Below are 57,671 nucleotides of genomic sequence, written 5' to 3'. Positions count from 1 at the left end.
TGCCGCCGTCGAGCACATAGAGCATCAGTTCATCGTCTGCCCACGCGCTCAGTGGACTCAGCAGGCTCACGGCAAAAAGCGCACAGGTCAGCAGAGGCTGCGCCTCTCGATCGAAATACGGTACCCGTGCTTGCGGCAAAACGACACTCCCTGCGAATCGGTCAATGCGGGCACCATAAGCCGCGATTGTTAAAGAGACATTGCCAATCTGTGACAAATTTGTGACGAAACAGGTAGGGGTCTACGAGCGATTCTTCACCCCATATTCCCTTTTTCGCCACCCGGACTCGGAGTTAGAACAAAAGGTTTTTCGACAAGCGCGCCGCAATCTGGTCTATTTGGGGTGTGCGAGCCACTCATCAGCGAGTGGGCGCGTCTTTCGAGCGGTTGCCTCAGGCACCGTCCGACCAACGCGCCACACTACGCAAGCTTCCCCATTGCTGCCCCCCGGGTCAGCCGCTCCGTTGCAACACTCAAGAAATCAACACAGTCATGCGCCCACGGGATGCATTGCCACGTGCACTGCTACCTGTTGCGCATTCTTTTTACAGTGGAGAGTTTATGAAGCGACACAAGCGAGATATGAATCAACGCGCCTACGAGCGCGGTTACCAGGCCGGCCTGACTCGAAAGAGCAGCGAGCTCTGCCCCCATTCCGATGGTCTGCATCGGGAAAACTGGCTGATGGGCTGGCGGGAGGGACGCACCGACCAATGGGACGGACTGAACGGCGCCACCGCTTGCCACAAATTGTCAGGCTTCTGATCTGACAACGGTGCCGACAGGCACCAATCACCCACACTTTTGATTATTCAGGCACCCTGCCCGGGAACTCGGGCGGGGTTGTTTTTGTCCGAAAAGGCACCATAGTTACCGGACACCTCCACTGGGTTTTTCTGTGAATCACGAACCATTGCAACAACTGGAACGCTGGCTCGACAGCCAGATCATTGGCCAGCAGGATTTGATCCACAAACTCCTCATTGCGCTGCTCGCCGACGGTCACCTTCTGGTAGAGGGGGCACCGGGACTGGCGAAAACCCGTGCAATCAAGCAAATGGCCGACGGCATTGAGGGCAGCTTCCACCGCATCCAGTTTACGCCGGACCTCCTGCCGGGCGACATTACGGGTACCGATATCTTTCGCCCACAGCAGGGAACCTTCGAGTTTCAGGAGGGCCCGATATTCAACAATCTGATTTTGGCCGACGAAATCAATCGAGCACCCGCGAAGGTACAATCCGCCCTGCTCGAAGCCATGGCCGAGCGCCAGGTCAGTATCGGCAGCCGCACCTACCCCTTACCGCCGCTGTTTCTGGTAATGGCAACACAAAACCCCATCGAGCAGGAAGGCACCTACCCGCTACCCGAGGCCCAGTTAGACCGCTTCCTAATGCAGGTCAACGTGTCCTACCCAGACGCCGCGGCGGAGATGGCCATTCTTCGCCTGGTGCGGGATGAGGCCAGTGGGGACGTCCTCGATACCCCCGCCGAGTTGTCGCAGGCCGCCATCATCGAAGCGCGAAAAGCAGTACTCGGGCTCCACATGGCGCCGGCGGTCGAGGAGTACATCGTCCAGCTGGTCATGGCAACACGAGAACCGGGCGCCTACGATGGCGAATTGTCCAGCTGGCTCGAGTACGGTGCCAGCCCCCGCGCCACCATCGCGCTGGATCGCTGCGCCCGGGCCAGTGCCTTTCTCCACGGCCGGGATTACGTAAGCCCGGACGATGTGCAGCTGGTAGCGCCGGACTGCCTCAAGCACCGCCTGATTATTTCGTTTGAAGCGGAGGCCGCCGGTGTCACCCGAGATGCCGCGGTCGCCCGATTACTCGAGCAAGTACCTGTCGGTTAATGGGCTGATGCACCCCAGGGTCGATCAAGCTCCACGCGGCGCGCTGGCAGAGGTGGCAGACCTCATCGCCCTGCGATTCGCCGCGCGATTTATCAATGTCACCGCAGGGGGTCGCACACTGGCGCACCTCGCCGGCTCAAAACGATCCAACCAGCGAGGCCGAGGGGTCGAGTTTGATGAAGTACGCCAGTACGCGGCAGGCGATGACGTACGCTCGATTGACTGGCGGGTTACCGCGCGCTCAGGCACCGCCCACACCAAACTGTTCCACGAAGAACGCGAGCGACCCGTACTGGTCGCCGTCGATCAACGCCAGACAATGAAGTTCGGCTCACGCACCTGCTTCAAGTCGGTGCAAGCTGCCCATGCGGCGTCCCTGCTCCTGTGGTCGGGCCTGGACCGCGGTGAGCGCGTCGGGGGTATGGTTTTTGATGATCACCACTTCGACGACGTGCGGCCACGACGGTCCCGGAACAGTGTTCTGGCGATGATTGGCCATCTTCACGCCTACGGGCAACCCTCTTCCGTTGGCACAGGAGGGCAGGACCTGGCAGACCACATACGGCAGCTCTCACGCATTGCGCGCCCCGGGAGTCACACCTTTATTATCAGTGATTTTGACGCCACAGAGGGTGACTCCCTGCTCGAGGGGCTCCGCCACCTGGTCCGTCGCACACAGGTCACGGCCATCCGGATTGGTGACCCTCTGGAGCAGGAATTGCCGGTAGCCGGTCGCTACGTGGTTACCGATGGCAATACCAAAACTGCACTCAATACGGCCGATGCCCAACTAAGACGGCGGTTTTCCGAAGACGCCCGAGACCGTCACCAACAGCTGGTCTCATCCCTGCAGGGGTTAAGAATACCGCTGCTTGAGCTGAGCACCATCGACCCGACCCTGCCCGCCTTGCAACGGGTGTTCCCCGACCGATGAACCCCGAGGAACTCCTGGCCGACCTCGAACCCCTGCGCAGCCCGGAAGCTATCGGCTGGTGGCCCCCCGCGGTGGGATGGTGGGTGGTGTCGTTACTCCTGGTTGTCAGTATAAGCACGCTGGTTTGGCTATGGCGACGGCATCGCCGGCAAACCGCCTACCGGCGAGCGGCAATCAAGCAGCTGCGACAGCTTGAATCGACGCAAACACTGACCACAGCGAGCATTAACCGCCTGTTGAAGGCCGCCGCGCTGCAGGCGTTTCCCCGGGATAAGGTCGCGCCATTGTCGGGTTCCTCCTGGATCGACTTTCTGTCGCGCTCCTGCAACAAGATCGAGTCGGTCGAGCTGGCGGCACTGGCGAGCATTTACGAAGAAGAGGCCAGGCCTGCGGACCCCGCGCTGGTTAACGCCGGTGTGCGCTGGCTGAAGTCGCACAAGGCTGCCCATGTTTGAGATCTTGTGGCCCTGGGTGTTCGTGGCGCTGCCCCTCCCTATCATTGTTCGCCTGTTTAGGGCGGGTGAGAACGCCGCCGATGAAGGCGCACTCCGAGCCCCCTTCGCCAGCCGCTGGCAGGTGCTTAAGCGGGGCACCGGTCGACTCAGTAATCGCCCGTCAGCGGCGCTGTGGATTCTGTGGGCAATCTGGCTATTGCTGGTACTGGCATTATCACGACCACAGTGGGTGGGCGATCCGATTGAGCTGCCCAGTAGCGGTCGCGACCTGATGCTCGCCATCGATTTGTCGGGCAGCATGCAAATCGAAGATATGCAGGTGGGCGCGCGGCTGGTTTCGCGGATAGAAGCGGTAAAGGCAATCGCCTCAGACTTTACTTCCCAGCGGGTAGGTGATCGGGTGGGGCTGATTCTGTTCGGTACACGCGCCTATGTACAGGCGCCGCTGACCTTCGATACGGCGACGGTGACGCGGTTTATTCGGGAGGCGCAACTCGGTTTCGCCGGCGAGGATACGGCGATCGGAGATGCGCTGGGGCTGGCAATAAAAAGACTCCGGGAGCGGCCGGCCGAGTCCCGGGTACTGATACTACTGACCGACGGGCAGGACACCGCGAGCACCGTCGACCCGATGGAGGCCACCGCACTGGCGGCTGAGTCCGGCATCAAGGTCTATACCATCGGTATCAGCCGCCGTATCGGTGCCAGAGCCGGCGGGTCCGGCGAGGTCGACGAAGCCCTGCTCAATGCCATCGCCGAGGCTACCGGAGGCGAGTACTTCCGGGCCCGAAACCCCGCGGAGCTGCAATCGATCTATGGCGTGGTCGATCAGCTGGAACCCATCGAGCAAAACACCAGCACATTCCGACCCAAGCGAGCACTGGGCTATCTGCCACTCTCCGCCGCATTGGCGCTCGCGTTGGCCAGTATTTTATGGCGTTCACGCCCTAACTTCGGGAGCATCGCCGGTGCTCGCTGAGACTATCACCGTACTAAGGCCACAGGCGTTATGGCTGATACTCCCGGCGATCCTCGGTGCCGGCCTGCTCTGGCGGGCACGCACCGAAGCGGGTTCCTGGAGCAAGGTCATTGCACCCGAGCTCTTGCCCTTTGTTCTCGATCAGACACGCCAGACACACCAGCGCTGGAAGAATCCGGTGATTACAGTGCTGCTGCTTATCGCGGTAGTGGCCATCGCGGGACCGAGTACCCAAAAAGTGGATGTCCCCGTCTATCAACGCGCGAACGCGGTCGTGGTTATCCTCGACCTCAGCGCGTCAATGCTGGCCGCTGATGTACAACCCAGTCGGGCGCAGCGGGCCCGTCAGAAGATTCTCGATCTATTGGATCGGCGCACCGAAGGCCTCACCGGGTTGGTCGCCTATGCGGGCGATGCCCATGTGGTCGCGCCACTCACCGATGACGTGCGAACCATCGAGAATCTGCTCCCCGTTCTGTCCCCCGACATCATGCCGCTTCCCGGATCCGATGCGGGAAGCGCGATCGAGAAAGCCGCGGAACTGCTCGGCGCTGCCGGAATGAGTAGCGGCACACTGCTACTCATTACCGATGAGATCCCCAAACTCGACACGGAACGCACCAGAAGCCTCCTCTCGGACCAAGGCGCCCGCCTGTCGATCCTGGGCGTTGGCACCGCAACGGGAGCACCGATCCCACGGCCAAACAGTGGCTTTGTCCGTGACCAGTCGGGTGAGATTGTCGTTCCCACCCTCGATGCTGGAGCACTTCGCCAAATCGCGACGGAACTGGACGGCAGGTATTCCGATGTCGCACTCGACGACAGCGATCTCGACTACCTGACCGCATTATCCCCTCTCGAATCCGAGAACAATATTGCATTGGACCGCCGAACCGACACCTGGGAGGATCAGGGATACTGGCTGATCTTCTTGCTGCTGGCAGGCACCCTGCCCCTATTCAGGCGCGGCTTACTGCAATTGGCCCCGCTCGCGCTTGTCGCCACTGCGTTGATCAACCCTACACCCGCCCAGGCGGTCGATCTCAGTAACTGGTGGCTCACTGCCGATCAGCAGGGTCAGCGGGCGCTGCAATCCGGTGACGCCGAGCGTGCGGCAAATCTATTTGCCAACGAGCAATGGAAGGCTGCGGCACACTATGAAGCAGAGGATTATGAGGCAGCCGCCGAACGCTTTGGCAACGGGGACAATGCCGATGATTTCTACAACCTCGGCAACGCCCTCGCCAACGCAGGCGATTTTCCCGGTGCCATCGCCGCCTATGACAAAAGCCTCGCCCTACATCCCGATGCACCCGACGCCCTGAAGAATCGCGATATCGTCGAACAACTACTGAAACAACAAGAAGAACAGCAACAGCAGGGCCAGAATCAGGAACAGGAACAGGGACAGGACGGTGATAGCGGCGACGACAGCGAGCAGTCGCAGCAGCAGCCCGAATCCGGTGAGCAGGAAGCGGGGACCGAGGGCAACAACGAACAACAGGGCCAGGAGGGTGAATCTGAAGCTGACCCCTCGGCCGATAATTCCCAGTCGCAACAGTCTGACGGGCAGCAGGAAGAGTCATCCGGGGATTCGGGACAAGACCCGAGCGACGCCGATTCGCAGGATGAGGAACGCGCTGAGGCCAATACCCAGAATGCGCGCGCCGCCGAGCAATCCGACGATATGCGCGCTGAACTCGAGCGCCAGACCCAGGCGCAAATGACGCGCTTTGATGAAGCGCTGGAAGAACAGCAGGCTTTGGAACAGTGGTTGCGACGCGTCCCTGACGACCCCTCAGGTTTGTTGCGCAATAAATTTCGTTACGAAACGATTAAACGACTCAGGAATGGTGAAGAACCCGATGAAGATATTCGCTGGTAAGGGCTTAGTGGTTCTGCTGCTTATTCTTGTCACCGCTCCCGTGGATGCGAGATTATCAGCAGAAGTCGACCGTCGCGAGGTTGCTCTCGGTGAGACACTTCGACTGACTCTGCGCGGCGATGATGGTGAAGATCCCGACGATGTCGACCTGACCCCGCTCTCTGCAAACTTTGTGTTGTTGCAGCGCTCCAGCTCCACAAACGCCAGCTTGATCAATGGCAGTGGTAGCGTCATACGCACGCTGGAAATTGAAATGGAACCCCTGCGCGAAGGGCTGATGGTCATCCCCTCATTTAGCGCAGGGGGACGGCAAACCACCCCTATTGCCATCAAGGTCAAGCCGCGACAGGTCACAGCTACCGATGACGCGCGGGTGCAGTTTAGTGCCCAGGTCGATCTCGACGAGGCTTATGTCCAGCAGCAGGTCATACTGACCGTGACCCTCGCGCAGTCGGTCAATCTCGATGCCCGTACCGTATCGGAATTGAACATTCCCGACGCCGTGGTGGAGCAACTCGAGCAACGCTCGTTTCAACGTCGTCAAAGCGGACGACTGTGGCAGGTTACCGAGTTGCGTTACGCCATCTTCCCGCAAAAAAGTGGTTCGCTGGAGATTCCCCCGATCACTTTCAGCGGCCGGGAGCTGATTCCGGGACGATCACTTCTGGGGGCCAGACTCGGTAATCGAACGCTGCTTGAGACCACCCCGATTAGGGTGGCCGTCAAGCCCGTACCCACCGCGTTTACCGGAGACGTCTGGCTACCCGCGAGCGCACTCGAGCTCAGGGAAAACTGGTCGAGCAATCCGGGAAGCCTCTCGGTGGGCGACTCGACCACCCGTACGATCGAGATCGTCGCCCGCGGACTACAGGGCAGCCAGATTCCGCCGCTGACCAGTTTCGGAGACACCAGTCCCCCCCCCGGTCTACGTTTCTACCCGGACACCGAAACCATCGATGATCGCGAGGTAACCGGCGGGATTGAAGGCTTCCGCGTACAAAGTGAGGCACTGGTCAGCACCGATACAGGATCATGGCAGCTCCCGGCGATCGAACTCCCCTGGTGGAATACCGAGACCGATCAAATGGAGATAGCGCGTCTACCTGGCCGATCGGTCTCCGTGGCGGGGCCGGCAGGCCAAACACCCACCGGCACCGAAGGTGCAGCCTCAGTGACTGAAACGGCAGAAAACACAACGCTGCTGTGGCAGGGCGTTGCCGCCGCGGGTTGGTTCCTGGTGTTACTGTTGGGCGCATGGGTTGTCTACCTGCACAAAACCACGCCTAACCCCGGCGCCAAAACACGCCCCACCCCAAAACAAAACCTGGTGGCGCTGCGCCTGGCATGCCAAAACAATGACACGCAGGCCGCACGCACCGCGGTACTGAAATGGAGTCAGGATCACTTTGGCGATGGCGCGCCGGCGACGCTTGCCGAAGTGGGTCGACGCTGCTCCCCTAACGTTCAGGAGCAGCTGCGGGCGCTGGATGCGGCACTCTACCGAGTTGGCGACGACGACTGGAGCGGACAAGCGCTCTTCGCGGCGATCCGTGACGAAAGAGCACCCGCAGATAACGGTTCGGATTCACGCTACAGCCTTTATCCCACCTGACTTAGAGCGCAGCTAAAAACACAGGGGTTACCGTAAAGCAGCGAATTCGGTGCGGCTCACGCGGGGATCAATGGCCATCGAGTGTGCGCTGCACCACCTCAAAAACGTCCCTCGATAAATCGTCAATCGCGGCCACACGCTCAAGCTGGCCTCGCATGAGGTCGACTCCGTGGGCATAGCGACGGAATCGCGTCAGCGGCGAGAGCATACCCGCAGCCATCTGGGGGTTCGCTTTTTGAATAGCGATGACCGTATCGGTCAGCAGTGTATACCCCGCCCCGTCGGCCCGGTGGAATGCGATGGCATTGCGGCCTGCCATCGCCCCTACCAGCGACCGCAACTTATTGGGATTGCGCCAATCAAAGGCGGGATGATTGCGCAGCTGAGCGACCGTTTCAACGGCGTCGTCATGGGGTCGAGTTGCCTGCAGACTCAGCCACGCGTTAACGACGAGGGCCTGCTGCTTCCAGTCCTCATAAAAGCGCTCGACCATGCGCTCGCGCTGGAGGTCACTACCATGATTGATGAGGCAGCGTGCAGCGGCGAGACGATCGGTAAGATTGTCGGCGTGGGCGTATAGGTGTTCGGCGAACTCCAAATCGATAGCATCGGTGTAGCAGAGATAATCTGCAGCGAGATGCCGCAATGCCCGATGACCGATCTGTTCAGCGGAAGGCTCGTAAGCCGCCGTTACCGCATAACGAGCAAACCACTCGCTCCATTCCTCTGCGAATGATCGCGCAATCATTTGCTTCAACCGCTCTCTGCGCTCATGAATACTGTGAACATCGACCAGCCCACGCTGCGCCGCCCGATCAGCGAGATAATCCTCACTCGGCAGGATCAAGGTCTGCGCCTTCATGGCGGGATCAAGGTCGGACGCCATGACCTGACCGTAAGCATCGAGGAAAGCGCTCTCCGATTCGTCGTCTGCGACCGTGGCTTCCATTAACTGTGCCGCATAACTCTGGGCCGCGTCCCAGCGGACGAAGGGGTCGTCATCGGCCGCCATGAGCACGCGGAGTTGGTCGATATCCGGCTCGGGAGACACTCGCACCGGTGCAGAGAAGCCCCGCAGTAACGCGGGCACAGGCTCACTCTCAACTCCGTCGAAGACAAACGTTTGCCGCGGCTCGGTGAGTTCCACCACGGCTGTCGTGGCGCCGGAGGGCATCGTCATCGGCGCTCCATCGACCACCAGACCGAGCGCCAATGGCATATGCAGCGGCCCCACCTCGGAGGCGACCCCCACGGCTGGATTACTCTGTTCAACGGTGAGACGGTAGCGTGACGAATCGCCGTCGTAATCTCCCGTTACAGTCAGCAACGGTGTCCCGGGTTGGGAATACCAGCGACGAAATTGAGAGAGATCACGCCCCGATGCCACTTCCATCGCATCTACAAAATCATCACAGGTGACGGCCTGCCCGTCATAGGTTTCAAAATAATGGGTGGCGCCCCTTTGGAATACCTCGGCGCCAAGCAAGGTGTGCAGCATTCTGACCACCTCGGCGCCCTTCTCGTACACCGTGGTTGTGTAGAAGTTGGAAATCTCGATGAAGGAGTCGGGTCGAACGGGGTGCGCGAGCGGTCCGGCGTCTTCCGCAAATTGATGCGCTCTGAGAAAAGCGACATCTTCAACGCGCTTCACGCCGCGAGAATGCATGTCCGAGGTGAATTCCGCGTCGCGAAAGACCGTAAAACCCTCTTTCAGCGATAACTGGAACCAATCGCGGCAGGTCACCCGATTGCCGGAAAAATTGTGGAAATATTCGTGGGCCACAATCGATTCGATACGTTGATAACCCGCGTCCGTAGTGATGTCCGGACTCGCGAGAACACACGAAGTATTGAAGATATTGAGGCTCTTGTTTTCCATCGCGCCCATATTGAAGTCATCAACGGCAACAATGTTGAACAGCTCGAGATCGTACTCAAGACCGTAGACTTCCTCATCCCAGCGCATTGATCGTTTCAGCGACTCGATGGCATGGGCACAAAAGTCGCGGTCTTTTTCTTCGACATAAACGCGTAACGCCACGGGCTTTCCCGACCGTGTGACAAAGGTGTCTTCGACACAGGCAAGATCACCCGCCACCAGCGCAAAAAGATAGCTGGGCTTGGGCCACGGATCCTGCCACACCGCCCGGTGTCGTCTATTATCCAGGACACCACTGTCGATCAAATTACCGTTACTGAGAAGCACCGGGCAGGCTTCCCGGTCCGCTTCAATCGTCACATTAAACAGCGCGAGCACGTCGGGGCGATCAGGATAATACGTGATCTTGCGAAAGCCTTCGGCCTCGCATTGCGTGCTGTAACTGCTCTGGGAGCGATAGAGACCCTCGAGCGAGGTATTGGTCTCGGGCGCGATCCGAACCTGAGTCTCGAGCTTGAACCGATCCGGAACCTTCGAAATTACCAGTGTCTCAGGCGTGACGGAATAGTCAGATTCGGCGAGTGACACCCCATCGATGGCCACCGATTCAAGCACCAATTCAACACCATCGAGGACCAGTGGCGCGTGCCCAGGCACGGCTCTGACCATATCCAGGGTGGCGCGTACCGTGGTGTAACCTGCGCGAATATCAAAATAGAGGTCAATCTGTTCCACCGAAAAATCCGGTGCCCGGTAGTCTTTACGAAAAATCGTTTGCGGTACTCCGTCTCTCATACCGATCCGACCTTGAATTCCACGTTGTATCCTCCGTACTTGCGAATATTGATTACGCCGGTATCGAGCATCAGATATTGCCCCTTAATACCCAGCAACGTGCCAAATACCTCGGGCTGTTTATCCAGGTTGTGAGCCTTTACTTTGACGGGCCACTCGAGCACCGGATACGCGATCTGCTGAACCTCGGCGTTATCGATAATCTGAATGGACTGCAGGCCAAAATCACTCTGTAGGGTGCGCAATTCGCGCTCACACTGCCCGATCAACTCATCGCGGATGGCACCGAGGTCCAGGTCATCCTGATTGCCTTTTAACATTCGCTGCCACGCGGTTTTATCGCTGACATGCTGGCCAATCGCCACTTCCAGCAAACCAGATTGCTTTCGGGTTGCCACGCGCGCGATGGGCAGCGCCTGGGTTGCCCCCTGATCGATCCAGCGCGTCGGCACTTGAGTACCTCGGGTAATACCCACTTTTATGCCCGAAGTATTGGCGAGATAAACGATGTGCTCGATATTGCAGTTGGCCTCACCCCACTCTGGCTCGCGGCAGGTACCGGCATCAAAATGACATTTCTCAGGACTGACAATACAGCTGTCACATTGCGCCAACTTCCGAAAACAGGGGTAGCAATACCCCTGGTTAAAGCTCTTCTTGGTCACTCGATTGCAGTGCACACAGTTGATAACCCCGGTAAACACAATGCTAATGGGAAGACCGATGGCGTCTTTCAGTGGCAGTAGCGAGTCGCCTGCGACGAAACTGTAATTCACGGGGCTCGCAAGCTCTGTCCGCATTTTTCGGATGGCACCAACCGCGGCGGTCATCACTTGCTCTCGCCCTGTAGCGTCAGCGGTTGTACATCCTGTTCGCGACCACCGCCCTTGTGTCCTTTGTCGATAAAGCCGATACGATCGGCCTCGGGCAGGTGCAGCTCACCCCAGGCGATGACCGCGCCCATGGCATGCTCTCGCTGACTTGCCGTGACGGCTTTACCATCGGGCCAACGGCCCGTTGCCAGGGCGTCGACCAAACGGTCATAAACCGAACGGTCCATAGTGGCGATGGTATCGCGGTATGGATCTGTCATTGCTGCCTCCAAAACGCTCTAGATTAGCGAACCTGCAACCGGGAAAGAATGGCGAACAATCCGCCCAGTGCAAAACCAACGGCGAGACCGCCGAGGTGGGCGCCATTGGCAATCGCCCCCACGCCGAGGAATTCGAGCACGCCGAGAAAACCGACGATCAGCCATCCGAGCATAAATAGCAGGATGGGGCGCGGCGGCGGGATAATCCACCCTGGACGCACCAATGATGCCGCCCAGAGAAAACCGAGAAACGCGTACACAACGCCGGACAGCCCGCCGAAAATGGAGGGCCCGCTGACGAGATACTGGATACCGTTGCTCACACCTGCGGATAACAGAAACAGGCCGAGTAAATTGACCGTACCCACGCGCTGTTCAATACGCTGACCAAACTCCCACAACCACAGGGAATTGAACGCCAGGTGCAGCCAGCTAAAGTGGATAAAGGCCGGAGTCACAAAGCGCCAAAAGTCGGCACCCGGCTCTCCAAACTGAATCATTCCACCAAACTCGTCAAAGGGAACAAAATTGAACGCCTGAAGCACGCTCAGCCAACCCAACTGATGAAACAGCAGAAAACAGACCACACTGATGACGATCAGCCCAAGCGTCCCCGGCGCGTGGCGAACGCTATGGGATAAGGGCATCTGACCACCGGAGCTTATCGCGGCAACTGGCGTAAAAGCTGTATCCGGGCGGGTGCAACAGCGTTAACGGCTTATCTTTCTTTCTAACAAAGACCGCGTCGCCCGGCAGGGCTGTGAGGGAAACCTGACCATCGCAGGTGACGGGTGGATGTATGAAGTTGCGCGCCACCACATCGATACGGATCTCACTATTTCCCTCAACGACGATGGGACGGCTGGTCAGCGAATGCGGAAACATGGGCACCAGAACGATGGCATCAAGGTGCGGATTCATAATCGGCCCGCCGCCAGACATTGAATATGCGGTTGAACCTGTCGGCGTCGAAACAATCAAACCGTCGGCGTTAAGACGGTAGACAAACTCACCATCAACATTGAGTTCAAATTCGATCATTTGTGCGGAAGTACCGGAGTTGACAACCACGTCATTCAGCGCCTCGGCGCTGCCTATCGTTACCCCGTCGCGGCGCACTTCGGCGTCCAGCAAAAAACGGGAATCGCGATGGTAGTCACCATCAAGCACCGCATTCACCTGCGCTAGAACATCGTCCGGGCTGACATCAGTGAGAAACCCCAGTCGACCCCGATTGATACCAATGACCGGAGTATCGTGTCTGACCAGCATACGGGCTGCGCTCAGCAAGCTGCCATCACCGCCGATAACAATCGCGAGATCAACCATGGCGCCGATTTGCTCGCGAGGCATCATCGCGCGTTTTTCGAAATGCGCGAGTGTGGCCAGCCGGTCTTCGAGGGTGACGTCAACGCCGCGTTGGTCAAGCAGACTGAGTAAGTCAGCGACGACCTGGTTGACGCCAGGATGCTCTCGCCTACCGAGCAGGCCAATCCTCTGAAACTGATTAGGCATTACGAAATCCTTGCTGTGATAAGTCGGTGACCGTGCCTATAAAGGGTTTTTTCGTCGAGCCAATTCCCGTCGAAGACTGTGCGCCATTTCAAATTTGGGCAACAATTTGTCCGCTACCTTACGGGCCTCACGAACAATCGCATGCCAATGGCGAGTGTCGTTCATTAGGCGCATGATGGACAACACCATATCTTCGCGGCTGTCTGCGGCGATGACACCCTGATGAAGGGTCTCATGGGCACGACGCAACGCGTGCTCTGAGGTAATGGTCGGCAGCCCACGAACCATTGCATTGATCAACTTGGAGTCCACATGAGCTTCATAAATCAGAGGCTCGATCACCAGTCGACAACGGAGGGTTAACAGCTGCTCATCGGTAACGCCTCGGTGCCAGATAATATTATCAAACCGCTCCATTTTTTGTCGCAAGGACGCCGTTGGACTATCGCCCACGACGTGCAGCTCGATCTTGGGCACTTTGTCCTCGAGCACCGTCCAGATATTGTCGATAAACCAATGCAAACTGGCCGCATTGCGCTCGTCCCCCAGAAATCCGGTGTAGCCAAGGAAAGGCTTTGAACGGCTTAAATCCACCTCTCCCGTTGTCGGTGTGGTACGGCGTTCGTAATTAGGCTGCAGCTTGCGAAAAGGGACTCCCGCCGCGCTCAGCTCACGACAGACATCCGGCGTTGCAAAAACCGCCTCTGCAGCATCGCAGATTTCCCGCTGGTACTCCGAGGGATTGGTCGCGGATCGAAGTACCCGCTGGCTCAGGGAAAAGGACTCGGAAATAAACCGTTGCTGGGCCACGTAAAAGACGGGCCCAAGAAAACCCGCCGGCAAATAGGGCCAGGCCAGGATGTCATCGACGACTACCGCCCATACCTCGCGGGATTTACGCTGGATCGCGGCCTGAAGGCGAGCCGACACCTGCTTGGAGCCGATGCGCCGCTTGGCCAGGTCTTCCAGGGCTTCCGGGAACGGCTGGTCTGCACGGCTGGGCTCGTACGCCCCGGTAACCTGATAGGGACCCAGGGTCACCCGCAGGTGGTTGAGCGTGCGCGTATCGAGGGGCCCAATAACCCCTACTGCCACATCGAAGTCACGACTGAGTACGCCGATGAGAACGCGACTGGAAGCACTGAGACAGGCCTCGCCGCTATCCGGGTCAACCGAGGTAAGGTAGAGCAGTTTTTCGGGCGATGACTGCTCCTCCCCTGCAATCATTCCGTGGCGAGCCCGACGTTGTTTTTCTCCAGCACCCGCTCCGCTCGATAACTCGATCGCACGAAAGTCCCCGACACAACCTCCATGAAACCCCGCTCCAGGCCCCACTCCCGATAGCGCTCGAACTCCTCTGGCGTGACGTAGCGAGCGATAGGGTGATGGTTACGCGTGGGCTGTAAATACTGGCCCAGGGTCAGTACATCAATATTGTGGGATCGCAAATCGTCCATACACTGCTGAAGCTCGTCCTCCCCTTCCCCCAGGCCCAGCATGAGCGAGGTTTTGGTAATGACATCGGGGCGATAGCGCTTACCGTGGGCGAGAACATCGAGGGTTTGCTGATAGCCTGCGCGGGGATCGCGCACCGGATGCGTCAGTCGCTCCACCGTTTCTACGTTCTGTGCGAAAACCTCGATGCCGGAATCGAGCAGGACCTCGACGGCCTTCAGGTCGCCGAGAAAATCGGGGGTCAGTGCCTCAACCGCAGTGTCGGGATTCCTCACTTTGACCGCCTTGACGACTGCCGCATAGTGACCGGCACCGCCGTCGGGAATATCATCCCGATTCACCGAGGTCAGCACGACGTACTTGAGGCCCATCAATGCCACCGCGTTGGCCGTGTTGGCCGGTTCGTCCGCATCGAGCCACCCCCGGGGGTTACCCGTATTGACCGAGCAGAATTGGCAGGCGCGAGTGCAGACATCGCCCATGAGCATGATTGTGGCGGTGCCCGCACTCCAGCACTCGCTCATATTAGGGCACTTCGCTTCCTCACAGACCGTCGCCAGGCGGTGTTCATGCACAATACCCCGCACGGCCTCAAATTTGGGGCTGCTCTGAATGCGCATGCGCAGCCAGTCAGGCTTCTTGAGTGCTTCGCCCTTGTTCGCGGCACTCTTTATGCCATCTTTGATGGCGCGAATTCCGCGAGGGTTGGTGAATTTGTCACCACTTTGAATCTGTACTGCGGGTATGATCTTGTCAGACATGTACGCCTCTGTATGCGCGAATCAACCGAGCGCCGCGCGGTTTAAGGGTGGGTCAAGTCTAAGGCACCTGACGCTGCAAACCTACGGGCTTTCACTGCAAATTATCCCGACATTGGTTCCATGCCCCGATGCCACCGAATCAGTCCGAACTCACCGCAACACGGGCATCCGCCCTACTCCCCCACTCCGTCCAGGACCCGTCGTAGACCGCGACAGTGTCGTAACCCAGCTCGAACAGGGCTAGCGCCAGAATACACGCCGAGACCCCACTGCCACAGGTCGTGATTATGGGGGCGTCAGCACCGGCCAGGTCCGTGAAGGCGCTTTTGAGCTCCGCCTCACTACGAAGCTCGCCGCGACCGCCATCCCAAACCTCGCTATAGGGAATATTGCGCGAATGGGGGATGTGGCCTGATCTCACGCCCGGGCGCAGTTCGGGTACCTGGCCTGAAAATCGATCCGGGGCGCGGGCATCGAGGATTTGGCAACAAGCCTGCTGGCTTGCGGCCTCTACCTGGGCAAAGTCCGCCAGTAACTCGGTGCGGGGCTCGCCGGCCACAAAATCACCATTGGGCTGACCGGTGGCCGCGTCGAGGCTGTGGGTATCAATCGCCCCGCCCTCGTCTCTCCAGGCCTCAAACCCCCCGTTGAGCACCCGCACATTGTCATAACCAAAGACTCTGAACATCCACCAGATCCGGGGGGCGGATACAGAGCCCTGATGGGCGTAAATCACCACGGTATCATCCTGATTGACACCGAGTGACCTGACCGAAGCCTGAAATTCCAAGGTCGAGGGCAGCATATGGGGCAGCACTGCGGTGTGGTCACAGATCGTTTCAATATCGAAGTACTGCGCTCCCGGTATACGCTCGTGCTCGAACAAGCGACGCGGGTTTCGTGGATCACCCGGCAGATACCAGGAGCCATCGAGCACCTTCACGTCGGTCCTGCCTAGATTTTCACGCAGCCACGATGCGCTGACCACTCCTTTCATAGGGTTATTCCTCTCACTACCACAACGCTTAATCCACAAGGGTTAATGCTGAGGCTTAAGGCGTCGCGCTTCGTTTCGAGCGCAAAGCCGGTTACATTCACGCTTGATTTCAACTTCATCATTACTCCGAGCCCGACCTCAATGCCCGCGATTATTCTTTTTTTAGTGCTCTCTGGCCTGCTGACTACGACCACCGTTCAGGCCAGCGTCAACTCCTGTGCGTTCATCGCCGATGACAACGCGCGACTCAATTGCTTCGACAGTTATTTTCCGGCGCCGACCCTATCAACAGCAACGGCAAGAGAAACAGCCACTGAGATTCAAGCCCGTGGCCCCGTGTCGCTGATTAATGCCCGCATTGAGCAGGAAGCTGCGCTTACGGACCAGTGGTTTTCCATTACGCCCCACCAGCCTAATTATATCCTCCCCGTGACTTACAGCGATAATAACGGGTATCCGGATTTCGGCGAGGCCGCGAACGCCTTCAGCGACTATGAGATCAAAATGCAGATCAGCCTGAAGACGCGACTGGCAACCGGGTTGTGGCGCAAGTCCACCGTGTGGGCGGGTTACACACAGCAATCCTACTGGCAGCTGTACGCCGACAAGTCGGCATCCGCGCCGTTTCGTGAGACCAATCATCAACCCGAGGTCTTCTGGCAAATCCCGACCGACTTCCAGGTCCTTGGCTGGAATGCCCGTATTGCAACCCTGGGCCTGAACCACCAGTCCAACGGCCGTTCCGAACCGCTTTCACGGAGCTGGAATCGAGTCACCGCGGGCCTGGCATTCGATCGCGGCCGCTGGGCCTTCACCGCAAAGACCTGGGGCCGGATCAATGAACCGGTTGAATCCGATGACAACCCGAACATTGAAGACTACATGGGCCGGATACAGCTAGGACTGGCCCACACCCGCGAGCAACACACCTTTTCCATCAATCTGAAAAACAACCTCGATCGCGACAACCGCAGTGGTGTCGAGGTCAATTACACCTTTCCGCTACTGCACCGTCTGAAGGGTTTCGTCCAGCTCTACTCGGGTTATGGCGAAAACCTGATCGATATGGAAAACTACACCAATCGAATCGGGATCGGCATTGCACTGACCGATCGTCTGTGAAGTGGTGCGCAAGCCGTTTCCGGGGGAGGAACCAGTCGCGTCTGGTTCCCGTAAACACCAATTAAAGGTAGTCTTCGTGAGCCAATCGCGTTCTGCAATTTATCGCGCCACCAGAGAATAAAGAGGTCCAGCCCATGACAACCCTGAACATCAACGGAGAGGTCCGCGAAGTCAGTGTCGATCCACAAACGCCACTACTGTGGGCACTGCGCGACACCCTGGCAATGACCGGCACCAAGTATGGCTGCGGCATTGCACAGTGCGGCGCCTGCACGGTGCACGTGAACGGCGCACCCGTGCGCTCCTGCCAGCTCAACGTGGGCGATGCCGAAGGCATGGAAATCACCACCATTGAAGGCGCTGAGAGCAAGGCGATTGAAGCACTGCGCGTGGCCTGGAACGAGCTCGACGTTCCCCAGTGCGGGTACTGCCAGTCCGGTCAGCTGATGTCGGCGGCTTCGCTACTGGAACGAACGCCCAAGCCCAGCGATCAGGACATCGACAATGCCATGAGCGGAAACCTCTGTCGCTGCGCGACCTATCAACGTATTCGGGCAGGCATTCATCGCGCCGCCGATATTCTGGAGGCCTGATCATGTACGCCAAGATTCTGAATCAATTAACTGCTCCCAAACCGGTAAGTCGTCGGCGTTTCCTGCTCGGTGCTGGCGCTGTCGCCGGTGGCCTGGCGGTGGGCTTCAGACTGCCTCCTGCGCAAGCCCAGGAAGGCGAAACCGCACCGATTAACCCGCTCAATGCCTATATCACCATCCACCCCGACAATACGGTGACCGTACTCTCGAGCCAATTCGATATGGGTCAGGGGGCGTGGCACGGCCTGGCCAGCCTGGTGGTTGAAGAACTGGGCGCTGATTGGGACCAAATCACCGTCAAGGGTGTCAACGGCAACCCGGCCGCTTATGGCAATCTGACCGCCGGTGGCGCCTTCCAGCTCAGCGGTGGTTCGTCTTCCGTGTTTACCTCCTTTGATCGCTATCGGGTTGCCGGAGCAACCGCGCGGGAAATGCTCAAAGCGGCGGCGGCAAAGCGATGGAACGTGAACGTTGATTCATTGGTGGTGTCGGACGGCTTTGTCCGCAACGGTGATCAGGCAGCAAGCTTTGGCGATCTGGTCGCCGATGCCGCACAAATTCCCGTACCCGAAAATGTAGCGCTAAAACCCCGGGAAGAGTGGTCTACTTTGGGTTCAGACGCGCTTCGCCGTTTCGATACCGACCCAAAAACCCGCGGCACCTTTACTTACACCGGGGATGTTCAGATCCCCGGCATGCTGACCGCGGTGATGATTCACCCCCCGCGTTTCGGGGCCACCGTAAAATCCTTTGATGGCTCGAAAGCGCTGGCTCGCGACGGTGTCGAACACGTCGTTGCCATCCACCGCGGCGTCGCCGTGGTAGCCAAAACCATGTTTGATGCGCTGCAGGGAAAAGAACTGGTTGAGGTGGAGTGGGACGAAAGTGCCGCTGAGAAACGCGGCAGCGACGCCCTGCTCTCCGCTTACCGAGAAACGGTGATGAACGAGCCAGAGGTTGTCGCCCGAACCGAGGGCGATGCCCCCGCCGCGATCAAGCAGGCGACGCAAATGGTGGAGGCGACGTATGAGTTCCCCTATCTGGCACATGCGGCGATGGAGCCCCTCAATGCGGTCGCCCATATGCGCGACGACGGGGTGCTCGATCTCTATGGCGGCCACCAGGCACCTGATTTGTACCAAATGATCGTCAGCGGCATGACCGAGTTGGATATGTCCAACATCAACCTGGTAATCATGCCGACCGGAGGTGGATTCGGACGGCGCGCAGTACTCGACGCTGATGTTGTCACCGAAGCGGCCATGGTTGCCAAAGCCATCGATTATTCGGCGCCGGTGAAGGTCCAGTGGACTCGGGAAAACGACACCCTGGGCGGGCGCTATCGTCCCGCGACCATCCACCGGGTTCAGGCAGGGCTCGACGAGAATGGCAACATTGTCGGCTGGGATAGCCATATTGTTTCCCAATCGCTGATCAAGGGCACAGCTTTTGATAGCGGTGCAGAAGTTGACAACACTGTCGTCGAGGGCGCCTCCAACCTGCCCTACGCCATCGACAACCTGCGTGTCGGTGCCACCATGCCCCAGGTTGGCGTCCCCGTCTTGTGGTGGCGCGCGGTGGGTTCAACCCACACCGCCTATGCGGTGGAAACCTTTATCGACGAATTAGCCGCCAAGGCCAAGAAGGACCCGGTGGACTACCGCCTGGCCATGCTCAAAGACCACCCGCGCCACGCCGCGGTATTGAAACTCGCCGCCGAGAAAGCGGGCTGGGGAGAAGCGCTTCCCGAGGGTCGTTACCGGGGTGTTTCGCTTCATGAAAGTTTCAAGAGCTATGTTGCGCAAGTTGTTGAAATATCAATAGAAGACGATCTTCCAAAAGTGCACAAGGTGGTGTGCGCGGTGGATTGCGGTATCGCTATCAACCCCGACGTGGTGCGGGCGCAAATGGAGGGCGGCATCGGCTTTGGTCTCGGTGCCGTGCTCGCTGAGGAGCTCACCCTGAAGGACGGTTATGTGCAACAGTCCAACTACGATGCCTACACCCCGCTTCGAATGAATGCGTCACCGGAGGTCGAGGTACATATCGTGGACAGCGATGCAGGACCCACCGGTGTTGGCGAGCCCGGGGTGCCGCCGATAGGCCCTGCCGTTGCCAACGCGGTCAGAAGCGCGACGGGCAAACACGTAACGACACTGCCGTTTCAAAAGGGCATGCGCGCCTGAGCGCGCCCTGCTGCGCAGCGATGGATGGCGCCTATTCGTGAATCGGCTTTCGGGGCGACTGACTTGACCGGCTTTGGCCGTTTCACTCACGTCGCCGCGGACGCCAGCGTTGGAAAGCGGGTGTAACCCGGGATATCCATAGACGGTTAATCGCGTGATGATTCTTCCTGTCGGGCAGCAAGCCAGATCGCGGCTCGGGTAAGCGCCAGTGATACAGCGCCGAGAATCGCCACGAAAGCGGGAGCAACAATCAACCAAATGGCGGCCTGGGCATCGGACGAAAGATCGTAGTCGAAATGCGCCACTACCGTCGCAACGCTCATCACCACGAACGGAATCACAGTGACGACCCTGGGTCGAGGCGGTACTACCTTGGATGCCGCACTCATCACCACGACGGGTAGCAGATTGAAGGCCCCAAAAAACACCAGCCCGAAAAGCATCATGCCCTCGTCAGGCAAATAGGCTTTTACCCATTCAATCCCGCCCGGCAGTCGGGACAGGTAAGGCAGGAGTAAAAACCAAAGAAGGACGGCGGCTTTTTTCATTGGCAGAGACTATCAGCTTCGATTGTTAACAGCGTGTGCCTCACTGGTGCTCACCTGCCGCTCCAATTAACCACACGGAGCTTTCTCTCGGACTGACACCAACAATGTGTCCGGTCATCCTAGATAGCGGTCTTGGCGGCACAGCGTGGATTTAGACGGCACGCCTCCCACAGGAGCGATCTTCTTCAACCACTGCAACGATTTTATTCTTCCTCACCCGACTCGCGCTCTTCGCCCTCTCCCTCGCCAGCGACAGGCCCATACTGATACGGCGATTCTCCGTCGTCATGCCATTCCGAGTACCGGGGCAGACGGTCAAGGGTCTCAAACCAGCTCAGGTGCTCACGATGGTGAATATGCTGTTCCGGTGGAAATGCCTCTGGATTATCGAGCGTCCCCGTATAGAGCTCGACCAGCGGCCCGATTTCCCCGCCGTCTCCCTCCCAGGTTAGTGGCGTGCCACAGTGACCACAAAAAGCGCGGCCGACTCCAGGGCTCGATGAGTAGATCGAAGGCTGCGACGCCGTGTAGGCCACCTGATCACGTCGATAGCCGACAAAGGCAACCGCAGGCGCTCCTGTATGCTTACGGCAACTCTCACAATGGCAATAAAGCGTCGAGAGCGGTGCGCCTGATACGGTGTAACGGATAGCGCCACACAAGCAACCCCCGGTTGCCGAAGTTGGAAAACCCATCAACTACGCCTCCTATTTATACTCGAATATTAGCATCGGAAACCCCAGGGCAGTCCAGTGCCCGGATGGTGAGATAGGCAAGAAGACTTCGAACCTGTGACCGATGCGCGTCAATGAAGCCAGCAATTAAGCACTATGCTTCGCGTCCCTAAAAAACCGCACCGAGCGGAACAAACACAACCTGCAGCGTCAGTATCAATCGCTAACTGACAATTGACGCCGAGCTTGGAACAGTGTCAATCTCAGAGGCGTTGGCCTGGCGGCCGGCATACCAACCCACAACTCAGAGACCAACCCGGAGTGAACGCTAATGGCTTACGAAACAATAGATGGCAACAAATACGAAAAAGAATTGCTGGAACTTGCTCGAGCACACACCACGGGTGCGGGTGAAGGCAAGCTGTCAAAAGATGAAGTTGCTGATCTCTTCAAGTCGGCATCAGATGGTCAGGGTGTGACTGACACAGAAAGGGCCACTCTGGTTTATATTCGGAAAAACTTCGAATTTACCGACGCTGCAGCGCGTGACTTCGACGCCGCATTTGCTGGCCTGTAAACACCCGTAAGCAAGCGCTTGAAACCTGAATTATTCTCACAAGCAAACCGCGGGGTTCAGTCGCAGAAGGCCCCGCAGTTATCATTGCCGTGATGAGCACGATGGGCGTACTCATTCAAGCTCGAAGATGACGTGATCATCTGCACCTCGGAAAATGAGATCGACGCGGGCGGCATAAGCCAGGTGATAGGCACCTTGGAATTCGGTGATGTATGTCACGAAAAAGTGAAAGCTGTCAGAGTCGACGAAGCTCTGGTCTCGTCCGACACCAATCCCACCGGCCAGCTTGACTATATCGATACGGATTTGAGCGGCGACTTCAGCGCGGGTGACACGGCCCTCGAAGCCTACGGGCATAGCGATGGAGAGGGCAACTCTACTCTGATTGGGGACACCTCCGGCACCTTGCACTTGCGGGATGATGGTCTGGGCGGCTGTACTGTCATCGAGATGGCTACCAACACCCTGACCTTCAATGGCGAGTTGCTAGTGCCCGCCAGCTCTACAGTCATTTCGCCGGTCACAACACTGATGGTGTCGCCGTTACAGTATGAGAATGAATTTACAGAACGGCTGGTAAGTGCCGGGAAGATTGGGAGCGCTTCATCCAGACAGTTAAGCGAAGATTCAATGAAGCTCCTCAAGGTATACAGGTTTACAAGTGCAGCGAATACGCAACGGGAATCACCAGACGACCCCAATAACCAGCTGTAGAAGCGTAATGAATGCGCAGGTAGTAAGGCTGAGGTGCGATGTATACGCTGGTATTAACCTGTCTGGTTATAGGAATCACATCTATAGCCTGATAGCCGCAAGGCTTGTGTGATTAGTGATTGACACCCGGTGTCTCAGGCATCAGTAATCGTGCTCACGCCTGTGGCGCGGGTCGGCAAAATCTGCGCCGGCTGTAGCGCGGACTGATCGTAAACATTCTCTGCCTTCCCGGGGTGGAGTATTGGACAGACAGGCTTTGGTAAAACGCGTCACCGAATGGAGATCACTTATGTCCAATAAGTTCGTCCGCTGGTTCGAAGATATTGACATCGACGATGTCAGCCAAGTCGGTGGCAAGAACGCGGCGCTCGGCGAGATGTATCGGGAGCTGACTGCACAGAACGTGCGCATACCGAACGGCTTTGCCGTGACAGCGGACGCCTATCGACATGTGCTGGATACCAACGGCGCCTGGGGCAAGTTACAGACACTCCTTGACGGTCTTGATCCCGACAATATAAAGGACCTGCAGAAATGCGGCGCCGCTGCGAGAGCAATCGTCTCAGCCTGCACGCTTCCCGAAGATCTGGAATCTGCGATTCTTGCGCAATATGCCATACTAAAGGCGGAGTATGGCGATGATGTATCGCTGGCCGTGCGGTCATCAGCAACAGCGGAGGATTCCCCCGAGGCCTCCTTTGCCGGCCAGAACGAAACCTACCTGAATGTAAGCGGAGAGGATGCCCTGCTGGATGCCTATCGGCGCTGCCTGGTATCCAACTTCACCGATAGATCCATCCATTACAAGTACGATAACAACTTTGACTACCTGAAAGTTTATCTGTGCGTAGTCGTCATGAAAATGGTGCGTAGCGACAGCGGGTCCAGCGGTGTGATGTTCTCGCTGGATACGGAAACTGGTTTCAAAGACGTCGTTTTTATCAACGCCGCGATCGGTCTCGGGGAAAGCGTCGTACAGGGATCGGTCGATCCAGACAGCTTCTATGTCCATAAGCCTACATTTGAAAAAGGCGCTCGATCCGTCCTCAAACGCAAGCTCGGCAAAAAACAGCAGAAAATGATTTTTGCCGATACGCTCAATACTGCCAACATCGCCACCGAATACACCCGCTACATTGACACCAGCGCCGAAGAACAAACTCAATTCTGCATCTCGGACGAAGATGTCATGGTGCTTGCGGAGTATGCCATCAAAGTGGAGGCCCACTTTTCCAACAAGGCCAATATGCACAGGCCGATGGATATGGAGTGGGGCAAAGATGGGCTTGATGGTCATCTCTACATGTTGCAGGCACGGCCGGAAACGGTGGAGTCGCAGAAGCGGGGCAACCTGCTTGAGGTCTATCACCTCAGGGAAACATCCAGCATTCTCGCTCAGGGGCAGGCGGTCGGGGCGCGCATCGGCGCCGGACAGGTGCGCATCGTCAACGATATCCAGCGCCTCAGCGAGTTCCAAACCGGCGATGTGTTGGTCACCAGCTCAACGACGCCGGACTGGGAACCGGTTATGAAGATTGCCGCTGCGATTGTTACCAACGGCGGTGGTCGCACCTGTCATGCGGCCATTGTCGCGCGTGAACTCGGTATTCCCGCAGTCGTTGGTGTGGGCGCTGGCTTCGATGCGCTCGAAGATGGGCAGGAAATCACCGTCAGCTGCGCCGACGGCGAGGTCGGTAATATCTACGAGGGTATTCTGGACTTCGATATTGAAACGGACGATCTTAGCGATCTGAAGCGCCCCAGAACGAAAATCATGATGAATCTGGGCAACCCTGACCAGGCATTCAACCTGAGCTCTCTCCCCGTGGATGGCATCGGCCTGGCGCGATTGGAGTTCATTATCAGCGAATATATCAAGGCGCACCCTATGGCCTTCAGGCATCCAGAGAAAGTCGACCAGAAGACACGCCAGGCGATCGCTGCCATGAGCGAGGCCTATGCGGATCCGGCCGACTTCTTTGTAAAGACCCTCTCCGAGGGGGTGGCCACCCTCGCCGCTTCGGTTTATCCCGAGCCCTGCGTGGTCCGCATGTCCGACTTCAAAAGCAACGAATACTCCGCTCTGTTAGGGGGGCAGTTTTTTGAGCCCACCGAAGCCAACCCCATGATCGGTTTTCGCGGTGCCGCCCGTTACAGTCACCCCTCTTACGCCGAAGGCTTTGGCCTGGAATGCGCTGCTATGAAGCGCGTGCGTGATGAGATGGGTCTGACCAACGTTATCCTGATGATCCCGTTCTGTCGTCGCGTAGAGGAAGGTAAAAAGACGCTCGAAGCCATGGCCAGCCACGGTCTTGTGCGCGGTGAAAACGGGCTGGAAATCTACGTGATGTGTGAGATACCCAACAACGTCATCCTCATCGACGAGTTCGCCAACTTGTTCGATGGGTTCTCCATTGGCTCCAACGATCTCACCCAGCTCACCCTGGGTGTTGATCGTGATTCGGAACTCGTCGCCTTCGATTTTGATGAACGCGACCCGGGAGTGATGCAGATGATCAGACTTGCGGTAGAAGGGGCGCGCCGCAATAACAGACACTCCGGCCTGTGCGGTCAGGCGCCCTCGGACTACCCGGAGGTGGTCGAGTTTTTGGTGGGTCTTGGCATAGATTCCATAAGTCTCAATCCAGACACCATCCTGGCGACCACCCGCCAGGTACTCGAGGTCGAAGCACGCCTGGGGCGCGTAGTCTGAGTCTTGCTATAAGTTATAAATAGACGTCGGCAGTCGAGGCCCCAGCGGTTCTTTTGCCGAACCTGGTTCAGCAGATTCGGGGCAGTTGCTCGCCGCTGAACATGGTCAGCCGCCGCGTCGCGCCATAGGGACCCGCTATAGCGACGGTGCCGCCTGCTCCCGACGTAACCTGGCCGATAGCGACCGCCCCAAGGCCGGCGGCGCCCAGCAGCTCGACGGTCTGTGCTGCCTGTGCGGCCGGCACAAAGGCGGCGAAGCGGCCCTCATTCGCCACGTAAAGGGCGTCGAGCCCCAGCAGGTCACAGGCGGCTTGCACCTCCGGCAAAACAGGAATCGCGGTCTCCTCGATGGTGAGCGCGCAGGCCGCCGTTTCTGCGATTTCGATCAGCGCCGAAGCGAGGCCGCCACGTGTCAGGTCGCGGAGGCAGTGAAGTTCGATACCGGCCTCGATAAGAGCCTTCACCGGCTCCCACAGTGGCGCGCAGTCGCTGGCGACCGATGTCTCGAACGCCAGGTGCTCACGGGCCGCCATGATGGCAATACCATGGCGCCCCAGGTCACCACTGAGAATGATTACATCACCTGCTTCGACGGCACCCGGGTTTACCGGTGTCCGCGCGCGCACTGCCCCTATGCCTGCCGTATTGACGAACAGCCCGTCGCCGTTGCCGCGATCCACGACCTTGGTATCGCCGGTAACCAGATACACCCCTGATTGTCTGGCCGCGGTCTCCATGGAGGCTACCACCTGGCGCAATTCCGCCATCGGAAAACCTTCCTCGATGATAAAGGCGGCGCTGAGATACAGTGGCTGGGCACCACACATGGCAAGATCGTTCACGGTCCCGTTTACCGCAAGGCTGCCGATGTCACCACCGGGAAAGAACAGCGGCTTGACGACGTAGGAGTCGGTCGTGAAAGCAAGGCGCTCACCACCCACCTCGAAGATCGCGCCGTCATGGCACTCGTTGGGAGCTGGATTTTCAAAGGCGGAAAGGATCACCGTCTCAAGCAGTGAATGCATAAGACGGCCACCGCCGCCATGGGCGAGCTGAATGACCTCGGTTTCGATCGCGGCTACGGGGCAGTTGAGGTCCTTGGAATCATTCATGTACGAATACCACACCGACCTCATCCGTCGGGTCACGATAGCGATAATAGGCCGCGCAAGCCCCTTCCGACGAGACCATGGTAACGCCGAGCGGATGGTCTGGCGTGCAGGACGCGCCAAACGCCGCGCACTCGAGTGGAGAACAAACACCGCGCAGGATTTCGCCACTGATACAGGGCGACGGTGCCGCGCGGATATCCCGGGCCGGACCAAATCGCGCTTCCGCATCGAACGCTGCATAGGTTGAGCGGAGTGCAAGGCCGCTTGCCGGTAAAACACCCAGACCGCGCCATTCACGCTCCGTCACCTCAAAAACCTCGTCAATCAGCGCGCGAGCCGCCGCATTTCCCTGAGACTTTACGGTACGCCCGTACATATTGAGAACGTCATGAAGTCCTTCTTCAAGCGCGCGCACACAGGCGAGAACACCGGCGAGAATATCGACCGGCTCAAAGCCAGTAACCACGATGGGTAAATCGAAACGCATGGCGATGGGGCCATAGGCTTCTGTCCCCATTACCGTACAAACATGCCCTGCCGCAAGAAATCCCTGCACGCGCGTGTCGGGAGCCGACAGCAGCGCCTCCATGGCCGGAGGTACCAGAACCTGCGAAACCAGTAGGGAGAAATTGCATAGCCCCTCGCGTTTGGCCGTATACGCGGCCATTGCGTTGGCGGGCGCTGTGGTCTCGAAACCAATCGCGAAGAACACCACCTCGCGACTGGGATTGCTGCGCGCAATCTCGACCGCATCCAGAGGCGAATAGACAATGCGCACATCGCCTCCGCGAGCCTTGACACCCAGCAGGTCTCCTTGCGAGCCAGGAACGCGTAGCATATCGCCGAAAGAACAGAAAATGACGCCGGGCGTCGCCGCGATTTCGAGCGCCTTGTCGATATAAGCGTCAGGGGTTACGCACACCGGACACCCGGGTCCGTGTATGAGCGTGATTTCTTTCGGCAGAATCTGATCGAGTCCGTAGCGCATAATCGCGTGGGTTTGCCCCCCGCAAATCTCCATGATGATCCAGGGCTGCGTCGTCGCCCGCGCGATGGCATCGGCCAGACTGGCGACGGTCTCGGCGGCCCGGTACTCGTCCACATGTTTCATGACGACTCCGCTGCCAGCTCATTGAGCGATGCCAGTGCGGCAAGAACGCGGGCGGCTTCTTCCTCATCAATGGTCGCGATGGCGATTCCGACGTGAACGAGAATATAGTCGCCAATGTGGGCCTCCGGCGTGAACGCGAGGTTGACTTCTCTAATCACACCACCGAAATCGACCCGCGCCGATCGCGAGAAGTCATCTCCCGTCGTGGAAAGAATACAGCCTGGAATTGCCAGACACATGAGCCTTACTCCTTCTGCGCGGCCCGCCGCGCCCATACCGCCTGACCGAGTGACAGACCACCATCGTGAGGTGGCAGGGCACGGGCAAGCACGACCTGTCTGCCCGCTTGTTCGATCTGCCGTGCAGCAAGCTCGGTCAACAAGCGGTTCTGAAAGCAGCCCCCGGTCAGCGCAATGGTGCCGACGTCAGTGCTTTCCACTATCGCTAACATCATAGCTGCGAATGTTCCGTGAATGCGCCCCGCAATCGTCCTATTCCTGACGTCGGCGGCCAGGTCCTGAAGCACAGCATGCACCATGGGAAACCAGTCAATCACCAGCGGGCAACCTTGTGGCGCGTTGATATCGAAGGGATAGGGTGCACAACTTGACGCGTCCGCCAGCGCTTCCAGGCGCATCGGTGCCTCACCCTCGTGACTGCTAACAGGCGTCAGGCCCAGTATGGCCGCGAATGCATCAAACAGGCGACCCGCACTACTTGTCCACGGCGACTGGATACCGCGTTCGAGCATCTGGCAGAGGATCTCGCGCTCGGGCTCAGAAAAGGCCGCAATACAGGCAAGATGCGTGTTCTCAACGACTCCGCAAGCGCCAAACGCCTCGTAAAGCATACCAACCGCCGAACGGCGCGGCTCCCGAATTGCAGTCTCTGCGCCCGGCAGACGGAAGGGTCGCAGATGGGCCTTACGCATCCAACTGTCATTGCGCACCTGGAGAAACTCCCCACCCCAGATCGTGCCGTCGGGGCCCAAACCTGTGCCGTCCCAGGCAATGCCGAGAACCGGGCCGCTCAGCCCGTGTTCTGCCATGACCGAAACGACATGGGCGACATGGTGCTGTACCGGTACGACAGGTCTACCCATACGTTCGGCAAGGCGCGTGGTCGCATAGTCAGGATGCTGATCGCAGGCGATGACAGCAGCTTTGCTACCGCGCAATGCCTCCAGTGTTCCCGCCGCTTCAGCAAGCGTATGCTCGGCTGCGAGCGTGGAAAGATCACCGATGTGCTGACCGACCGTCGCCTTATCATTAATGAGTAATGTCGCCGCCGTTTTGAAATGGCCGCCCAGCGCCAGCACCGACAGGTGATTTCCAAGTCCCAACGAATCGACTGGTAGCGCGAGTGGTGCACGCCCGCGCCCACAGCGAATGGCTTGCGGAGCCTCGAGTATCACTCGCATAACAGAGTCTTCGCTGGCCTGCGCGATGGGTCGATCATGAATCAGAAAAACATCTGCCAGATGACCAAGCCGAGCAAGCGCTTCGTCCTCGTTCGCAACGATGGGTTCCCCGCTCAGGTTCGCGCTTGTCACGACGATGGGAAAGCCGAGCCTGTGCAGCAAGAGATGATGCAGCGGCGTATAGGGCAGCATAAGCCCAAGTTCACACAGCCCTGGCGCGACGTCCTCGGTCACGCCAGTGACGGCCCGCTGACGCAGCAGGACGATGGGAGCCTCGCTGGAGGCAAGCAGGGATTTCTCATCTGCATTGACGAAGCACAGGTGCTCTGCCACTTCGAGCGAGGGAACCATAAGAGCAAAGGGTTTATTGGGCCGCCTCTTTCGAGACCGCAGAGTTCTAACGGCCTCCGCGTTGCGGGCATCAGTAAGAAGATGGAATCCACCCAGCCCCTTAACTGCGGCAATACCGCCGCTGCGAATAATGGCCGCTGCCCCGTCCAGAGCCTCACCGCGAACTTTAATCCTATCGCCGTGGCGGTCCCACAGTGCAATCTGTGGCCCGCACGTGTCGCAGGCGATAGGCTCCGCGTGAAAACGTCGATCCTGCGGGTCAGCGTATTCCCGCGCACACTCCGCGCACATAGAGAATCCCGACATGGTCGTGTTGGCACGGTCGTAAGGCAGCTCGCAGAGGATGGAGTAACGCGGGCCACACGCCGTGCAGTTAGTGAACGGGTAGAGATAGCGGCGATTTTCCGGATCAAAAATATCCTCAAGGCACAGCCTGCACGTCGCGAGATCGGGGAGCAGGACGGCGTCTCGCTGCACACCGACCGTACTGTCGCCAATCACAAAATCGCTGTCTCCCCGGAGTGCGATGCTCTGACATCTGAAAGAGCGCAACTGCGCAGGAGCCGGAGCACTGCCCTGTAGGGCCTGCGCGAACGCCTCGAGTGCGCAGGGCGCGCCCTCCGCCTCAACAATGACACCGTCGCCGGTATTGGCGACATGACCGGTCACGCCAAAATGCCTGGCTGTTCGAAAGACAAACGGACGGAAGCCGACGCCCTGCACCGCGCCACCAATTTCGAAGCGCAGCCGCACCCGATCGCTCGGCAGGCTTCGCGCTCGCTCAGTCATTCAGTCATCCGCTTCAATACTCTTCAGCGCGATAGCTTGCGCATCGGGATGATTGATATCCGTGGAAACTTCTATATGCAGATCCGCACCCTCGGCGATAGAACCCTTACAAGATTCTTCAAAATGCTGCCGGAAATGGTCTGCTGACATGTGCGAAAGAGCTCCGAGCCACACGTCTACACCGGTAACGCGAGCCACGGCCTCCTGCCTCGCAATACGGGCTATCTTTTCCATAAGATCATTCATGAGCGAAGCTTCGTGCATGGCGTCCTCGTCAGGCTGAAAGTTGGGCAAGCTCGTCACGGATGCGAATTGCTACCACCTCGGTGGCGCTCGCGACGGCGGGTGAAAGAGGCAGCCCGGTCTCGAAGGATTCGGCCTCGATGCCAAAGACGACGACCGTTTCTGGCAGCACACCCATCATTCTTGCTAGTTCAAGGGCCGTGCCCAGACCCAGGCCGTGTGTAGAGACAGCTCCAAAGATTTCTGGCAGCGGTTCCTCACTGACGGCAAAACGATGCACAGTCCCAGCTGCCGCGCCACTGGCACAGGCATCCACAAAAAAGACCGCGTCGCTGCCCGTTAACTGCTCGATGAGACTGCCAGGATCCCCGGAAGACTCAATAATCGATGTGTCCACGGGCGAATCCAGCATGAGGGCTCGAGCGGCTGCTGGCCCTGCGCCGTCATCGGCGCGGTCCGAATTGCCAATGCCGATAACCAATCGTCGCGAGTTCACACACCTCCCCTACGGTTGATATTAAGCTTCAAAAAATGCGTCGCACAAGAGATGCACGGATCGTAGTTACGGATTGAGCGCTCACATCGAGAGCGCAGTTCGTCATCTTCAAGGGCTATATTTCCCTCGACAACAGTACGCAAATCATCCTCGATACTGGGCTGGTTCTGCGAAGTGGGTGGAATAATCTTCGCCTCGAGGATACTGCCATTGGATGAAGTCTCATAACGGTGATAGAGCAGACCGCGCGGCGCCTCCGTGGCCCATTCACCCACGGACGCTCGCGGCGTGACCGGTACCGCAGATTCCTCCGGCTGCTCATAGCAGTCGATGATGCGCAGTGCTTCCTCAAAGGCAAACAGTATTTCAACGGCACGCACGATGATGCTCTTAAAAGGGTTGCGGCACTCTTGATCGAGGCCCGCGGTCAGCGCTGCAGACTGTACACTGCCGGGCAGTCGGTCAAAGTTCAGGCTATAGCGGGCCAGTGGCCCCACCAGATAAGCGCCCTGCCCCCTCATGCGGCTATGCAAGGCGGTCGAATGGGCTACCTGAAACTCTTCGAAAACTCGCGAAAACTCATAGTAATCGATGTCCACGCCCCGACTCGATACGATCCGACCCTCATTCATCGGGTATTCGGTTGGGTGTCGCAAGGCGACAAATTCGTAATCTCGCTCAAACTCGGGAAACACAAGCTCACCCGCCCAGCGAACGGCATCGAAAGCAGCGTCCCGGCCCCAGCTGAGTTCGTCCCGGAGCGCCATCAACTCTGAGCGCCGTGGCGCGCGATAGAAACCGCCAAGGCGCACATTGATCGGATGCACCTCACGACCCCCGAGTATAGAGATGATCGCGTTTCCCGCCTTCTTCAGCCGCAGTCCCTGTTGCAGCAGCGAACCGTGCTCTTGTGCCATCTCAACGGCTCCCGGGTAACCCAGGAAATCCGGTGCATGAAGCAGGTAGACATGCAGCGCGTGACTCTCTATCCATTCTCCACAGTAAAGGAGACGTCGGAGCTCACGAAGCGCGCCGCCAACGCTGATGCCGCAGGCGGCTTCCATGGCGTGGACAGCACTCATCTGATAGGCGACTGGACATATGCCGCAAATCCTCGCCGTGATGTCCGGGGCCTCGCTGAAATCCCGTCCGCGTAAAAATGCTTCAAAGAACCGCGGTGGCTCAAAAATATTCAGCTCCACCCGCTCAACCCTACCGTCATTAACGTCGACATGCAGCGCACCTTCGCCCTCCACACGGGCGATTTGCTCAACCTTAATCGTCCGCCGTGCCATGGCGCTGGCTCTCCTCAAGAAAAGGTGTAGCGTTTGCGTTGAAGGTACTCAGGATGCGCTGGATATCCCGCCGACTCATGCCGTGCGCATCCAGTACGTCTGTCATAGCGGACATAGCAGGCGTGTCCTGGGGGCCGTAGCAGCCGTAGCAGCCCCGGTCGTAGGCGGGGCAGATTGCACCGCAACCCGCCTGTGTTACCGGACCTAGACAGGGAATCCCCTGCGCAACGGTGACACAAACATTGCCGCGCATTTTGCACTCCATACAGACACTGTGCGCGGCGATCATCGGTTTACGCCCAAAAACAAAGGCCGTCACCACCTCGAGGAGCTGATATTTGTTAACCGGACAGCCCCGCAGCTCGAAGTCGACGGCGACATGGTCCGCAATAGGCGTCGATGTCGCTAGCGTGTCGATGTAACCAGGGTCCGCGTAGACCACCGCAAGAAAGTCATTCACATCGCGAAAATTCCGCAACGCCTGAATCCCGCCGGAGGTGGCGCAGGCACCAATCGTTACAAGCGCTTTCGACTGGCGCCGCACCGTCTTGATTCGCTCGAGGTCCTGTGCAGTCGTGATAGAGCCCTCGACCAGAGACAGATCGTAGGGTCCGTCTGACGCCGTTTGCGTCGCCTCGAGAAAATAGGCAATCTCGATTTCGCTGGCAAGGGCCAGCAATTCGTCCTCAAGATCGAGAATCGACAGCTGGCAGCCATCGCAGGACGCAAACTTCCACACAGCGAGTTTTGGCCTCGATTCGTTCGCCTTCTTCACAGTTCTGCGACCCCTAGTAAAGTAGCTATCTGATCGTAAGGTAGCACCGGTCCGTCCTTACACACGAACAGCGGACCAAACTGGCAATGACCGCAGTGTCCCAACGCGCATTTCATACTGCGCTCAAGAGAAACATGGATGCTCGCGTCACTGACTCCCAGCGACTTCAGCGCCGCAACGCTGAAGCGCATCATGATTTCCGGCCCGCAGATCAAAGCAACAACCTGCTGTGGATCAAACTCGGCCTGGGCTATGAGTTGGGTGATGACGCCGACGCGACCCTGCCAGTTGGCATCGGCGTAGTCGACAGTGATATCGCAGGAGATGCCAGGCTGATCCCTCCATCGTTTGAGCTCTTCCGCGAAAAGAATTGTGTCTGGACTGCGTGCGCCGTAAAGAATCACGATTCTGCGGTAGCGGCCTTCCCGGGCTAGCAGGCGGTAGATTGCCGAGCGCAGTGGTGCGAGGCCGAGTCCACCCGCCACAATAAGCACATCGCCGCCCTCGGCCGCGGCGACAGGCCAGGAGCTTCCGAACGGCCCTCTCACGCCGATCATGTCACCCGCCTTGAGCGATGCAAAGGCCTGCGTCACGCTACCAGTGGCACGCACCGTGTGCACCAGCAGTCCAGGTTGCGCTGGGTCGCCACAAATGCTGATGGGCACTTCGCCATACCCAAACAGATAGAGCATGTTGAACTGCCCCGGCGCGAACGAAAACTCGCTAACTCCATCCATGGCGGCAATGGAAAATGTATAGGTATCGACGGTCTCGCGGGTATTTTCGACGACGCGAAACCGTCGCGGCAACATTGGGTCAGCGGGCAATGGGGATTTCGCCATCACGTCGTGCTCCCCTCCCCGTAAACGTCCAGTGCCTGCAACTTCGCATGACTGAGTCGCTCGACAACCAGGGGGACAAATCGCTTCATGAGCTCGTAGCCCAGATCGTGATCATCGTCGCATTTGCCGCGCAGGCAGGCGGCATCGAGAGCAATGGCAACCGTTGCGGCAACGGCGCGCGCATCCCAGAGGCAGCGATACGGTGCAACCAGCCACTCTGCATTCGCGAGATCACCGTCGTGGAGAGTTTGATGGACCATGGCCCTGCCGCCGCCAGGAAACTCCAGGGCGACATACCCGTGGCGTATGACGTAGAAGGTATCTGCCGGATCACCCTGTCGATAGATTATCTGGCCCTTGTCAAATCGCACATGCTTACCGCAGCGCGCGATAGTCTTACAAAAATCAGCATTCAGGCCGCGGAAAAATGGCTCCTGGGCAATAATTTCTTCGAGGTCCTTTTTCGCCATGATCGTCAATCCTCTCTGAGACTATCCCGAATCGCCGCAGCCTCAGCTGTGATGTCGATCCCGGACGGACACCAGGTGATGCAGCGTCCACAGCCAACACAGCCGCTTTCGCCAAACTGATCAAACCAGTTTGCCAGCTTGTGGGTCATCCACTGCCTGTAGCGCGAGGCGACACCGGGACGAACTGCGCCGCCGCGAATGTAGGAAAAGTCCAGACTGAAGCAGGAATCCCAGCGTTGCTGACGCTCCGCCACCTCCCCGTCAATCGTAGTCACATCTTCGGTGCTATGACAAAAACACGTCGGACAGGCAAAGGTACAGTTGCCGCATGACAGGCAGCGCGCCGCTACATCATCCCACTGCGCATGATCCGGATTGTCCTGCAGCAGCGACTTGAGACCAACGGTGTTCAATGTCCTTCCCATTCCTGCAGCCGTCTCGCTGACAACAGCCTCCGCGGCGTCGATGTCGCCGCCAGAAGCCGTTGTAAGGGGGAGCCGGGCCGCAATCGATGCACCGCGCGGGCTGCCGATCTCGACTAGAAAATCATGCCGCACATCATCGATAAGCTCGGTCAGCGCGAGGTCGTAGCCGGCCTCCACACCCGGCCCCGCGTCCATGGATACACAAAAACAGGTAGCCCCCGCCTTGGCGCAGTTGACGGCGACAATAAAACTCTCTTGCCGACGTGCCACGTAATCTGATTCTGGGTTAGCGGGATCCGCAAGGACGTGATCCTGAATCGAAATAGCCTTGAGTTCACAGGCGCGTACTCCGAGGAATGCCTGACGGGGCATGTCTTCTGCTACCGCTTCGATGACAAAACCGTCAGCATTTCCCCTGGCCGTCCAGAGGGTCCGCTGCGGTTGAAAGAGATTGGGCTTCCAGGACTGGGCACCCGCGACATAGCCAAATAGTGCTACTCCGGACCGTTTAAGCCGATAGGTTCCCGCCTCCTGCTCATCAGTCCAGCCAATGGGAAGCTCGCTCTCGTCGTCGATCTCTGCGTACACTACGGCACCGCCCCGGATCGTAGGCCCGACTACAGCGTAGCCCTCATCTTGCAGCGTGCTTAGGAGCTTAGCAAAGTCGCTGCGCGCCAGAACTCCGCTCTCACCGATCTGCGCTATAGCGTCCGTTTTCATCAATACCTCCTATTGCCGTTTTACCACTAATGAGTCTAGGACGCAGTGGGCTAAATGTATTTAAGCAACACCTAACCCTACCGCAGATACAGCAATCAGATCACAGACGTAAATCAGCCGCACGAGCCAAGGGGCACCACATCCCCTTTTAGAGGATGCGCAGAAGAGAGATTGGTAAACGCAAACAGTTCGACAGCTCTTGCTCTGGCATTCAGGATTTTGTCCCCGCCCTATTGATCAATCATCACTCACTGCCCTGCTGTTACGCTGACGGCAGCGAACGACAGTCTATGTACGACAACTTCGAAGCTTGAAGCATCATCCACCTCGAGTAACGCTGTGCCGGGGCTCACGATTGATTCACTCTTTTGCAGTATGTATAGGAACTGGTCGTCGACAGACGATTGTGCTCGAGAACACAACACGGAATCCGGGTCAGGAATACGACCTGAACAAGGTGCGTGAAACGGTCGAAGCGGGCGCTGGCTACGTCAGTCAAAGAAACGCGCACGAGCAGCATTCAGCTACCCAGAACGTGGTGACGTATTTGATTGAACAACTAAAATTCCATGAATCACAGAGATCATCAGAACCCTGAACAGAGACGAAGCTAGTTGCTCGCCGGCAAATGGACTCGCATATCAATCTTCAGATCGTATACGGACAAGCCTCTTGATTGGCGGGCCGAAGACAACCGGGACAAAACTGGCCACAACGGCCAACAACCAGCCAACAGCACCGGGATGGCTGAGTGACAGTACCGATGCCAGTGGCGGCAGGTACACTGCCGCGCCGAGAAGGATCAGACAGAGCAGCAGAGCCATCCAGATCCACGGATTCCCAGTGATTTCATTGCTCAACCACCGGGCAGGGTCATCGCGCATATTGAGCACATGCCACATCTGGCCAAGCGAGAGGGTCAGGAATGAAACGGTAACTGCCCGCTCCCCGCTATAACCCAGAAACAGTATCGCCACAGTCATGGAGCCGAGTACGGACGCCGAAATCAGGCCCCCGTAAAGAGCAATCAACAGCCAGTGCTCGCGCATGAGTATGCGCTCGTTTGCGGGTCTGGGCGGCTCCGACATGGCGCCCGGCGCGCCGCCACCAACACCCAACGCCAACGCAGGGAAGACATCAGTGACCAGATTGAGAAACAGAATCTGCAGCGGGAGAAGCGGTAATGGCGCGCCGAGGAGCGTGGCGATAACAACCACGAAAACTTCGCTGATGTTACAGGAGAGAAGATAGAGAACAAATTTACGAATATTTCCAAAGATTGCCCGACCCTGTTGAATGGCAGCAACAATGGTCCCGAACTCATCATCCTGCAGGACCATCGCCGCAGCCTCTCTGGCAACAGCGGTACCGCGTATCCCCATGGCAATACCAATATCTGCTTTTTTCAGGGCTGGCGCGTCATTGACCCCATCTCCCGTCATAGCGACCACCCGACCTTCGTTCTGATGGAAGTCTATAAGGCGCAGCTTTTGGTCGGGTGTGACACGCGCAAAAACCCGTGAACTTAGCAAGGTGCTACTGGAGCCGGCCGCAAATAGCTGCTGAAGTTCACTCCCAAGAATGACATTAGCAGTCTCATCGTTTTGGAGAATACCTGTGTCAAGAGCGATACTTCTCGCGGTGGCAGGATGGTCGCCCGTTACCATTACCACGTCGAGGCCTGCCTTATGGCATTGGTCAATAGCCTCCCTGACCCCTTTGCGCGCCGGGTCTTCCATGCCAACGATACCCAGGAGCTGGAGACTTCCGTAAGGCGAGTCGGCAGCGTTGTCGAGTCGACGCTGTGCGATTGCCAACGTACGCAGGCCCTGCGCAGCCAGCGCTTCGGCTCGTGCTAGCCACTGCTTCCGACCAGCGTCATCCAGCGCGCTTTCCCCATTGCGGGTCAATTGGTTATTGCACAATGGCAGCAGGTTTTCTGCAGCTCCTTTGACGGCGGCGAAAACCCCATCGCCACCCTGATGTACAGTCGCCATCCGCTTATTTTCAGCGTCGAAGGGCTCTTCGCGTAACTCCGGCATATCGGCAAGCAGCGTGGGACGATTCAGACCCGCTTGTGCCGCTGCGGCCAATAATGCCAGCTCTGTCGGGTCCCCGGTATCCTGCCCAGCTTCATCCTCGCTATCGCCTAGAGATGCATTTACGCAAAGCGCCGCGACACGAAGTAGACACAGCGTCAGTTCATTGTCCGCGAGGCTTTCGGCTTTTCTGCAGTCGACGTCTGCGTCCGCGAGCAGCATCATCGTGACTGTCATTCGGTTTTCAGTGAGTGTTCCCGTCTTGTCAGTCAGGATTAGGCTCGTTGCACCGAGCGTTTCGACCGCCGACAGACGGGTGATCAGGGCATTGCGTCTCGCCATACGCCACATACCACGGCCAAGCGCAATCGTGGCAACGACGGGAAGGCCTTCCGGAATCGCCGCAACACATAGGGCGATTGCAACCTCGATAGCCAATGACAGGTCACGACCGGCGAGAACCCCGGCTATCGCCAACAGCACCGCCATCGCGAGCGCGGCCCAGGCGAGGCGTTTACCCAGGGCGTCGAGTCGCTTCTCCAGCGGTGTTTGCTGCGGTCGCGCGGTGCTGACCTGGGCAAAGATACGGCCAAATTCTGTTTCCATGCCGATAGCAACGACCACACCTTTGCCGGACCCGCAGGTTATGGTCGTACCACGGTAAGCTAGGTTCGCACGATCCAGGAGTGTTGTCGTTTCCCGAATCGGGTCGATGTGTTTACTTACAGGGAGGGATTCACCGGTGAGCGGTGCTTCGTTCGTCTGCAGTTTGGATGCCTCGACCAGGCGCAGGTCTGCAGGAACCGCGTCCCCGGCCTCAAGGAGCACCACGTCGCCTGGCACCAGATCTGCTGCTGGTGTCATGGTCGAGTGACCATCCCGCAGCACTGTCGTCTCCGTCCGAGAGAAATGGCGAAGCGCCTCCATGGAGCGGGTAGCCCGCCATTCCGTAACAAAGCCGATAAGCGTGTTAATAGCGATCACCACAGCGATTGCGATGGCTTCAACGCCCTCGCCCATCGCACCAGCGAGCATCGCCGCTGCAACGAGGAGTAATACGACAATACTGCGAAATTGAGCCCACAGGATCGCCAGGGCTGATCGCTGCTTCGTATCTCGCAAAAGATTCGGGCCAAAAATCTCTCGTCGACGCAGAACCTCAATGGCCGTAAGGCCGAGGCTCAAATCTACCCGCAATGCCGACGCTAATTCAGTAGCGTCCTGGGCCCAGGGATCTGCCCCGCCGGGGTCTTTCGTAAAGGGGACTCGCAAAGCGGCATATCCTATAAACCATCGGGTCGTTCCTACATTCAAGAGTCTACCTGACCCATCGCTATTCGCACTACTTGCTTACACTTTGCCTGATACTTTGGACAGGTCTGAATCGGTCCCTGTCCTCTAGCCACTTACCCGCCGCTGACAATTCATTCCCATACTGCAGGGGCGACAACGGATTATTGAAACCCTGCCGTCGTTTGCTGTTGTAGGACATTATGATGTAGTCGACGATGTCGGTGCGGGTGGTTTCTTGCTGAGTAAATATGTCGCTTGATGCGTTCACGTTGGAGTAACTGGAAAAAGCGCTCGGCAACGGCGGCGTCGCGGCAGTTGCCGCGTCGGCTCAGTATGGAGATGATGACCGGTAGCGCTTACGGATTCAGGAATTTTGAGAACTACTCACTGCGCGTCTCGGCCCATTGCGGGCGGGATGGCATCATTAACCGAGTTTAGTGAAAACCGGTCCATGCCCCATTAATTGGATAGAGCCGGGCGAGCCAGCGTCTATGCGGTGTTGAAGGTAATGGCGGAGCGGACGGGACTCGAACCCGCGACCCCCGGCGTGACAGGCCGGTATTCTAACCAACTGAACTACCGCTCCAGGTAGACAGCGCGTGCGCGCTGGTTGCTGCTGTTTTGGCCAACTCCTGCACGCTTGAAAGCGTGTTAAGAGAGTTGGTGGGTGATGACGGGATCGAACCGCCGACCCTCTGCTTGTAAGGCAGATGCTCTCCCAGCTGAGCTAATCACCCCAAACCAGAGCCGCGCATTATAAGCAGGCCCCTTTCGCTGTCAACGGTTAACACGCAATATTTTCTCAGAGGGCGAAAAAACCGGTAGACTCCGCGCCGAATCATTCAACAAGACCAGGCGGGAATCAACCTCGTGGAACTGTACAAAGACTTTCGTTTCGAAGCCGCTCATCAGCTCCCTAACGTACCAGAGGGGCATCCCTGTGCCCGTTTACACGGCCATTCGTTCTGGGTGCGTATGACCATCGATGGCGAGGTGGATGAGCACACGGGCTGGCTGATGGACTTTGCCGAGATCAAAGCCGCGGTGACGCCTGTTATCGATAGGCTGGACCATTATTTTTTAAATGAGATCCCGGGACTGGAAAACCCGACCAGCGAGGTCCTGGCGATGTGGCTATGGGAAGAAATCGCACCCCGCCTCGAGGGGCTGGTTCAGATTGAAGTCAAGGAAACCTGCAATGCGGGGTGCATTTACCGGGGTCCGGGGACCTCCTGAGGGCGATTCCCCAAAAAAAATTAAGGATTTTTTGTGCGAAGGGTGTTGACGCTATAGATACTTTTATGCACACGCCCGTGATATCAACTTCCGAAGCCCTACTTAGTTGCATTTTAAAATAAGTGGCCTTACATAACACCCGTAAGCATCTGTTTTTATTATTTTTTTATTGATTGATCACTTTTTAACCAATTTGTAACATTTCCTGTACGGCCTCGGGTTGCCCTTAACTTAAACAAATTACCCACTGAGATATCCACAGGTATTGTGGACAAACCGGCGGCGCTTAGAGCAGGAAATCGAGCACCGCGGCATTGAACTCCGCCGGTTTCTCCGCGTGCAGCCAGTGGCCGGTACCCTCCAGCGTCTCAACCCGATAGTGACTAAACAATTTATCCATGTGCGGCGCGTAAGACTCCAGCACGTAGTCAGAATCGCCGCCTCGCAGAAACAGGGTTTCACCGTCGAAGGGCAGATCGGAATCAAGCCCCTCACGGAGCCCATCGTACGCCGCCTCCAGGCCCTCTCGGTTCAGACGCCAGACGTAGCGGCCGTCGTCGGCCCGCATCAGGTGTAGCAACAGGAACTGCACCACCGCGTCTTCCGAAATGAACTTGCTGAGCAAATCACCGGCCTCGCGGCGGGACGCAGCCGGGTTTCGAGCCACCTCGGCCATCCCGGCAAAAACCCCATCGTGCCCTCTGGGATACGCCACTGGCGCGATATCGGCCACTACCAGTCGATCGACCAATACCGGTTGCGTCAGGGCGAGCTGCATAGCCACCTTGCCGCCCAGCGAGTGCCCGACAAAGCTGGCGACGGGCAGCTCCCGCTGCTCCATCCAGTCGGCAACGGCCTTGGCGTAGCCCGCAATCGATGGCGGATCACTCCAAAAGGAGTGTCCATGATCGGGGAGATCCAGGCTATGCACCTTAAACTCGCCCTGTAAACCTCGAGCTATGCCGCCTAAATTACTGCCCTGGCCAAAAAGCCCATGCAATAAAACCACATCCGGGCCGTTTCCCAGCACGCTGTCGTGCAGCGTAGTGTTCATTGGTCGATCTCCTTTGTTAGCATGCACACCTTCGTTGAAATGGAATGTTGCTATGTATCACCGCTCCAGTACACCCCCCTCGCCTCTCAACACCATACTTTACCGCTTGGCCTCGGCCCTGATCATTGGTTTGGTCCTGACCGGCTGCTCCTCAGGAATCAGCACCGGAGGCTACAACCCGACGACCGTCCCGGCCGATTTCAATGCGGAGCTGACCGCTGCCAGTGAAATCAACACCGTAGTGGTGGCGAGCGTCAATCTGGGTCCGCCCTCACGATCATACCTTGATAAACAGGCCCCCCGAATCGATCGACAGGTGACTGAATATCTGAAGGATAACGGCTATCAGGTGCTGCCCCAGCGTGAGTTCAGCCAACGCTGGAACAATCTCATCCTGGTTTATGGAGATCCGGTGGACCCCACTACGGGCCGCGTCAATATGAAGACATTCATACAGATCATGCAGGGCGTTCGAGATCAAATGAAGGAACAAACCAGCGTCGATGCGTTCGTCTTCACCGATATCATCGAACGCGAAGTCATCTTCGATCAGGGTATCAACCGGGTGGCCCGCTGGGACGGAGTGTCGCGCAAACCCGCATTGCGTGGCGCCGGAACGGGAGTTTCAACAGCGTTTAACTGGGCCGAGCCGGTCTCTGCCGCTTCGATTCAAATCTCGATTTACAACATGGATCTGCAGAAGTTGTTCGCAGGCGTTGGCGGCATGGAGCTAAACGACGCCGTAGATACGCGCTCTGGTAACGGTTTTATCCGCCGTAGGGAAATCCTTGATAACGATAACTTTATCCAAGAGGGCATAGCGCTGGCGCTGCATCCGCTGATCGTTATGGACGACTGGCCCGGTGAAGCTGATTAATCCAGCATAGGTTCCTGAGCAGACCCCGGACGCGGCTCGGGGTCAATCAGAAAATTTAGGGGCTCGCTTCTCGGCCTGTGCCGTCAGCCCCTCTTTCAGGTCCTGCTCGCTGAGCATTCCGGCATTCCAGGCGGCCACGTAGCGCAGACCATCCTCGACCGAGTGGTCGCGAGTAAAGTTCAGTATCTCTTTGGTTCCGCGAACCGCAAGAGGAGACTTCTCGGCGATAGTCGCTGCGATATTACGCACGCCGTCCAGCAGTTGTGCCTCATCCTCAAAAACAGCATTGAATAAGCCCACAGACGCGGCTTCATCCGCTTCCATATTACGACCGGTAAACGCCAATTCGCGCACAATGCCCTCGGGAATCAGTTTGGGGAGTCGTTGCAATGTGCCCACATCTGCCACCATACCTATGTCAATTTCCCGGATCGACAGGATCGCACTGGCAGCGCCGTAGCGCATATCGGCATAGGAGATCAGGTCCACTGCTCCACCGAGGCAATAACCATGAATGGCAGCCAATACCGGTTTTCGGCAGCGCTCAATTGACATCAGATTCTCGTGCATCGCCCGAACATTTTGATGAAAAGTCTCGGCACGACGGGCCGGATCTTCACTGGAACCCGGCATGCCGGCGAGCATCGCAAGATCGATTCCTGCGCAAAAATGCCTACCCTCACCCCGGAGAATCACAACTCTCGCCGCAGACGCCTGATCGGCCCACTCAAAGGCGGTCTGCAATTCCTGCCACATGAGCGCATTCAACGCGTTGATTTTATCGGGGCGATTCAACGCCACCTCTAAAACCCGGCCCTCGAGTGTTAGCTCAAGGGTTGCAAGCGAAGGTACAGATACCATAGAAGCTCCAGCGCTTTAAAACGGAGAGACAAAATCCTGAATCGATTCATCGGGAAGCGGCTTGGCGGCGCCCTCCTGGGTCCCCAAATACAAAAAGCCGATGACTTCATCGCCCGGAGCACCGCCGAGACGACTGATCACCAGCGGATCCTGAGCGTAGGGTCCGGTACGCCACATACCGCCAAAGCCCAGATCATTGGCGGCTAACGACATGCCATAAAGCGCACAGGCCACCGCCGCCGCCTGTTCAACGCGGGGAACCTTGGGGTGCTCCACGTAGCGTAAAAGGCCAGCAATCATTACAGGCGCGCGCAGGGGCGCGCGCAATGCCTTGGTCCGCTCCGCCTCTGACGCATCTGGCTTGCGCAGTAACAGGCTCTCCTCAAATAAAGCGCCCAGTGCCGCACGACGATCGCCCTCCACCACCACAAAATGCCAGGGTCTCAGGCGCTGGTGGTCGGGCGCACGCAGACCGGCGGCGAAAATATCATTGAGCTGCCCCGCATCCGGGCCAGGCTCCACCAGTCGAGGGTGGGAATTCCTGCGCTGCAGGGACTGCAAAACCGACATGGTTCCTCCTGTGATGTTAAAGGGTGGCGCGTGCTGGAATCGCCGATTATTTCAGCTTCCAGCTATCGGGCACATCCGCACGCCAACTGACATCGAGATCGCCGAAGCGAATACCCTCGGCGTCGAAACTGATGTCCCCGTCGTTGAGTACACCGTCGTCAAAACGATACAACGGCGCCCACTCTCCCCTTAGTCGCGTACTTTCAGTAGCCGCACGATGAGAAGCGACGGTCTCGTTTTTGCCCTGCCATTTAAGCTCGGCACCTTTACCGTGGGCGCCGAAGACAAGCTCCCGGGTGGCATCGGGACTGAGCAGTGCAGCACTGGCGTTGTTGCCGCCGAAGCCTTTGCTGTTAACCACGGCAAAATCGCGACCTTCCAACTCGGTCGTTTCCAGTGTGAACGCCAGGTGGGTCTGCGCCACGTCATCGGCGACGCTATCGATGGTATTGATCGGGGGAATATACCCATGCTCCCAAATGCCCAGGGTTGCGCTGACCTGATCCCCTGCGGCGGCACCCAGCGAGTGACCCACAAAGCTTTTGATCGCAGAAACCGGCCACTGATCGATACCAAACACCGACGCCATACGATTCATTATCTGCGACTCGGTCACTCGATTTTGCGGAGTGCCGGTGCCGTGAGCCTGAACAAAGCCCCCCCGTGCCAGGCGCTCATCCCCGAGAATGCCACGCAGCGAGGTCAGCGCCCGCCCCATGGTCATGTAATTGCCCGGGCCAGGGCCAGTAATCGATTTTTTGGCGCCGTCTGCATGGACGAAGACATCGGCAACCGCTGCCTTGATTGGCGCCCCGAGCTCACAGACCAGCGCGTCGTCAAAGAGAACCAGCACCTGTGAAGACTCGGCCATCGTAAAGCCGCAATTGTCGCCGAAGGGACGGCATGCCCTGCGATGATCGGGGGCATCGCTGTCGTCGAGCCCGTCAAGGCTACGCAGACCCGCATCGGTCGCAAGAGCGCCCATCGCGGCATAACCCTCCATCACTGTGTGCAGGATGGGGGCCTCTGAGGCGCCAATAATGGCGACACGGGAACGGCCGGAACGGATATCGGCCGCTGCCAGTCGCAGATTGTACAAAAAAGTGGCGCAGGCGCCGAGGGCGGGACCCGTATTACCCAGGGAATGAAGCAGGTAGGCGTTGATGAAATCGCCGGGCATCTCGGCAAACCCCAGCGGGCATTGCTTCGACGTCACACGACGCCCGGTGGCGCGCGCGCTGAGCATACCGCCGGTTCCCGCATCATCGAGCTGCCCCATCGAGCTCGATACATAGACGCTGATGGCATCGGCGGGCACCCGCTGGCGAATCACTTCCCATTCAATTCCCAGATCAGCCAGGGCATCCGAGGCGGCAAATACGGTCATTTGCAGCGCCCGGGGGTGGTTGCGCGACGCATAGAGATCACCGGGGCGAAAGCCCGTGGGCAATTGACCCGCTGCGCCCACCTCAAATACCCGATGGCTCGGGAATAGCACCTCATGCTCACCGGCAACGGTAACACCGGTTCGACGCTTATCCCGCTTTTCCAGCTGCCAGTCCGCCGGCAGGGATTCCCCCGACCGACTCGCCGCCATCTCGAAATTGACGACGCCATTATTCGGTTTCAGTGTGACGGCACGGTTCCAGGGAACCGCGGAGGGGACAAAATAATCAGACTCGATACGACGAATCAACGTCGACATCAAAACGTCATCATCAGAACTGAATCCGGTAAGCGCCTTCAATGCCGCCAGCGTATCGCTGCGGGCGTGATGGGGCAGCGCATCGATGACCATACGCCGATAGGCATGATGCTGGGATGTGCGTCCAGCGCTGTTGATGCCTCCTGCAGCAACAACAACAGGGAGGTTTAACATGGAATGACCCTCGCATTCAGCGCAGCGGCTAGGGGTATACCCCTCGGCAGCCTCAGCCTGCAAGCAGCCGGAGCAAGCAGCGACAGGAGGTACCGCGGGTTACCGTCGTATGATCGAGATTATGACAGCTAAGACCGCCTGTTGTCCCTAACTGACCGCTCATCGCGCGGCTCATTGTGCGGTTTTTTCATTCCTGTCGCCAAATGCGATTGCGGCGGGTCGGCAAACCTCGGGGGGGGTCCGCGCCTAAGGACCATCCGAATAGCCCAATCGCATTGAGACTGGGCGGTAGCTGTGGCTAAATGCGCCGTCGCTTTTATAGTGAGTTTTGCAACCAATACGAGGTGGAGATTTTAAAATGACTGATTCTGTTTATCTGGTGAGCGGGGCGCGAACACCCATGGGCGGCATGCTGGGGGACCTAGCCGACGTGCCTGCTACCGAACTGGGTACCGTCGCGATCCGCGCCGTGCTTGAGAAAAGCGGAGTAGACCAGACAAAAATTGATGAAGTCTTTATGGGATGTGTGCTGCCCGCGGGTCTCAAACAGTGCCCTGCGCGTCAGGCGATGCTGGCTGCGGGAATCCCCTCAAGCACCGGCGCGGTCACCGTCAACAAAGCCTGCGGCAGTGGCATGCAGACGACCATTTACGGAATCGACAGCATCCGCACCGGCACGAATAACCTCGTTCTTGCAGGCGGCATGGAGAGCATGACCAATGCGCCCCAAATACTGATGACCGGACGCAAAGGCAAGCGACTCGGCCACACTCAGCTATTTGACCATATGTTCCTTGATGGCCTAGAAGACGCCTATACGGGCAAAGCAATGGGGATTTTTGCGCAGAACACAGCTGACGAAAATGGCCTCACCCGGGAAGAAATGGATGCTTTCGCGATTGAAAGCCTGACACGGGCCAAGCGCGCCATCGACGACGGACTGCTAACGGCGGAGATAGCGCCGGTCACCATTAGTTCACGCAAAGGTGATCGCATCATCACCGACGATGAGCAGCCACATAAAGCAGCCGTTGATAAAATTCCGTCGCTGCGACCCGCCTTTGTTTCGGATGGCACCATTACAGCCGCCAACTCGAGCTCTATTTCCGACGGCGCCAGCGCCCTGTTGCTGGCAAGCGAGGATGCTGTCAAGACCCACAACCTGAATCCATTGGCGCGATTCATCGCCCATTCGCGATTCAGCCGCGCCCCTGAAGATTTCACCATCGCACCGGTAGGCGCGATTGAAAAACTAATGGAAAAGACGGGGTGGAGCGCCGCTGACGTCGATTTGTGGGAGATCAATGAGGCATTTGCTATGGTCACCATGCTGGCCAGCCGAGCTTTTGATCTCGATCCGGCAAAGGTGAACGTCCATGGCGGTGCCTGTGCTCAGGGCCACCCCGTCGGGTCTACCGGTTCGAGAATCATCGTGACGCTGGCACATGCACTCAAACACTACGGTCTCAAGCGCGGTGTTGCCGCCCTGTGCATCGGCGGTGGCGAAGCGACAGCCGTTGCCATCGAGGTCGTGTAAAACGACAAGGAACCGGCTCATGCCACTCAGCTCTATTCCAGAACTCATCGACGACATCCGCGCCGGCAACATGGTGATTTTGATGGACGATGAAGACCGGGAGAATGAGGGCGACCTGATTATTGCCGCAGAGAAGGTGACGCCGGCGGCGATCAATTTTTTCGCCACCGAGGCCTGCGGCCTGATTTGCATGCCCATCACAGAAGAGCGTGCTCGGCAGCTTCGCCTGCCGCTGATGGTGCGCGACAACCGATCCCAGCACGAAACCAACTTCACGGTATCCATCGACGCCACCGAACAGGTGGCCGCCGGTATCAGTGCGGCCCAGCGGGCACATACCATTAAGCAGGCGAGCAAGAAGAATGCCGGGCCCGCCGATATCCGCCAGCCGGGTCATATTTTTCCGCTGGTGGCCAAGCCCGGCGGCGTACTCAAGCGTGCAGGACACACCGAGGCGGGCGTTGATCTGGCGCGTATGGCAGGTCTGGAGCCGGCCGCAGTGATCGTTGAGATAATGAACCACGACGGCACCATGGCGCGCCGACCCGAGCTTGAGGTATTTGCCGAGGAACATGGCCTGCGAATGGGCACCATCGCCGACTTGATCGAATACCGATCTCTACATGAGCATTCAGTGGAAGTCGTCAGCCATCACGAGATCAATACCGAATGGGGCCCATTCTCCCTGCATACGTTTTCTGATCACATCGACGATACGGTGCATTTCGCGCTTTCACGGGGTGAGATTCAGGGGGACCAACCCATCCCGGTACGGGTGCAGCCGATTAATACGCTTCGCGATGTTCTCGGTACTCGACTGAGTGACGGAAGTGCCGGCTGGTCCTATCGTTCCGCCATGTCGCATATAGCCGCGATTGATCGCGGCGTCGTCGTACTGGTGGGTAATCGGGAGTCCAGAGAGGAGCTGCTCTCGGACATTGCCTTGTTTTCAGGGGATGCACCAAAACGGGAATCGCCGCAAAATTATCGTCTGATTGGCACGGGCGCGCAGATCTTGAGGCACCTAGGCGTTCGCCGGATGCAGATCTTATCGGCCCCGGTTCGCTTTAACGCCCTCTCCGGGTTCAACCTGGAAATTACAGAATTTATCAGCGAGCCTCTCAGCTAAAGGCACCCGTCATCAGGACGTCACTGGTCACCGGGCATTGAACTACTCAATCCGCCACCTCGATCGCATAAAGCGGCGGCCGCCAAAGCGACGCCTCCTTCTCTGCACGATGACTGACTTCGGGCACAACCGTCCATATTCATAGAACAGACCACAACGCGCCCAGCAACTCCTCGTTGTCATAGCGCGACGGGTCGTCAATATCGCCGATGGGCAGCACAGATAATTCAACGCCAAACGCCGCCAGCGTCTTCTCGACATCCATCAGGCTCTGCGCTGGCAAAGTATCCGCCACCCATACCGCATCGAGCACCGACGAAACCGCCCGGCCGGATCGCTCGGGCGCCAGATAATCCAGCAACACTGTCACGAGCTCAGGCAACGAAAGTCCAAATTGCTCTGGATCGCGCCCCAGATTGGGGACGTATATTTTTGAACAGGGATTTTCGGCAATCGCGTCAGCGATACCGGACGGTAGCAAGTTGGCACAGAGGCTACTGAAGAAACTCCCAGGGGCGTAGCAAATCATATCGGCCGTCTTCGCGAGCTCGCAGCAATAGGGGTCAGCGGCCACCGTTAGCGGCGAGTATTCGTGGACCGACGCATTGAGAAAGACCTCGACGATTGGCGCTTCGACACCGGCGTACTCCTTCCCCGTAAATCGATGCTGGCCCAGAACCATCTCACCATTTTGTAACCGCGCCGCCAGATGCGCGCTGCTTGATGCAATAGCGTGGACTTCACCTCGCGTGTGGACAGCGCGCCGGAATTCATCAATAGCACGATGCAGATCGCAATCGTTCAACAGATACGACCCGGCAATAACGAGATTTCCCAGCGAGGCATTGCGCCAATCAAAAGAAGCTCCCACGGCATCGCGAACACTCGCCAGGCAGCGCGATAACCACTGCTGATGTGACGATGGAACCGATGTCAATCGCGAATCCACACCTGATATCAAATTATCGAGCTCTTTTTCCAAAACAAATCTTGATGCCCAGTGGTCGAACCGATAGGCGAGTAGCGGCAGTAGCGCGTCGTTACCCTCCACACTGCGATCGGCCAGGGCCAAAAGGCGCTGGCGAAGATCACCGATAGCCGGCATGCCGAGCGCCTGCCGCAACTCGGCGGAACTACCGCCGGAGTCAAAGGTGGTCACCAAATGGATGGATCGGTGGGTTCTGGTAGGGAGTAGCTGACTCAGGCCGTGCAGCGCAGACCCCCCGGAGAAGAAGAGCGGCGCCGGCCCGGCTGCGGGACGATTGCCTGTGATAGAACTGCCTGCCTCACCTGCGGGTGACGAAGAGGAGACCACATCGGAATATATCGATGACATGACCGGGAGTCTGTGGGGAAAGCACGCGCCGCGCAAGCCCAACCCATTTGCTCCCAACGCGACAACCCACCCTATTGAGATAGTGCTGACTGACGATCCGGCAGTGGTGTCACGTCGAGCAGGCCCCTTCGAAGGCGTGACACTGGGGAGGAAGTTGCGGATGCCGCCGTCGCCGCACACCCAGCACCGTTAAGGTAGTCAATAGCCGCTTTCAGCGAGGCTTCCGCTGGATCACCGAATGCCCGATAAAGGTCGTCTTCAGCGGGGCAAAAAGTAAAACGGCCCGTGGAAACCAATCCGTTGTAGAACTCCCCCTCGTTGTTTCCGTTCAAGGCTTCAAAGGCAATGAGTCTCAGCCGGGTATCACAGCCTGGCTGGTCAAACGCATAGCTGCCCGTCGACTTACCCAGCGTTTCGCTGCCGACAAGCAAGACCTCAATATAGGGTGCCAGACTGTTAACCAGTAATTCGCTGGCAGAGGCGGTGGCACCGGAAACAATAAATGCCAGACGTAGAGGGTTTATCGACTCCGCCGTGGGGGCGAAGGTCACAGATACATTTTCGTCCTGTCGCTTCACGTTATGATTAAGCACATAAGCCGTTTCACCCGACGCTGCCTCACCCCCAATGTGATTGAGAATGTCGTCGGCTATCTCGATCAAACCACCACTGTTGTAGCGCAGGTCAATGACATAATCGGTGACGTTGGAATCTCGAAATTCGGACATCATGGCGGCGACCGGGTCGCGTGCAGACAATGTAAATTGTCGCAAATTAAAGTATCCGATCGGCGCCATACCGGGCCTGTTAATCAAGCGGGGAGCCTCGACCAGCGCAGGGGGCTCCAGCGCTCGCTTGCGCAGTACCACCTCGCTGGTGCCTGCTACGGTGCGAAAACGAAATACGCGCTCAATCCCCTCCTGCTCCCGCCCAAATACCTCCTCAGCTGTGGCGTTGGCGGCAACCCATTCATCCATCGGAACAAAGCCATCGCCGACATCCACGGCGAGCAGTTCGGCGCCACGCCCGATGCCGGCGTCGTCGATGGGGCTGCCTTCGAAGACATCACTGATCAGAAATCGCGTTCCATCGATCCCGTAGCGGAAACCAAAACCGATATAGCCCCGAGAGCTGAAATTGTTCTCATCCTCGGTGATCGTGGTGACGTAGGAAAAGCCAGGATCGCGACCGGACGGCGCCAGCGGCGCGGTCATCGCCTCCAGCAGCGCCTGGGGATCAGCAAAGGCATCGACCTCGACGCCGGCCAATTCATCGAACCAGAGGTACCAATCCTGTGCGACATCAAAGACGAATTGCTTTTGGGACTCTATCGAGCAATCGACGGCGCTCGGTGCTTGCGGTGATGCCGCGGGTGCGGAGGCACCTCCGCCTCCCCCGCCACAGCTAACCAATGCAACGGCAAGCATCGGCAATAATGCGCGACTGGTCACACTTCTTTACCTCGATGGTTAAGGCCCCTTCTCAGCGGCGAATACAACGCTTAGTATACCTAGCATCAAAAATTCAGTGGGGAAGCAACATGGTCGCGGAGGTCTTCAAAGACAAGCGCGGTAGACAGCCCGAAGTGCCATTTGGTTACGAATCCCTGCTCACTGATGCCCAACGCCACGCCATCGATTCGAGCCGCAACTTCGGCTGGTCACTTCACTTCATTCGTCGTCCCCTGTTTCAAGACCCCACTGTTGTGATGTGTGATGCTAATCACGGCAAATGCTGGCAAGTACTCGAGGATGGCAAGCTAATCCCCTTTAACGATCTCCGCGGGTCTCAAAAGCCCCTTTAGGCGGCTACACCGTTGCTCGGGTTATCACTGCCCGTACTATATCCAGCTGGTTTGTGGTCTTCAGCGCAGCCAAGGCGACTCATCGGCAATATTCATATCCGACTTTTCAATCGCGGTCTGCACAATGCTCCGCTCGATATCTCCGCAGACTGCCAGCGCCTGTAGCGAAGCTACAACGATATGATCGGCGTCAATTTCAAAGAACTCGCGCAGGGCCGCCCGGGTATCACTGCGACCAAACCCGTCGGTCCCCAATGCAGTAAAAGGGGCCTCTATGTGGGCTGCGATCATCTCCGGCAAGGCGCGCACATAGTCAGTGGTGGCAACCACAGGTTTTTTACCCTCGAGACACTCGGCCACGTAGCTGGTTTTCAACTCCTGCATCGGGTGCAGGCGGTTCTCCCGCTCAACCGACTGGGCCTGCCTGGCGAGCTCGGGATAGCTGGTCACGCTCCACACCTCACTGGCGACCTGCCAGTCCTCGGCCAGTCGTTCCGCTGCACGAAGCACCTCGGGAAGCAACGACCCTGAACCGAGCAGGCGCACAGTTGCCACGGTCGAATCTGGAACCTGCGTTTCCAACCGATACATCCCTTTAACCACACCTTCCGCTGCATCCTCGTGTAATGGACGCTGGGCGTAATTCTCATTCATCAGGGTGATGTAATAGAACTCATCGACATCCTGCTCCATCATTCGTCGCATACCGTGGTCAAGAATCACTGCAAGCTCACCGGTGAATGCGGGGTCATAAGCCCGACAGTTGGGCACCGTTGCAGCCATAACATGACTGTGGCCATCCTGGTGCTGAAGTCCCTCACCCCCCAATGTGGTCCTGCCCGAGGTAGCACCGAGCAAAAAACCCCGGGCTCGCTGGTCCGCCGCCGCCCAGATGAGGTCGCCCACGCGCTGAAATCCAAACATCGAGTAATAAATATAAAACGGCAGCATACGTAGGCCATGAACCGAGTAGCTGGTCGCAGCAGCAGTCCAGGAACTGAGGGCACCCGCTTCGCTGATACCCTCCTCCAGAATCTGACCGTCAAGCGCTTCGCGGTAACTCAGAATCGAACCAATATCCTCAGGTTCGTATTTCTGCCCGGCACTGGCATAAATCCCGACCTGCTTGAATAGATTCGCCATACCGAAAGTGCGCGCCTCATCGGCGACAATAGGGACCACTCTCGGCCCCAGATTTTTATCCTTGAGCAGGCCGGCCAGCATGCGTACGAAGCCCATGGTAGTCGACATGGGTTTGCCTGACTGATCCTCGGTAAAACCCGCATACACGGATCGCGATGGAACAGAGACCATAGGCGCCAGGTTCGAACGCTGCGGCATGTATCCACCGAGGGCCGCCCTTCGATCATGCAGGTAATCACTAACACGAGAACCCGCAGCTGGTTTATAAAAAGCCAGATCAGCAACTTGCTGGTCGGTCAGTGGCAGCCGAAAATGATCACGGAATTCCAGCAGGGCGTCAGTGTCCAGTTTTTTCTGCTGATGCGTCGTCATCTTGCCCTGACCTGATTTCCCCATGCCAAAACCTTTTTTCGTTTGGGCGAGGATGACCGTGGGTGCACCATCGGTCTCGAGCGCGGCATGATAGGCCGAATAAATCTTTACCAGATCGTGGCCGCCGCGCTTGAGTCGATCGATCTGATCATCGGTGAGGCCTGCTACCAGAGATGACAATGCTTCATTCTGGCCGAAAAATCGCTCGCGATTAAAGCGCCCATCGTTGGCGGCAAACGTCTGTAGTTGCCCATCAACAATGTTGGAAAAGGCCTCTCGCAATGCACCCTGGTTATCCCCCGCGAACAGCCCATCCCAGTCCGAACCCCAGACCAGCTTGATAACCCGCCAACCCGCGCCTACAAATAGTGATTCAAGCTCATCGATAATCCGACCATTCCCCCTGACCGGACCGTCGAGGCGTTGCAGATTACAGTTGACCACCCAAACCAAATTATCAAGCTTCTCTCTGGCGGCAAGTGTTAACGCGGACATACTCTCGGGTTCGTCCATCTCACCATCACCGAAGACGCCCCACACCTTTTGCTTTGCGGTATCGGCGAGACCCCGGTGGTTCAGGTAACGCATAAAGCGCGCCTGATAGATGGAGCTAATCGGACCGATCCCCATCGATCCAGTGGGAAACTGCCAGAAGTCGGGCATGAGCCAGGGATGGGGATAACTACACAAGCCCGTTACCCCCTTGCCCAATGCAGCGACCTCCTGGCGATAGTGAGACAGGTCCGAGGCGTCTAAACGCCCCTCCAGGAAAGCGCGGGCGTACACACCGGGCGCGGAGTGCGGCTGATAAAAAAGAATGTCACCGCCAAAGTTCTCATCGCGCGCACGAAAAAAATGGTTGAAGCCCACCTCAAACAAATCTGCGGCACTGGCATAACTCGCAATGTGCCCACCCAGTTCTCCATAGGTCTGATTGGCGCGCACCACCATGGCAAGCGCATTCCAGCGCATGATGGCCACCAATTGCTCCTCAAGATCGAGATCTCCCGGGAACGGCGGCTGCCGGTCGACGGTTACGGTGTTTTCGTAGGGACTATTCAGGGGTGACCGCCAGCCGATGGCAGGATCTCGGGCAATGGTGACCAAGCCATCGAGCACCTCACGCGCACGCCCTGACCCTGCGTGGTTGAAGAGCGCAAGTAACGCTTGCTGCCACTCCGCGATTTCCTCATCGTCTGAGAGCAGTTGATTACCGTTCGATTGCAGATTACTGGTGGTTTGATCGTAACTCACGGCTCTTTATTCCCGATGGGTGAGCCTCAATGGTAAGCGATGCAGGATTGATCACCACCCGCCTTTGAATTAATGCGTTAGCACGGGCCCGCACGACATCAGGCCAATTTTTTCAGTGAGGCACGTTGTCCAAGAGCGCTCAGGGACGGCACCGGCCAGTCGAGCCGGGACGGCAGACCGACTCCCCGCGTGACCAGGCCCTTGAGGCGCGGCAGCGCGGCTCGCCCGTCGAGCTGTACCATAACCCCCTGGTAAATCGCCTCTTTCAGCACACCGAGACTGGGGCCAGCAAGGACCATGCGATCGCCGATCAAAAGCGTATCGAGATCGCCAAAAGCCACCAACTGCGGTTTTTTTGAGGGTTTAAACACCCGGCGTCTGCGACCGGCAATTCGTCGTTGAAGGTCATCCGCACAGAACTCTCCCATATCGATCGCGTGGTAGGCCTGCTTCGATAGCGGTTGCGGTAATCCTGCAGAATCGCCAAGCACATAAATCGATTCATCATCGCAATGCTGCAGGCGTTCAGTCACGTCCACCCAGTTCTTTCCATACGACAAACCACTATCCGCAAACAGGGGTTTCGGAATTGCACCGCCGGTCCAGATAGTAACGTCGGACCGCCGGCGCTTACCGTTACCGAGCTCGATCGTTTTCGGCATCACCCGCCTGACTTCTTCTCCCAGGACGAGCGTAACGCCGTGATACTCACACTGATGATGAAGATGCTCACTGACGGCTTTTGGCGCCGCAGGCAGTAGCCGCCCGGACCGCTCGATCACACGAATGTCGATGGCGTAATTACGATAGGCTCGCAGCAGTTCACCGCACGCTTCGACCCCCTCCAATCCACCCCCGACAATGGTGATACGGGTCGACCCTCGATCACGAACCTGACGAGCAACCTGTCGCCCCAGAGCCGCGCACTGATCTACCGACTTGAATCGAAAAGCATGCTCGCTCACCCCCGCTACACCGAAGTCCGCATCCGCGGCACCCAACGCGAGTACGAGATAGTCGTAGGCGATACGACCCCGCTGCAAAACGACGCACCGGTGCCCGGTATCGATCGACCCCACGATTCCGCGTCTGAATTGATGCCCTCTTGTCTCCAAAATAGGCTTCAGCGGTAAGCGCAACGCCCGCTTGGTTTTCATCCCCGAAAGCAGTTCATGAATCGCAGGTAAAAACTCAAATTCAGCACGCTGGTCAACGAGAACGACATCAAATTCTGAAGCGGGTAGCCGCAATGCACAGGACAACCCGGCAAAACCACCGCCAAGAACGACAACCTTTGGTTTCATCTGCTATTCCTGATCGTAAACCCTGACACAGAGCTTAAGAGACTTCTGCTGAAGCCGGTACCAATACGGCTATTCGTCAAGCACCTGTCGCAGCACATCACCCACCTGTGGGCTCTCAAGATGGTAGAGGTGCTGGCTCAAACCGAGACTGTCAAAATCAGATACATCAAACACGTCAACGCCATTCGCATCGAAGTCGCTCGCCCGACCCAGGCGACCGCCCAGATTTATAATCTGGGATAAAAGAAGCAGTCGGTCCGAATCGCTCACCAGGATCGATAACTTTCTCGCTCGCTGTTGGAGCTCGGGTAGCGCCTCGCGAAAAATACGGGAATCGATATCGGGTGCAACGAGCACGAGGTGGTTTAGGCGTCGTTTGCCAAATGAACTGCTGCTCATCTCTGCGGAGGCCAATCTCGATCCCATACTGTGGGCAACCACATTGAGCCTGTTAAACCCGATTCGCGAGCCGACCGACTCGAGGGCAGCGAAGATGCTGGCCACGCTCGCGGCAAACATAGCCTCGTCCTGCCAGTAGGTCACCATCAGATCACTGGCAGGCCAGCTAAACAAAAGTACTCGCCCGTCAAACCCAGTCTGGTGCGCGAGCGTCGCGGCCTCTCTGCACCCACGCTCAAGGCTCACGTTATAACCATGAACATAAACAATGACGTTGCGCGCATCGGGATGATCGATAAGGTCCAATACGCGCTCAACCGAGAGAGATTCTACAGGGCCGTTGGTTGCAGAAGACGGGGCATTGTCGTCCCAATCGACCTGGCAGCGCCCCCCTGAAAGCGCATCGATGCGTGTTCCGTAGTCAAGACCCCCATCCGACTGCTGTAGTACCCCGCGATTGGTCAGGAACGGGATCGAGATGGACGGCAACGCGGTTCCTGCACTGGACATTTCCGCCACACCCATCAGCCATAAACAGAGTATCAGACAGAACGGGTTATCACGGGAAAAGGGGTTTCGATTCATGGTTCGCGCAGACCGCTGCTTAGATTTTCCCGCGTCAGGATGCGGCGCAACCGTTCGGGGTAGTCAGCAGGAATACTCCAGAGTAGGGAGTGATCGGTAGGCGCGAGGCCCCGCTCCGCGGGTGAGAAATCGCTGCGCACGGACAATACGACATCGCTGCTGGCCCAGGGGTGGTCGAACCAGTACCGGTGACCCGTGATATCAAATCCCCGGCCCTCCCAGTCCCTGGATACATCCACCACTTCAAGCCGACCGGCCTCGCGCACAATACCCATCTGCTCCTCGCTGAGATCGCTGGCGCGTTGTCCGATTCGCAATCCACCACCCATAAAACTTTTTGCCATTACCAATGCGCTGTCCTTGGACGATACCGTTACAACCATTCGCGATGTCAGTGCGTTAAGCGCCGGTAAAGCCTCGATAAACTCCGATTGCGGCACATCTGCTGCTGCGTAATAAACGGTGCCCAACCGAAACCTCTCACGCAGATCTTCATCGTTCCCGGCATGTCTTTCAAACATCTCCTTTAGCGCAGCGGTCACCACACGGCCGCCGGCACTCCAACAGACAATATGGATTTTTCGCGCCGTCGTCCCTTTACTCAACTCTTCAAGCAGCGACGTCAGCGCTGGGGCGGCGCGATAGGCTCTGCGCACATCACTACCGGTGCCGTAGGCCAAAATGCTCTGTCGAGTCGGCCAGGAGAATGCCAGGGACGTCATATCCCTGCCCATAAAGTGATCAAGCTGGGCAGCGAACGCATTGGTATTATAAAAATTGACCTTGGCGCCATGGACATAGATCAATAAATCCTTGTCGCGAGCGGCATCGATCGAGGTGTTGATATCGTTAGCCAGCCAGGATAAAGCACCCGCAGCATCGATGGCGGGTGTTTCCGCCGTCGCTGCCTCGAAGTTGCCTATTTCCACCAGCCCAGAGAGCGCCAATTCGATGTCACCGTCGCGTTCAGGTTGGCGTGACGCGTTGCTCAATTCGCTCCATGACATTTGTGGCACCCCGAAACCGACGAGACTCATTCCCAGTGAGATTCGGTCAGCCTCGTTATTGGTGTAATCAATTTTCTGGAGATCCTGCGTTCTCTGGCGGGTGGTGGCGTAATATACGCGCCGAGGCGTCCACCGCTGGTCTTCAGGAATATGCGCCAACGGACTGAAATCCAGAGCGGAAAAGACGATGGGCGTTGGCATTAGCGGCTGCACCTGCGGACCTGCACACCCTGGCAACATCACACTCGCAAGCACTGTTGTCAGAACAAACCGTTTCACCTGGCCCACCCGATACCCCCCAAAAAACAACATGGATTTCAAGACCGGAGATTACATTGAGACGCAAGCCGGCACACCCAGCGGCCGCATCGAATAACCTGCCTCCTGTGCACCGATGGTAAAGCTCGGTGGACTTCGATCACAGACTCGCTCAGGTGACGAATGGGCCAATTACACTCACCCTCACCAGATTACGAGTGGATTAACGGCGGAGATCGCCACTTCTGATACTTCCTCCCATGGTTCGCCCGCGGCGCGCCCGAGCCGTGATAGCCTGATGCCAATAGCGGAGGAGCCATCGTTTATGCGACATCTACCCATTT

General features: G+C 57.8%; 52 protein-coding genes, 2 tRNA genes and 1 pseudogene (2 of these 55 only partly in view). 19 read left to right on the top strand and 36 right to left on the bottom strand.

Annotated elements, in window-relative coordinates; genetic code table 11:
- Positions 1-139, bottom strand: the 5' end (the start) of a protein-coding gene (locus NOR51B_RS10505) for a TonB-dependent receptor domain-containing protein (RefSeq protein ID WP_230198452.1). It extends 3,092 nt beyond the left edge of the window; 139 of the gene's 3,231 nt are visible here — the first part of the coding sequence; its start codon is at positions 137-139; its stop codon lies beyond the left edge, outside the window.
- A 422-nt stretch (positions 140-561) separates the two neighbouring features.
- On the opposite strand from NOR51B_RS10505, the gene rmf reads away from it, so the two are divergent.
- The 7 genes from rmf to NOR51B_RS10470 all read left to right on the top strand — a co-directional run bounded on the left by rmf (position 562) and on the right by NOR51B_RS10470 (position 7,720).
- Positions 562-765 (top strand): ribosome modulation factor, encoded by a 204-nt coding sequence (gene rmf, locus NOR51B_RS10500; RefSeq protein ID WP_009021463.1) that lies wholly within the window; start codon positions 562-564, stop codon positions 763-765.
- Positions 766-898: 133 nt separating this feature from the next.
- Complete coding sequence (locus NOR51B_RS10495; RefSeq protein ID WP_009021211.1) at positions 899-1,855, top strand: AAA family ATPase; 957 nt, start codon at positions 899-901, stop codon at positions 1,853-1,855.
- The gene (locus NOR51B_RS10490; RefSeq protein ID WP_230198451.1) at positions 1,800-2,789 is read left to right on the top strand and encodes a DUF58 domain-containing protein; all 990 of its coding nucleotides are present in this window, start codon (positions 1,800-1,802) and stop codon (positions 2,787-2,789) included. The genes NOR51B_RS10495 and NOR51B_RS10490 overlap by 56 nt, the downstream gene beginning before the upstream one ends.
- The gene (locus tag NOR51B_RS10485; protein ID WP_009020484.1) at positions 2,786-3,244 is read left to right on the top strand and encodes a DUF4381 domain-containing protein; all 459 of its coding nucleotides are present in this window, start codon (positions 2,786-2,788) and stop codon (positions 3,242-3,244) included. The genes NOR51B_RS10490 and NOR51B_RS10485 overlap by 4 nt, the downstream gene beginning before the upstream one ends.
- Positions 3,237-4,223 carry a VWA domain-containing protein gene (locus tag NOR51B_RS10480; RefSeq protein ID WP_009019108.1) on the top strand — a complete coding sequence of 329 codons (987 nt, stop codon included), beginning with the start codon at positions 3,237-3,239 and terminating at the stop codon, positions 4,221-4,223. The genes NOR51B_RS10485 and NOR51B_RS10480 overlap by 8 nt, the downstream gene beginning before the upstream one ends.
- A complete protein-coding gene (locus NOR51B_RS10475) occupies positions 4,213-6,108 on the top strand; it encodes a VWA domain-containing protein (protein ID WP_009019114.1) in 1,896 nt (631 codons plus the stop codon). The genes NOR51B_RS10480 and NOR51B_RS10475 overlap by 11 nt, the downstream gene beginning before the upstream one ends.
- Positions 6,089-7,720 (top strand): BatD family protein, encoded by a 1,632-nt coding sequence (locus NOR51B_RS10470; protein ID WP_195891491.1) that lies wholly within the window; start codon positions 6,089-6,091, stop codon positions 7,718-7,720. Before NOR51B_RS10475 ends, NOR51B_RS10470 begins: the two co-directional genes overlap by 20 nt.
- 67 nt (positions 7,721-7,787) lie before the next feature.
- Here NOR51B_RS10470 and pepN read toward each other — a convergent pair whose 3' ends face one another.
- The 8 genes from pepN to NOR51B_RS10430 form a co-directional block, all read right to left on the bottom strand.
- Complete coding sequence (gene pepN / locus NOR51B_RS10465; RefSeq protein ID WP_009019293.1) at positions 7,788-10,394, bottom strand: aminopeptidase N; 2,607 nt, start codon at positions 10,392-10,394, stop codon at positions 7,788-7,790.
- Positions 10,391-11,224 carry a DUF2797 domain-containing protein gene (locus NOR51B_RS10460; protein ID WP_009021487.1) on the bottom strand — a complete coding sequence of 278 codons (834 nt, stop codon included), beginning with the start codon at positions 11,222-11,224 and terminating at the stop codon, positions 10,391-10,393. Before NOR51B_RS10460 ends, pepN begins: the two co-directional genes overlap by 4 nt.
- Positions 11,224-11,487 (bottom strand): DUF1315 family protein, encoded by a 264-nt coding sequence (locus NOR51B_RS10455; protein ID WP_040482024.1) that lies wholly within the window; start codon positions 11,485-11,487, stop codon positions 11,224-11,226. The genes NOR51B_RS10460 and NOR51B_RS10455 overlap by 1 nt, the downstream gene beginning before the upstream one ends.
- Positions 11,488-11,510: 23 nt before the next feature.
- Complete coding sequence (locus NOR51B_RS10450; RefSeq protein WP_009020892.1) at positions 11,511-12,134, bottom strand: rhomboid family intramembrane serine protease; 624 nt, start codon at positions 12,132-12,134, stop codon at positions 11,511-11,513.
- The gene (locus NOR51B_RS10445; protein ID WP_009019849.1) at positions 12,118-13,002 is read right to left on the bottom strand and encodes an NAD(+) kinase; all 885 of its coding nucleotides are present in this window, start codon (positions 13,000-13,002) and stop codon (positions 12,118-12,120) included. The genes NOR51B_RS10450 and NOR51B_RS10445 overlap by 17 nt, the downstream gene beginning before the upstream one ends.
- A gap of 36 nt (positions 13,003-13,038) precedes the next feature.
- Positions 13,039-14,229, bottom strand: a complete 1,191-nt coding sequence (locus NOR51B_RS10440) for a glycosyltransferase (protein WP_009019654.1) — start codon at positions 14,227-14,229, stop codon at positions 13,039-13,041.
- Positions 14,226-15,218 carry a lipoyl synthase gene (gene lipA / locus NOR51B_RS10435; protein ID WP_009020441.1) on the bottom strand — a complete coding sequence of 331 codons (993 nt, stop codon included), beginning with the start codon at positions 15,216-15,218 and terminating at the stop codon, positions 14,226-14,228. Before lipA ends, NOR51B_RS10440 begins: the two co-directional genes overlap by 4 nt.
- 139 nt (positions 15,219-15,357) lie before the next feature.
- Positions 15,358-16,215, bottom strand: a complete 858-nt coding sequence (locus tag NOR51B_RS10430; protein ID WP_009021420.1) for a sulfurtransferase — start codon at positions 16,213-16,215, stop codon at positions 15,358-15,360.
- A gap of 141 nt (positions 16,216-16,356) precedes the next feature.
- Between NOR51B_RS10430 and NOR51B_RS10425 the strand changes: the two genes are divergently transcribed.
- The 3 genes from NOR51B_RS10425 (at position 16,357) to NOR51B_RS10415 (ending at position 20,116) form a co-directional block, all read left to right on the top strand.
- Positions 16,357-17,337, top strand: a complete 981-nt coding sequence (locus NOR51B_RS10425) for a phospholipase A (protein WP_040482023.1) — start codon at positions 16,357-16,359, stop codon at positions 17,335-17,337.
- 134 nt (positions 17,338-17,471) lie between these two features.
- Positions 17,472-17,930 (top strand): (2Fe-2S)-binding protein, encoded by a 459-nt coding sequence (locus NOR51B_RS10420; RefSeq protein WP_009019163.1) that lies wholly within the window; start codon positions 17,472-17,474, stop codon positions 17,928-17,930.
- Between the two features lie 2 nt (positions 17,931-17,932).
- Positions 17,933-20,116, top strand: coding sequence for a xanthine dehydrogenase family protein molybdopterin-binding subunit (locus NOR51B_RS10415; protein ID WP_009021641.1), 2,184 nt, complete (start codon positions 17,933-17,935; stop codon positions 20,114-20,116).
- Positions 20,117-20,262: 146 nt separating this feature from the next.
- Here NOR51B_RS10415 and NOR51B_RS10410 read toward each other — a convergent pair whose 3' ends face one another.
- Together NOR51B_RS10410 and NOR51B_RS10405 are read right to left on the bottom strand one after the other, a co-directional pair.
- Complete coding sequence (locus NOR51B_RS10410; protein WP_009019801.1) at positions 20,263-20,664, bottom strand: hypothetical protein; 402 nt, start codon at positions 20,662-20,664, stop codon at positions 20,263-20,265.
- Between the two features lie 203 nt (positions 20,665-20,867).
- Positions 20,868-21,359 carry a GFA family protein gene (locus NOR51B_RS10405; RefSeq protein ID WP_050759463.1) on the bottom strand — a complete coding sequence of 164 codons (492 nt, stop codon included), beginning with the start codon at positions 21,357-21,359 and terminating at the stop codon, positions 20,868-20,870.
- A gap of 310 nt (positions 21,360-21,669) precedes the next feature.
- Between NOR51B_RS10405 and NOR51B_RS10400 the strand changes: the two genes are divergently transcribed.
- The 3 genes from NOR51B_RS10400 to ppsA all read left to right on the top strand — a co-directional run bounded on the left by NOR51B_RS10400 (position 21,670) and on the right by ppsA (position 25,342).
- The gene (locus NOR51B_RS10400; RefSeq protein ID WP_009020286.1) at positions 21,670-21,915 is read left to right on the top strand and encodes a hypothetical protein; all 246 of its coding nucleotides are present in this window, start codon (positions 21,670-21,672) and stop codon (positions 21,913-21,915) included.
- Between the two features lie 132 nt (positions 21,916-22,047).
- The gene (locus tag NOR51B_RS10395) at positions 22,048-22,629 is read left to right on the top strand and encodes a hypothetical protein (protein WP_009019241.1); all 582 of its coding nucleotides are present in this window, start codon (positions 22,048-22,050) and stop codon (positions 22,627-22,629) included.
- 289 nt (positions 22,630-22,918) lie between these two features.
- Positions 22,919-25,342, top strand: coding sequence for a phosphoenolpyruvate synthase (gene ppsA / locus NOR51B_RS10390; RefSeq protein ID WP_009020894.1), 2,424 nt, complete (start codon positions 22,919-22,921; stop codon positions 25,340-25,342).
- A gap of 67 nt (positions 25,343-25,409) precedes the next feature.
- Here the strand turns inward: ppsA and hypE are convergent, their stop codons facing one another.
- From hypE to NOR51B_RS10320, 15 genes and pseudogenes are all read right to left on the bottom strand, one after another.
- Complete coding sequence (gene hypE, locus NOR51B_RS10385; protein ID WP_009019693.1) at positions 25,410-26,453, bottom strand: hydrogenase expression/formation protein HypE; 1,044 nt, start codon at positions 26,451-26,453, stop codon at positions 25,410-25,412.
- On the bottom strand, positions 26,446-27,564 hold the full coding sequence (gene hypD, locus NOR51B_RS10380) for a hydrogenase formation protein HypD (RefSeq protein WP_009018975.1): 1,119 nt from the start codon (positions 27,562-27,564) through the stop codon (positions 26,446-26,448). Before hypD ends, hypE begins: the two co-directional genes overlap by 8 nt.
- Entirely contained in the window at positions 27,561-27,803 is a 243-nt protein-coding gene (locus NOR51B_RS10375) for a HypC/HybG/HupF family hydrogenase formation chaperone (RefSeq protein WP_009019950.1), read from the bottom strand. The genes hypD and NOR51B_RS10375 overlap by 4 nt, the downstream gene beginning before the upstream one ends.
- A 5-nt stretch (positions 27,804-27,808) precedes the next feature.
- Positions 27,809-30,124 carry a carbamoyltransferase HypF gene (gene hypF, locus NOR51B_RS10370; RefSeq protein ID WP_009019022.1) on the bottom strand — a complete coding sequence of 772 codons (2,316 nt, stop codon included), beginning with the start codon at positions 30,122-30,124 and terminating at the stop codon, positions 27,809-27,811.
- Complete coding sequence (locus NOR51B_RS10365; protein ID WP_040482022.1) at positions 30,125-30,388, bottom strand: hydrogenase/urease maturation nickel metallochaperone HypA; 264 nt, start codon at positions 30,386-30,388, stop codon at positions 30,125-30,127. It lies immediately after the preceding gene.
- 10 nt (positions 30,389-30,398) lie between these two features.
- Positions 30,399-30,863 (bottom strand): hydrogenase maturation protease, encoded by a 465-nt coding sequence (locus tag NOR51B_RS10360; RefSeq protein ID WP_009020540.1) that lies wholly within the window; start codon positions 30,861-30,863, stop codon positions 30,399-30,401.
- Entirely contained in the window at positions 30,860-32,158 is a 1,299-nt protein-coding gene (locus NOR51B_RS10355) for a Ni/Fe hydrogenase subunit alpha (RefSeq protein ID WP_040482021.1), read from the bottom strand. The genes NOR51B_RS10360 and NOR51B_RS10355 overlap by 4 nt, the downstream gene beginning before the upstream one ends.
- Complete coding sequence (locus NOR51B_RS10350) at positions 32,139-32,933, bottom strand: NADH-quinone oxidoreductase subunit B family protein (RefSeq protein WP_040482020.1); 795 nt, start codon at positions 32,931-32,933, stop codon at positions 32,139-32,141. The genes NOR51B_RS10355 and NOR51B_RS10350 overlap by 20 nt, the downstream gene beginning before the upstream one ends.
- A complete protein-coding gene (locus NOR51B_RS10345; RefSeq protein WP_040482019.1) occupies positions 32,930-33,775 on the bottom strand; it encodes an FAD/NAD(P)-binding protein in 846 nt (281 codons plus the stop codon). The genes NOR51B_RS10350 and NOR51B_RS10345 overlap by 4 nt, the downstream gene beginning before the upstream one ends.
- Complete coding sequence (locus tag NOR51B_RS10340) at positions 33,775-34,245, bottom strand: cyclic nucleotide-binding domain-containing protein (protein WP_009021563.1); 471 nt, start codon at positions 34,243-34,245, stop codon at positions 33,775-33,777. The genes NOR51B_RS10345 and NOR51B_RS10340 overlap by 1 nt, the downstream gene beginning before the upstream one ends.
- 5 nt (positions 34,246-34,250) lie before the next feature.
- On the bottom strand, positions 34,251-35,390 hold the full coding sequence (locus NOR51B_RS10335; protein ID WP_040482018.1) for a 4Fe-4S dicluster domain-containing protein: 1,140 nt from the start codon (positions 35,388-35,390) through the stop codon (positions 34,251-34,253).
- A 641-nt stretch (positions 35,391-36,031) separates the two neighbouring features.
- Positions 36,032-38,701 (bottom strand): cation-translocating P-type ATPase, encoded by a 2,670-nt coding sequence (locus NOR51B_RS10330; protein ID WP_050759462.1) that lies wholly within the window; start codon positions 38,699-38,701, stop codon positions 36,032-36,034.
- A 70-nt stretch (positions 38,702-38,771) separates the two neighbouring features.
- Positions 38,772-39,054 (bottom strand): annotated as a pseudogene (locus tag NOR51B_RS15405) (IS3 family transposase); the annotation flags it as partial.
- A gap of 177 nt (positions 39,055-39,231) precedes the next feature.
- Positions 39,232-39,308: transfer RNA gene (locus NOR51B_RS10325), tRNA-Asp, on the bottom strand.
- Positions 39,309-39,383: 75 nt separating this feature from the next.
- Positions 39,384-39,459, bottom strand: a tRNA-Val gene (locus tag NOR51B_RS10320).
- A gap of 133 nt (positions 39,460-39,592) precedes the next feature.
- On the opposite strand from NOR51B_RS10320, the gene queD reads away from it, so the two are divergent.
- A complete protein-coding gene (gene queD, locus NOR51B_RS10315) occupies positions 39,593-39,958 on the top strand; it encodes a 6-carboxytetrahydropterin synthase QueD (RefSeq protein ID WP_040482017.1) in 366 nt (121 codons plus the stop codon).
- Positions 39,959-40,244: 286 nt separating this feature from the next.
- Here the strand turns inward: queD and NOR51B_RS10310 are convergent, their stop codons facing one another.
- On the bottom strand, positions 40,245-41,012 hold the full coding sequence (locus tag NOR51B_RS10310; protein ID WP_009020144.1) for an alpha/beta fold hydrolase: 768 nt from the start codon (positions 41,010-41,012) through the stop codon (positions 40,245-40,247).
- A gap of 52 nt (positions 41,013-41,064) precedes the next feature.
- Between NOR51B_RS10310 and NOR51B_RS10305 the strand changes: the two genes are divergently transcribed.
- Complete coding sequence (locus NOR51B_RS10305; RefSeq protein WP_230198450.1) at positions 41,065-41,889, top strand: hypothetical protein; 825 nt, start codon at positions 41,065-41,067, stop codon at positions 41,887-41,889.
- 42 nt (positions 41,890-41,931) lie between these two features.
- Here NOR51B_RS10305 and NOR51B_RS10300 read toward each other — a convergent pair whose 3' ends face one another.
- Genes NOR51B_RS10300 through NOR51B_RS10290 form a run of 3 tightly spaced genes read right to left on the bottom strand, consistent with a single transcriptional unit; the run spans position 41,932 to position 45,199 of the window.
- Positions 41,932-42,750, bottom strand: a complete 819-nt coding sequence (locus tag NOR51B_RS10300; protein ID WP_009021325.1) for a crotonase/enoyl-CoA hydratase family protein — start codon at positions 42,748-42,750, stop codon at positions 41,932-41,934.
- A gap of 15 nt (positions 42,751-42,765) precedes the next feature.
- Positions 42,766-43,320 (bottom strand): nitroreductase family protein, encoded by a 555-nt coding sequence (locus NOR51B_RS10295; RefSeq protein WP_040482016.1) that lies wholly within the window; start codon positions 43,318-43,320, stop codon positions 42,766-42,768.
- Between the two features lie 46 nt (positions 43,321-43,366).
- The gene (locus NOR51B_RS10290; RefSeq protein WP_009019599.1) at positions 43,367-45,199 is read right to left on the bottom strand and encodes a beta-ketoacyl synthase; all 1,833 of its coding nucleotides are present in this window, start codon (positions 45,197-45,199) and stop codon (positions 43,367-43,369) included.
- Between the two features lie 358 nt (positions 45,200-45,557).
- Between NOR51B_RS10290 and NOR51B_RS10285 the strand changes: the two genes are divergently transcribed.
- On the top strand, positions 45,558-46,736 hold the full coding sequence (locus NOR51B_RS10285) for a thiolase family protein (protein ID WP_009018904.1): 1,179 nt from the start codon (positions 45,558-45,560) through the stop codon (positions 46,734-46,736).
- Positions 46,737-46,755: 19 nt separating this feature from the next.
- Positions 46,756-47,865 carry a 3,4-dihydroxy-2-butanone-4-phosphate synthase gene (gene ribB, locus NOR51B_RS10280; RefSeq protein WP_009020308.1) on the top strand — a complete coding sequence of 370 codons (1,110 nt, stop codon included), beginning with the start codon at positions 46,756-46,758 and terminating at the stop codon, positions 47,863-47,865.
- Between the two features lie 139 nt (positions 47,866-48,004).
- On the opposite strand, the gene NOR51B_RS10275 is transcribed toward ribB, so the two are convergent.
- Complete coding sequence (locus tag NOR51B_RS10275; RefSeq protein ID WP_081443946.1) at positions 48,005-49,201, bottom strand: GAK system CofD-like protein; 1,197 nt, start codon at positions 49,199-49,201, stop codon at positions 48,005-48,007.
- A 71-nt stretch (positions 49,202-49,272) separates the two neighbouring features.
- Positions 49,273-50,652 carry a S41 family peptidase gene (locus NOR51B_RS10270; protein ID WP_009020587.1) on the bottom strand — a complete coding sequence of 460 codons (1,380 nt, stop codon included), beginning with the start codon at positions 50,650-50,652 and terminating at the stop codon, positions 49,273-49,275.
- 89 nt (positions 50,653-50,741) lie between these two features.
- Here NOR51B_RS10270 and NOR51B_RS10265 point away from each other — a divergent pair, with 89 nt between their 5' ends.
- Complete coding sequence (locus tag NOR51B_RS10265) at positions 50,742-51,005, top strand: hypothetical protein (protein ID WP_009018940.1); 264 nt, start codon at positions 50,742-50,744, stop codon at positions 51,003-51,005.
- Positions 51,006-51,065: 60 nt separating this feature from the next.
- Here the strand turns inward: NOR51B_RS10265 and mdeB are convergent, their stop codons facing one another.
- From mdeB to NOR51B_RS10245, 4 genes are all read right to left on the bottom strand, one after another.
- Positions 51,066-53,774 carry an alpha-ketoglutarate dehydrogenase gene (gene mdeB / locus NOR51B_RS10260; RefSeq protein ID WP_009020925.1) on the bottom strand — a complete coding sequence of 903 codons (2,709 nt, stop codon included), beginning with the start codon at positions 53,772-53,774 and terminating at the stop codon, positions 51,066-51,068.
- 98 nt (positions 53,775-53,872) lie between these two features.
- On the bottom strand, positions 53,873-55,078 hold the full coding sequence (locus NOR51B_RS10255; protein ID WP_009019115.1) for an NAD(P)/FAD-dependent oxidoreductase: 1,206 nt from the start codon (positions 55,076-55,078) through the stop codon (positions 53,873-53,875).
- Positions 55,079-55,147: 69 nt separating this feature from the next.
- Positions 55,148-56,062 carry an alpha/beta hydrolase gene (locus tag NOR51B_RS10250; protein ID WP_154647662.1) on the bottom strand — a complete coding sequence of 305 codons (915 nt, stop codon included), beginning with the start codon at positions 56,060-56,062 and terminating at the stop codon, positions 55,148-55,150.
- Entirely contained in the window at positions 56,059-57,270 is a 1,212-nt protein-coding gene (locus NOR51B_RS10245) for an alpha/beta hydrolase (protein ID WP_154647661.1), read from the bottom strand. The genes NOR51B_RS10250 and NOR51B_RS10245 overlap by 4 nt, the downstream gene beginning before the upstream one ends.
- 382 nt (positions 57,271-57,652) lie before the next feature.
- On the opposite strand from NOR51B_RS10245, the gene NOR51B_RS10240 reads away from it, so the two are divergent.
- On the top strand, positions 57,653-57,671 hold the 5' end (the start) of the coding sequence (locus NOR51B_RS10240; protein WP_040482015.1) for a DUF302 domain-containing protein. The gene runs 431 nt beyond the window's last position; 19 of the gene's 450 nt are visible here — the first part of the coding sequence; it begins with the start codon at positions 57,653-57,655; the stop codon falls past the right edge of the window.

The organism is Luminiphilus syltensis NOR5-1B, from assembly GCF_000158175.1.
GTDB classification, from domain to species: domain Bacteria; phylum Pseudomonadota; class Gammaproteobacteria; order Pseudomonadales; family Halieaceae; genus Luminiphilus; species Luminiphilus syltensis.
This window is presented reverse-complemented; position numbering and strand designations above follow the sequence as displayed.

Bases quoted from the DNA above. Each gene is read 5' to 3' on its own strand.
- rmf (WP_009021463.1), top strand. From the start codon at position 562: ATGAAGCGACACAAGCGAGATATGAATCAACGCGCCTACGAGCGCGGT.
- NOR51B_RS10485 (WP_009020484.1), top strand. From the start codon at position 2,786: ATGAACCCCGAGGAACTCCTGGCCGACCTCGAACCCCTGCGCAGCCCG.
- NOR51B_RS10480 (WP_009019108.1), top strand. From the start codon at position 3,237: ATGTTTGAGATCTTGTGGCCCTGGGTGTTCGTGGCGCTGCCCCTCCCT.
- NOR51B_RS10470 (WP_195891491.1), top strand. From the start codon at position 6,089: ATGAAGATATTCGCTGGTAAGGGCTTAGTGGTTCTGCTGCTTATTCTT.
- pepN (WP_009019293.1), bottom strand. From the start codon at position 10,394: ATGAGAGACGGAGTACCGCAAACGATTTTTCGTAAAGACTACCGGGCA.
- NOR51B_RS10460 (WP_009021487.1), bottom strand. From the start codon at position 11,224: ATGACCGCCGCGGTTGGTGCCATCCGAAAAATGCGGACAGAGCTTGCG.
- NOR51B_RS10455 (WP_040482024.1), bottom strand. From the start codon at position 11,487: ATGACAGATCCATACCGCGATACCATCGCCACTATGGACCGTTCGGTT.
- NOR51B_RS10450 (WP_009020892.1), bottom strand. From the start codon at position 12,134: ATGCCCTTATCCCATAGCGTTCGCCACGCGCCGGGGACGCTTGGGCTG.
- NOR51B_RS10445 (WP_009019849.1), bottom strand. From the start codon at position 13,002: ATGCCTAATCAGTTTCAGAGGATTGGCCTGCTCGGTAGGCGAGAGCAT.
- NOR51B_RS10440 (WP_009019654.1), bottom strand. From the start codon at position 14,229: ATGATTGCAGGGGAGGAGCAGTCATCGCCCGAAAAACTGCTCTACCTT.
- lipA (WP_009020441.1), bottom strand. From the start codon at position 15,218: ATGTCTGACAAGATCATACCCGCAGTACAGATTCAAAGTGGTGACAAA.
- NOR51B_RS10430 (WP_009021420.1), bottom strand. From the start codon at position 16,215: ATGAAAGGAGTGGTCAGCGCATCGTGGCTGCGTGAAAATCTAGGCAGG.
- NOR51B_RS10425 (WP_040482023.1), top strand. From the start codon at position 16,357: ATGCCCGCGATTATTCTTTTTTTAGTGCTCTCTGGCCTGCTGACTACG.
- NOR51B_RS10420 (WP_009019163.1), top strand. From the start codon at position 17,472: ATGACAACCCTGAACATCAACGGAGAGGTCCGCGAAGTCAGTGTCGAT.
- NOR51B_RS10415 (WP_009021641.1), top strand. From the start codon at position 17,933: ATGTACGCCAAGATTCTGAATCAATTAACTGCTCCCAAACCGGTAAGT.
- NOR51B_RS10410 (WP_009019801.1), bottom strand. From the start codon at position 20,664: ATGAAAAAAGCCGCCGTCCTTCTTTGGTTTTTACTCCTGCCTTACCTG.
- NOR51B_RS10405 (WP_050759463.1), bottom strand. From the start codon at position 21,359: ATGGGTTTTCCAACTTCGGCAACCGGGGGTTGCTTGTGTGGCGCTATC.
- NOR51B_RS10400 (WP_009020286.1), top strand. From the start codon at position 21,670: ATGGCTTACGAAACAATAGATGGCAACAAATACGAAAAAGAATTGCTG.
- ppsA (WP_009020894.1), top strand. From the start codon at position 22,919: ATGTCCAATAAGTTCGTCCGCTGGTTCGAAGATATTGACATCGACGAT.
- hypE (WP_009019693.1), bottom strand. From the start codon at position 26,453: ATGAATGATTCCAAGGACCTCAACTGCCCCGTAGCCGCGATCGAAACC.
- hypD (WP_009018975.1), bottom strand. From the start codon at position 27,564: ATGAAACATGTGGACGAGTACCGGGCCGCCGAGACCGTCGCCAGTCTG.
- NOR51B_RS10375 (WP_009019950.1), bottom strand. From the start codon at position 27,803: ATGTGTCTGGCAATTCCAGGCTGTATTCTTTCCACGACGGGAGATGAC.
- hypF (WP_009019022.1), bottom strand. From the start codon at position 30,124: ATGACTGAGCGAGCGCGAAGCCTGCCGAGCGATCGGGTGCGGCTGCGC.
- NOR51B_RS10365 (WP_040482022.1), bottom strand. From the start codon at position 30,388: ATGCACGAAGCTTCGCTCATGAATGATCTTATGGAAAAGATAGCCCGT.
- NOR51B_RS10355 (WP_040482021.1), bottom strand. From the start codon at position 32,158: ATGGCACGGCGGACGATTAAGGTTGAGCAAATCGCCCGTGTGGAGGGC.
- NOR51B_RS10345 (WP_040482019.1), bottom strand. From the start codon at position 33,775: ATGGCGAAATCCCCATTGCCCGCTGACCCAATGTTGCCGCGACGGTTT.
- NOR51B_RS10340 (WP_009021563.1), bottom strand. From the start codon at position 34,245: ATGGCGAAAAAGGACCTCGAAGAAATTATTGCCCAGGAGCCATTTTTC.
- NOR51B_RS10335 (WP_040482018.1), bottom strand. From the start codon at position 35,390: ATGAAAACGGACGCTATAGCGCAGATCGGTGAGAGCGGAGTTCTGGCG.
- NOR51B_RS10310 (WP_009020144.1), bottom strand. From the start codon at position 41,012: ATGAACACTACGCTGCACGACAGCGTGCTGGGAAACGGCCCGGATGTG.
- NOR51B_RS10305 (WP_230198450.1), top strand. From the start codon at position 41,065: ATGTATCACCGCTCCAGTACACCCCCCTCGCCTCTCAACACCATACTT.
- NOR51B_RS10300 (WP_009021325.1), bottom strand. From the start codon at position 42,750: ATGGTATCTGTACCTTCGCTTGCAACCCTTGAGCTAACACTCGAGGGC.
- NOR51B_RS10295 (WP_040482016.1), bottom strand. From the start codon at position 43,320: ATGTCGGTTTTGCAGTCCCTGCAGCGCAGGAATTCCCACCCTCGACTG.
- NOR51B_RS10290 (WP_009019599.1), bottom strand. From the start codon at position 45,199: ATGTTAAACCTCCCTGTTGTTGTTGCTGCAGGAGGCATCAACAGCGCT.
- NOR51B_RS10285 (WP_009018904.1), top strand. From the start codon at position 45,558: ATGACTGATTCTGTTTATCTGGTGAGCGGGGCGCGAACACCCATGGGC.
- ribB (WP_009020308.1), top strand. From the start codon at position 46,756: ATGCCACTCAGCTCTATTCCAGAACTCATCGACGACATCCGCGCCGGC.
- NOR51B_RS10275 (WP_081443946.1), bottom strand. From the start codon at position 49,201: ATGTCATCGATATATTCCGATGTGGTCTCCTCTTCGTCACCCGCAGGT.
- NOR51B_RS10265 (WP_009018940.1), top strand. From the start codon at position 50,742: ATGGTCGCGGAGGTCTTCAAAGACAAGCGCGGTAGACAGCCCGAAGTG.
- NOR51B_RS10255 (WP_009019115.1), bottom strand. From the start codon at position 55,078: ATGAAACCAAAGGTTGTCGTTCTTGGCGGTGGTTTTGCCGGGTTGTCC.
- NOR51B_RS10250 (WP_154647662.1), bottom strand. From the start codon at position 56,062: ATGAATCGAAACCCCTTTTCCCGTGATAACCCGTTCTGTCTGATACTC.
- NOR51B_RS10245 (WP_154647661.1), bottom strand. From the start codon at position 57,270: ATGCCAACGCCCATCGTCTTTTCCGCTCTGGATTTCAGTCCGTTGGCG.